The sequence below is a fragment of the Campylobacter sp. CNRCH_2016_3089 genome (genome assembly GCF_025772505.1).
GTDB classification, from domain to species: Bacteria; Campylobacterota; Campylobacteria; order Campylobacterales; family Campylobacteraceae; genus Campylobacter_D; species Campylobacter_D lari_D.
In genome coordinates, this window is sequence record NZ_JAKMSF010000007.1 from 1 (window position 1) to 57,671 (window position 57,671).

Consider the following 57,671-nt stretch of genomic DNA (forward strand, 5'->3'; position numbering starts at 1 on the left):
GCGACCCATTATTAATACATCTTTTGCAAAAGTATGCAGGTTGTAATCACCTCCAACTACTGCCAAGAGTTTTCCATTGGAATATATTGGAGCCGTATAAGAAACTGTTATAGAGTCATCTTCTATGCTTTTATAAGGATCTGATACTACAAGTTTTCCCACGCTTTTGGCCTCTTGATACCATGACCTTGTTCTTGCATCAAATCCGGTTTCTTCAGGACTTCTAATAATTCTGTTAGATTGATATAATTTTCCATCGTCATTAAATCCAATATATACTACATTAAAGCCAGCTGCTTCTTTTACTGTTTCTAATATATCAAATAGTTCGCCAGAATTAACCCTTGGATTTTTTTCTACAAATTTAACAATAGAAGCAATGGCATCTCTTTTTGCTCCAGAATATATATTGTATGCTGAATTAACATCAAACATAGTTTTTTTCTGAATTTCTTCTAGATAATAACTAGTGCTTTCTTTAGATTGATAATAGCTAATCATATTAACAACTATTAGTATAATAGCTATTAAAAAACAGGCTATTGTTGTCAATTTATTAGATAAACTGTTAAATTTAAACATACTTGTTCCTTTTTAGTTATTTTTTGGCCGGGTATTTTACTTATAAAATAATTAGAAAAAAATAAAAATTTTTTATCTTTTTGAAAACATATGTAGTTTTTATATTTTTTATGTGCATTTAAGTTTTAATAAGTATAATTTCAACTTTAATGCGGGAATAGCTCAGGGGTAGAGCACAACCTTGCCAAGGTTGGGGTCGCGAGTTCGAATCTCGTTTCCCGCTCCATTATCACCCGCCCGGGTGGTGGAATTGGTAGACACAAGGGACTTAAAATCCCTCGGAATTTTTCTTCCGTGCCGGTTCAAGTCCGGCCTCGGGCACCACTTTTTGGTAACTCAAGGCGACATAGCCAAGCGGTAAGGCATGGGCCTGCAAAGCCTTGATCTCCGGTTCGAATCCGGATGTCGCCTCCAATGCGATGTTAATACTTGATATTTTTATTCTTTTACGGGAGATGGCTGAGTGGTCGAAAGCGGCGGTCTTGAAAACCGTTGAGGGTCACACCTCCAGGGGTTCGAATCCCTTTCTCCCGGCCACTTTAACATAATTTTTCATATTTTGTTTTACATTTAAAAGATATTTCTTAATTTCTTTAAGAAATTAAGAAAATTATTCTAAGTCTAAAATCCCGCCTTTGCTAGCATTACTAACAAGCTTTTGATACATTTTAAGCCATCTTGAATTTATTTGCTTATAAGGCATTTTAAAATTTGCTTTGCGTTTAGCAATTTCATCTTGGGCTAAATTTGCATTGATGCTGTAAGTATCTACATCAATTTCTATCTCATCACCATCTTTTAAAAGCGCTATAAGTCCACCTTCTGCAGCCTCAGGAGAAATGTGGCCTATGCTAAGTCCTCTTGTAGCTCCGCTAAAACGACCATCTGTTATAAGTGCAACTTTAGCACCAAGCCCCATGCCTGTGAGTAATGAAGTCGGACTAAGCATTTCTTGCATGCCAGGTCCGCCTTTTGGTCCTTCATAGCGTATCACGCACACATCGCCTTCTTTAACTTTACCTTTTATAATGCCTTTAATGGCTTCTTCTTGAGAGTTAAAACAAACTGCTTTTCCTTTGAATTTACGCTCGCCCATAATACCTGCAGTTTTTATCACACAGCCTTGCTCAGCTAAATTCCCAAAAAGTATAGCAAGCCCACCTACATTTGAATAGGCATTGTCTATTTTTTTTATAATGTTTTCATCTTTAATATCAGCATTCTCAATGCGATCTTTTAAAGTTTTTCCACTAATATCTAGAGTGTCAAGTTCTAAAATATGGCCTGGTTTTTTGGCTATTTCAGCTATTACTGCACTTACTCCACCTGCTTTGTGTATATCTTCCATATATATTGTGTTTAAAGATGGAGCGATTTTGGCTATATGGGCCACATTAGCGCCGATGTGATTGAGCTCTTTTATATCCAAATTTACACCTGCTTCATAAGCAATAGCAAGCATATGTAAGATAGTATTTGAGCTTCCACCCATAGCCATATCAACAACTAAAGCATTGTTAATGGACTTTTTAGTAATAATATTACGAATTTTAAAACGCTCATCTAGTGCAATTTCACAAATTCTACGCGCAGCTTTTCTTAAAAGCTCTTCTCTTTCTTTGCTAAGTGCTAAAATAGTTCCATTTCCTTCTAGTGCTATACCCATAGCCTCGCATAAAGTATTCATAGAATTTGCAGTAAACATACCCGAGCAAGATCCACCGCTAGGACAAGCTTTGCATTCTATATCTTTTAAATCCTCTTCATTGATTTTTTTAGCCTCATAAGCTCCCACTGCTTCAAAAACAGAACTTAGACTGATTTTTTCTCCATGTTTATTTACTCCTGCTTTCATAGGTCCACCACTAACGAAAATAGTCGGCACATTAACTCTTAAAGCCCCCATGAGCATACCTGGAGTGATTTTATCACAATTTGGGATACAAATTAGTGCATCAAGTTGGTGTGCATTCATCACTGTTTCAATAGAGTTTGCGATGATTTCACGACTTGGTAAAGAATAAAGCATACCATCATGCCCCATAGCTATACCATCATCAACACCTATGGTGTTAAATTCAAAAGGAATACAGCCATTTTTTCGGATTTCATCTTTAATGATTTTTGCATATTCATTTAAGAAAAAATGTCCTGGGATGATATCTATATAGCTATTTGCCACACCTATAAAAGGCTTATTAAAATCTTCATCATTTAAGCCACATGCTCTAAGTAAAGAGCGATTTGGTGCTTTTAAGTGTCCTTTTTTGATTGCATCACTTCTCATTTGTATCCTTTTTTAAAGTAAAAACTATCATTTTATGCTTTTATTTTGCAATTTTTGCTTAAATTTTTTAAACTTAAATAGTATTTTAAAGAAAATTATTTAAAATGTGCAATTATTTTGATTTAAGGAATGTAATGCTTTTAATTAATCCGGTATTTATAGGTGTTTTGTTAATGACGCTTTTGTGTTTTTTTAGGTTTAATGTTTTGCTTAGTGTTTTGCTTTCTGGGCTTTTTGTAGGCATTTGGTCTAAATTTATGCATATGGAGCATTTAAGTTTAGTGGATTTTTTTACCCAACTTCCACAAGCTATGATGGATTCTATGAAGGTTTTAATCGATGGTATGCAAGGGAATTTGCAAACAGCACTAAGTTATATTTTGCTTGGAGCGGTGGCTGCTGCTATATCAAAAACTAATCTAACGGCATATTTGATTAAAATAGTTTCGCATTATATTTCACATAAAAAATACTTACTTATACTTTCTTTGGCACTTATTGCTTGTTTTTCGCAAAATTTAATCCCTATCCATGTAGCTTTTGTACCTTTGTTAATTCCACCTTTGTTGAAACTTTTTAATAAATTAAAAATAGATCGTAGAGCCATAGCTTGTGCATTAACTTTTGGACTTACCACACCTTATATGGTGGTGCCTTTAGGTTTTGGGCTTATTTTTCAAACTTTGCTTGTGGATAATTTAAATTCAAATGGGGTGCAAATTAGCCTAGGAGAAGTTTCTCAAACTATGGCTTTTGCGGCTATTTGTATGCTAGTTGGTCTGTTTTTAGCTGTGTTTGTATTTTATGCTAAACCAAGAGAATATCAAGAAGAACAAATTAGCAAAATGGACTTTGAAAATCTAAAAATGAGTAAAAAAGAATGGGGTGTTTTAGCTGGTCTTGGGCTGACTTTGATTTTACAAATTTTGACGCACAATTTACCTTTATCAGGGCTTTTAGGTTTTGTTTTGATGGTAATTTTGGGTGGAGTAGAGTATAACAAAGTTAATTTAGTTTTTGATGATGGGCTTAAAATCATGGGTTATATAGCTTTTGTAATGCTTGTTGCTTCAGGATATGGAGAGGTTTTAAAACAAAGTGGAGGTATAGCTGAGCTTGTAAAAACAAGCGTGCCTTTTATGGAGCAAAGTCACTTTTTAGCTATTTTTATTATGCTAGCTATAGGTCTTTTAATCACTATAGGTATAGGCAGTTCTTTTGGTACTATTCCTATCATCGCTGCCTTATTTTGTCCTATATGTATAGAACTTGGTTTTTCACCTGCTGCGATTATTTTTATCATCGGTGTTGCTGGAGCTTTGGGAGATGCAGGATCACCTGCTAGTGAAACGACTTTGGGAGTGAGTGTAGGGCTTAATGCAGATAAGCAAGGTGATCATATAAAAGATACTTGTATACCAACCTTTTTATGCTTTAATGGCTCTTTGCTTATCTTGGGTAGTGTTATAGCATTTTTCTTAATTTAAAATATTAAAAGTCTAAAAAGGCTTTTAATATTCAAATTCTTCCATATAACCACAATCAATTGTAAGAATTTTCATTTGAAATGATTTTATAAACTCGATTATAGGTTCAACTCCACCATAAGGAAAAGAAATGGGGTAAAAATACAATTTGGCGATATTTTCCTCTATTTTTTCTATGGAGTGAAAATAGTATTCTCCATTTCCTATGCAGTCAAAAATATCATCAAACTCCCAACAATCTTTGCTTGAGAAATATTCTAATTCTTTTTTGCTGTAAAAATTATATATACTTTTATCTGTGTATAAATCTTCTATTTGTAAATTCTCATCTTTTAAGATTTTGATATAATTAAACAAATCGCACAATCTTTTAAAAGACTTTTCATTATTAATGATAAACTTAATAAAGCAAAATTTTTCCATTTTAATACATTAACAATATTCCACTTGAAAGTCTGCTTGAAGATTTATTGTACTCAATAAGACTCTCACCATATCCGTTAAAATACTGAGTGTAAATATATAAGCCATTGTTAGAAATTTTATAAGCTCCGCTTATTTCTACTGCACCGCGGTTATTAGCAAAATTTAAATTATTACGCCACAATATATTGATAAAATAATCATCTTGGGTATAAGCAAGATTAATATCAAAATTACCTAAATATTTTTCTATATCAGGATTATCATCTTCTGAACTTTTTTCAGGAATTCTTAGCCAAACTCTAGGTATGAACATAAAATCGCCAAAAAACCATGCATTACTTAGATAAATTCTATTCCATGATCTTGATTTTGGATCATTTTGCCCGTTAGATTCATGTAATAAGCCTATGCGTATATCTTTTAAATTCTCAAAAGCACCATGTCCGCTTATAGGAAAGTTGATAAAAAATTCAGGTAAATAGTTTGTTTCTCTAAAAGGAGCAGAATGTTTATAAAGTTGCCACCATGAAATTTGTGTATAGCCTATGTTATAACTTTCATTTAAACCCAAAAGATTTTCAAAAAGAGTTTTTTTAAGGCTTACTTGAAATTTAGTTTCAGTGCTTTTATAATCTCTCTTGCTAAAACTATAAGAAACAGGCATAAAATAGCTAAGATTATGCGTGCTAATACCAAAAGGATTGTATGATTTTTCTGTGCCAAGGTAGTTTGCTAAAGCTTCATTTTTTGGATTAATATCATCTAATTTTTTCTCTTTGGATGTATTTTGCTCAAAATTAAAAGACTTTTCTAAACTTGCTTCTTTTTGTTTTTCTTTTAAAGCTAAGCTTTTATAAATTTGCATAGCTTTTTTGTACTTACCTTGATTTTCATATTCTAAGGCTTGATTGAATAAATCCTCATTTGCTAAAGCACTAAAAGCACATAGTATAGGTAGAATTGTCCTTTTCATGAAGCCACTTTTTATATTCTTTAAAATAATTTAAATTTATAAACTCATTATCATCTTCAAATTCTATAAATTCTGCTTTCATTGTATCACAAAAAAGGGCTAATTTGTGATTGTTTTCTTGTAAAAATTGCAAAGTTTTTTCAAAATTCCTACTATGGTAAAATCCACATAAATAATGCTTGTGTTTTTTTGTGCTTGCTAAGAGTATATTTTGTGATTTTAGATGATCAAAAAGCTTGTAAAAACTTTCTTTGTTTATGTTTGGAGTATCCACGCTAAGGATAAATACATAGGTATTTTTAAAATGTTTAAGTATGGAATTTAAGGCAATGAGTGGAGAGTAGTTGTTTAAATCCTCATCTAAAATAAGTGCTAAGTTTTTTTGATGAAATTTATCTTTTTTGCTGCTAATAAAAACTTGATTAAAAATCCTTGACATTTTTTCATATTGATAAAGAGTTAAGTTTTTATTATCTACTTGTAATAAGCTTTTATCTTCTCCCATACGCGAAGATTTTCCTCCGCATAAAATCACACAAGGATAGGGAATTTTTTCACTCATAAAAACCTCATAAATTCATCAAAATATTTTATAATACATTTATGAAATATACAGATTTAATACAAATAAAAGATTATTTTAAACAATTTCAAAGACTAAATTATCTCAAACGCCTTGATGATAATATCTTAGAGCTTAGCTTAGATCATCAAGCTTTTATACTAGACTTAACGCGTGGAAAAAGTGGAATTTACCAAGATAAACTCCAAGCAAAAGTCTATAATGCACCTTTTGATTTTATGCTAAAAAAATACTTTTCAAACGCAAAGATTTTAAATTTAGAAGTATTAGAAAATAATAGAATTTTATCTTTTGAAGTTTTATCAGAAAAATCTTACAAAGCTTATGGGGCTAAGATTTATTTTGAATTTACAGGAAAAAACACTAATGTAATCATCACAGACACTGATGATATCATCATAGAAGCTTTGCGTCATATAGATAAAAGCTACCGCGTTGTAAAAATAGGCGAAAAACTCCAAGCTTTAAAAGCTTATGAGATCAAAGAAGAATTTGTAAAGATTGATGATTTTAATGTGTATTTTAAAGAAAGTGCTAAAAAGTTACAGCAAGATCGCCTAAAAGATATAAAAGAAAATAAACTTTTAAATATAGATAAAAAAATCTTTACCCTTAAAGAGAGCATAGAAAATTTAGAACAAGAAAGTAATTTATTAAAAAAAGCTCAAGAATTAAGCCAAAAAGCAGATGTTTTGTTTGCTAATTTAAATTCTTTAAAAGATTATCAAAGAGAATTTATTTTGCAAGATTTTAATGCAAATGAGCTTGCTTTTAAGCTCGAAGATACTCCTAAAAACAGTGCGAATGAATTTTATAAAATGGCAAAAAAATTAAAACAAAAGGCTAAAAATATCAATATAGAAAGAGAAATTTTAAGTGAAAAACTTGATTTTTTAATAAATTTAAAAGACTTAATTGCTAAAAGCACCTCTTTGAGAGAATTAGAAGTTTTAATGCCTAAAAAAATGAAAAAAACAAAAAAAGAGGAACTAAATGCAGGGGTTAGTAGCTTTTATTTTGATGAGTTTAAAATCAGCGTAGGACGCAATGAAAAAGCTAATGAATACTTGTTAAAAATAGCTAAAAAAGATGATATTTGGCTGCATGTGAAAGATTATCCTAGTGCACATGTGATCATTACTTCAAATAAATTAAAAATAAGTCAATTAGTGCTAGAATTTGCAGCAAAGCTTTGTGTGGAATTTTCCAAGCTAAGTTCTGGAGTTTATTTGGTCGATTATACTAGTAAGAATTTTGTAAAAATAAAAGAAAAGGCTTTTGTAAATTATACAAATTATAAGACTTTAAGCGTTTTAAAGGAGTAAGTATGCCTATAAGTCCCATAGGTGGTATTCATTTTGCTAACCAAAATGCACCAGTACATTCAGCACAAGCTAGTAATGAATTGGCAAAAGATTCTTTTGCAACTTTGGTAAATATGAGTGAATTTCAAGCAAAAGAAAAGGCGGTTGAAAAACTTGAAAAAGTTAATCAAACTCATGAAGTAAGCGATGAAGTAAAAGAAAGGCAAGAGGAAGAAAAAAAGCATTCTAAACATCATCAAGAACAAGAGCAAGAAGATGAAGATGAACAAGAGGGGCAAGAAGTAGTTAAAAAAAGTTCTCATTTGCTTGATTTAAGTATATAGAAAGGATAAAAATGTTTTCAAAGACAAGAATTCTTAGTGCTATTGTGATGATAGCTGTGATAGCTGTTGTTGCTTTGGTGGATAATTTTTTGATTAATTTTGCGATTTTTGGTGTTTTATTGTTTTTGGCATTTAATGAAGCAAAAACTATGTTTAAAAGCAAACATGCAAGTGTTTTTGTAGCTTTGTGTGTTTTTGCAATAGGAGCATTTTTAGATAAACCTTTCTTTATAGGCCTTTTGGCTTTGATTTTGATTTTAGGATATTTAGTTTATAAAAAAAGTGAAAATTTAAATGAACTTATGCCTTATATATATCCTACTTTACCTATTTTAATGCTTTATCAAGTATTAAGTTATGAGGGTATGTTTGTATTATTTTGGCTTATAGTGATTGTCGTTGCTTGCGATAGTGGGGCGTATTTTATAGGAAAACTAATTGGCGAGAGAGCTTTTTCTCTAACAAGTCCAAATAAAACCTTAGAAGGTGTTGTAGGTGGCATTGTTTGTGCGGGGATTTTAGGAACCATCATAGGCTCTTTTGAATTTAGCTTGGTAAAAAGTATTTATATATCTTTAATCGTAGCTATTTTTGCTGTGATAGGGGATTTGCTTGAGAGTTATTTTAAAAGACAAGCAGGTATTAAAGATAGTGGTAATTTAATCCCAGGGCATGGGGGAGTTTTAGATAGAATTGATGCTGTTATCATTGCAGCATTTGTAATGGCAACTTTAGTATGATCGTACTTGGAAGCACGGGAAGTATAGGAGTTAATACTCTTTTTATTGCTAAAGAAAAAAACATAAACATAGAAGCCTTATCTTGCGGTAAAAATATCAAGCTTTTAAATGAGCAAATAGCTCTTTTTAAGCCTAAATTTGTATGTATACAAGATGAAAAAGATAAAACCTTAGTTGATCATGATAGGATTTTTTGTGGTCAAGAGGGTTTAAAAGCGATGATAGCTGAGTGCAAAAGTTCTTTAGTGGTAAATGCTATAGTAGGTTTTGCAGGCTTAAGTTCAAGTCTTATGGTGCAAAAGCTTGGTAAAATTTTAGCCTTGGCAAACAAAGAAAGCTTAGTAGTAGCAGGGAAATTTTTTGACACTTCTAAGATTAAAGCCATAGATAGCGAACATGCAGCACTAAAGTGCTTGATAGATAAAAGAAAAGATATTAAAAAGCTTTTTATCACGGCAAGTGGCGGGGCTTTTTATAATTATAAAATCAAAGATTTAAAAAATGTTAGCGTAAAAGAAGCTCTTAAGCATCCTAACTGGAGCATGGGAGCTAAGATCACCATAGATAGTGCTAGCATGTGTAATAAACTTTTTGAAATCATCGAAGCTTATCATCTTTATGGTATTAAACAAATAGATGCTTTGATAGAAAGAAAGTCTTTAGTGCATGCTTTATGTGAATTTAAAGATGGTGGTATGAGTGCATATTTTTCTCATGCAAATATGCGTTTGTCTATAGCTCAAGCTATTTTAGATGAGCATGAACAAAGCTTTATAGAAAATTTGGATTTGTTAGCTATGCCAAGTTTAAAATTTGAAAAAATTAGTTTAAAAAAATATCCTATATTTTCACTTAAAGATGAGCTTTTGAAAAAGCCTGACTTGGGTGTGATTATAAATAGTGCAAATGAATATATGGTGTATCAATTTTTAGCCCAAAAAGCGCAGTTTTTAGACATAGCCAAGGGTATTTTTAAAGCATTGGATTATTTTGGTGTGCCAAAGATTAACCAAATTGAAGATGTTTTTGAGTATGATAAGCAAGTTAGGCTTTATTTAGATAAGGAAATGAAGTGAGATATTTTTTAAGTATTTTGATTTTTATAAATGTGGTTTTTGCTTTAGAGTTTAGCGTTAAAGAAAATGGAAAAAGTTTAGATGATAATAATACGGTTTTAATCCTTGGAGGTATACAAGGAGACGAGCCAGGTGGGTTTCATGCTGCTAGTTTGCTTTTGAGTGATTATAATATCACTAAAGGTAAAATTATTGTCGCACCAAATTTAGCTTTTGAAAGTATTATTGCTAGAAATAGAGGAAATTTTGGAGATTTAAATAGAAAATTTGCCCATATAGATGAAAACGATCCTGATTTTCACACTATAGAGCGCATAAAAAAGCTTATTTTGGAACCTGAGGTAAATATGGTTATAAATTTGCACGATGGAAGTGGATTTTATAGACCTCAATATGAAAGCAAAGATAAAAATCCAAATCGCTGGGGCAATACTAGTATTATTGATCAAAGTGAGGTAAATTCTACTAAATATGCAGATTTGGAAAATATTGCTAAAGAGGCGGTGGAAAATATCAATAAAGCTTTGGTTAAAGAAGAACATCAATATCATTTAAAAAATACCAAAACCCAAGAAAGCAATGATAAAGATATGCTAAAGGCTTTAACTTATTTTGTGGTGTCAAATCACAAAGCAGCTTTTGCTAATGAAGCGAGCAAAAATTTACCAACGCATTTAAGAGTATATTATCATCTTTTGGCGGTGGAGTATTATCTAAAAAAGGCAAATATAGAATTTCAAAGAACTTTCGATTTAACTCCAAATGGAGTTTATAGAGCTATTGAAAAGCCTTTAGAGGTAAAACTTTTTAATGATAAAATTTTACTTTATCTTGATAAACCTGCTAGTGCTATAAATTTTTTACCTTTTCCTATTAATCAAGCTTTAAATTATGAAGCAAGTAATGAGATTACTGCAGTAATTTCCAATGCTAACTCATATTCAATCAATTATGGCAATCGCTTGCAAACAAGATTGTATCCTGAATATTTTGAATTTTCAAATGCTCTAGATAGTGTTGAAGTGATAGTAGATGGAAAAAATATACAAACAAATTTTGCTCAAAAAATTATGGTAAAAGATAATTTTAAAATACCTTCTATAGCAGGTGTAAGAGTTAATGTTATAGGTTTTGATAGAGGTGTTGATGAAAGTGATATTGTTATAAGCAAAAACCAAATGCAAAGCCGTTATTCTTTAGATAAAAAAAGAAAAATTTACAGAGTAGAATTTTATGAGCTAAAGAATGCAAATTTAGCCGATCAAGTTTTAGAAAGAAAGACTAATTTTAAAGAAATTAAAAAAGCAAATATACCTGCAAAAGCCATAGAAAAAGCAGAACAAAAAGACAAATTTATCGGTATGATTTTAGTGGAATTTCAATGAGAGATTTGATTCTTGCCATAGAAAGCTCTTGTGATGATAGTTCTATTGCTATCATTAATAAAAATAGCTTTGAGTGTATCTTTCATACAAAAATTTCTCAAGAAAATGCCCATAGTGCTTATGGAGGGGTGGTGCCCGAGCTTGCCGCAAGATTACATAGTGAAGCTTTACCTAAGATTTTAAAAAGATGCCAAAAATACTTTGATAAACTTTGCGCCATAGCAGTTACAAATGAACCTGGCCTTAGTGTGAGTTTGATAGGTGGAGTAGCTATGGCTAAAATGCTTGCTATTAGTTTAAATTTACCGCTCATTGCGATTAATCATCTAAAAGGGCATATTTATTCTATGTTTTTAGATAAAAAAGCTAATTTTGATATGGGTGTGTTGCTTGTAAGTGGTGGGCATACTATGGTGCTTTTTATTAATGAGCAAGGTAAAATCACAGAATTAGCAAGAACAACCGATGATAGTTTTGGAGAAAGCTTTGATAAAGTAGCAAAAATGATGGATCTTGGCTATCCTGGTGGAGCTATCATAGAAAATTTAGCTAAAAATGTAAAAGAAAGTGATTTAGAATTTAGTATACCCTTGCTTCATTCTAAAGATTTAGCTTATAGTTTTTCAGGACTTAAAAACCAAGTGCGTTTGGAAATTTTAAAAGAAGAATTAAGTTTGGAGCGTAAAAGTAAAATTGCCTTTGCATTTCAAAAAGCAGCCATAGCTCATATTTTAAACAAGTTAGAAAAAATTTTTAAAGAGTATAAATTTAAACGCTTTGGTATAGTAGGCGGAGCTAGTGCAAATTTAAGCTTAAGAAGTCAAATAGAGCATTTATGTCAAAGTTATCAATGTGAGCTTTTGCTAGCTCCGCTTGAGTATTGTTCGGATAATGCTTTGATGATAGCAAGGGCAGCTTGTGAGGCTTATGAGCGTAAAGAATTTGTAAATATAGAAGATGATCTTATAAAGCCTAAGGTAAAAAACTTACAAGGCATATTATGAAAAAAGCTTTTACTATTATAGAGCTTGTGTTTGTAGTAATTATACTTGGAGTTTTAGCTGCGGTTGCTCTGCCAAAATTTAGCACAAGTAAAGATGAGGCAAGTGTAGTTCAAGCTTTGGGAAATTTAAAAATTTTTATTAATGATATAAGTGCTTATATATTAAAAAATGAAAGTCTTTCAAATATAGCTTTAATGAGCAATGTAACAAATATAAAAAATGAAGACTTATCAAATTTGCAAAATTCCACCAAAGAACTTGATTTTAGTGTAGGAAATGATGAGCAATGTTTTAAAGTGCTTTTTGTAGATAAAGAAAGTGTTTTGCTTTTAGCACTTATGGTAGATAATGCTCAAAAAAGCAAAGCCCAAAATATAGCAGATTTAAAAAATCAAGTTTTGAAAGATCCTAAAAATCAAAGTATAAAAACTCAACTAGATGAGGCTTTAAATGCTTTTAGTCAAAGCGAATTTGCAAGTACTTCAAAATCCAAGGCTTGTCAAGGTCTAATCCACTCTAAAGCTTTTAAAGATTTAGCTACTAGAGTGTATTTTCTAAGTGGTAGTTAAAAATACACCCCTCCACTTAAATACAATTTCATTCTATGTTCATCATCATATTTATACTGATGAACTGCTCTTGCTGCATCAAGTTTTATATAATACTCATTAGCTTTATTATAAAGTATTTGTAAGCCTACAGCATCTAAAAAATGCTCATCTGCTAATCTATCCCCTGAAGCTTTTTCATACCAAGCATAACCTACATCATAAAAAGGAGTAAAATAAAAATTAGTATTTGGTATATTTATTCTTATACCAAAGTTAGCTACTATGGTATTATCTCCATTTCCCTCTCCATTATCATAAGCTCTTACCCCATAAGCTCCACCTAAAGATGAACTTTCAGAAGAATCTAATTCAAAATTTCCTAATACCTTTTGATAGTTTATATTTAAAGTATGAGTAATATACTCATTAATACTATAATAATTATTCAAACTAGCATTGAGTTTTCTAAACCAACCCATGCCATTACTATTATTTTTATAATTAGTACCTAAAAAATTAACCCCATCGTCATAGACCTTGCCTAGGTTAATTTTGGTACTATAAATAAAAGTGTTATGAAAATTTCTAAATAAACCTTCTAAACCTATGCTACCTACATTAGAATGCTTATTAAAAGTTAAAAATCCAGCACTTGTATCACTAAGTATTTTATGATAAATACTTGAAGTAAAGTAAAATGATGAATTAGTATTAATCCACACAGGATAAGAAAAGTCTATACCGAAATTTCTAGAAGTACCATAAAATCCGGCATTTTCATAATCTTCTCCCAAGGAATAATTTCCTTTTGATACACTTGGAGTAATTTTTAAATTTCCTAAAAAGAAAGTATAACTAGCCCCGTAGTTGATTTGTTTTTCATTGCTTGAATGTAAGTAAAAATTATAATAATCTCCCATATTAAATATAGAATTAAATCCCATACTGATGCCTATTCTATATTTGCCAGAACTTTCAATACCATAATTATCAGCATATAATAATACATTGGCCTTAGTATCAGGAACTACTTCTATAACTACATCAGTTTCTCCTACATTCTCTCCTGCTTGTAAGCCTGCTAGGGTTTGTACTCCATACATTTCATTGACTTTATATGCGCTATCTTCTATTAATTTAGTGGAGATAATTCTACCTTTAAGTTTTTTATCTAATTTATCTTTTATGAAATGATCTTTGATCGAGGTTTTGTTTTCTATTATGTGTTTTCCAAATACTCCTAAAGCAATGTTTAGTTCTATATTGCCATCTTCAAAATTTTGTTTTGGAATAAACACTGTTGCAGCAGGATAGCCATTAACTTGGAAATAATAAGCAACAATATTTGATACATCTTGCAAATCTTGGATATTAAATTTTTTCTGTTCATAATTTAATATGAGATTATGTAATTCCTCTTCTTCAATTCCTAAATTTTCAAAATCAATTCCTTTGTTTGTGATGTGAAAATTATAGTGAGTAAGTATTTCTTTTTCATAATGTTCTTGGTGTGTATTTATGATTTCTCTAGCATCTTGAAATTTTTCATAATTTTGTTCGGTTTTTAAATTTTCTTTTAAAGCTTTGTTTTGTGGTATATTTCTATCAGGGGATAATTCTATTATTTTTATATTGTCATTTGTAGCTCGTAAAGCACATGCTAAGATTAAGGTGCAAACAATAATCTTATGCATTTAACTTTCTTTAATTAGCACAAGGGTTCATAGCTTTAAACCCATCACTTACAATACAAGTTTTTTTACGAGCTTCTATATCAAGTTCCCCAATTTCTTTGATTATTATTTCATCTTTAACTAAATCATCTCCTAAAGAATTAAATAAAAATAAATTAGCAATATTGTCATTAATCATTGCAGGATAGTTTTGACTATTGTTTAGACTTGATTTTGCTTGATTGTTTTCTAGTGTAGGAATGCTAGGAATACTAGGTGTTAGATCAGTCCAAGGTAAATCAGGTTCAACAGGAATACTAGGTGTTAGATCAATGCTTTCTAAAATAGGTTTATATAAGTCATATTGATAATCTCCCATTATTAAAAAACTACCTTTATTGTGTTGATATTCTATTTTATTTTTAATTTCTGCTAATCCTAATTTGGAAGCTATTGTTTCTTGTTGTTTTTCTAGCATATTGATATTTTTAAGTAATTGAGCTAGCTTATTAGGATCTAGTGAAGAATTGTTTTTTATATAGTCATTATAAGATTTTTCTGCTATTTGAAGTTGTAATTTTATATTTTCCAATTCTTTTAGAAGTTGTTGTGAATTTAAAACTATATCTTTTAACTCTCCTTTTAGAATTTCTAATATACTTATTTTTTTCTCAATTGTTTTGTCTATATTTGATTTTATATTGTTTTGATAAAAATCTTTTACACCTTCTTCAAATTTATCATTATTTGCATTATTTAATCCGTTGTTTTGATAAGCCATTATAAAATCTAAACTTTGAACTATCTTCAAGGCTTGTGATTTATTATTTGCTGTATCTTTGATGAAGTATTTTGCCACAAAATCTACTTTTTCATCTTCTGTCATTAGATTATAATCTTTTTCTGCTAACATATCCAATAAAACATCAATATATATTTTATAATGCTGATTGATAAGATCTGCTAGAATTTCATTTTTGATGACATCTTCATATAAATCATCTTTACCAAGGATGGCTTCTTCTTGTATGATATTGTCTATATTTGGGTAATTAATTTCTATTTTATTTGAAAAATCTGGTTTTTTTGGTAGTTCTATAATAGGTCTTGCTATTGTATTATCTTTACTTAAAAAATCTTCAAATTTTAAATTTTTATTATCATCATTATAGGTATGAATATTAATTTTCATATCTTTCCATAATTTTAAGTCGCTAAAAACATCATTAAAATCATTTTCATGATGATAAATATGTATATTCTTAAAAGCTAAATTTACATTTTTATCGTTATAGGCACTAATAAATTTTCCACTTAAATTTTTACCATCACTTGCAAAAGATTGTATTTGGGAGTCATTTTCAAAAAATAAATATATATTTTTAAAATCTAAATTAAATTTTTGAAACATTGAACGCCCTTCAATATATCCGATAAACCCAGCAGCATTGGCAAAGTCTTTTTGTCCATAAGCTTGTATATTTTTTATATCATATATGCTTATGTTAGAAAAACTTCCTTTACCTTCTTTTTGAATCCATCCTGCAAAACCTCCAACATTTACCATTCCGCTTTTGTCTTTTTCAATCTTGCCTGAAATAGTGTCAATATTTTTTATTGTGATATTTGAAAGAGATAAATTATCACTTCTATATCCTTCTATTTTTCCTGCAAAGCCACCACTTGCAGCACGAGTGCCTTCCATGGAGTTGTTATTAATGCTTTCTATTTTTTCAGCTTCTATGCTAATATTATCAAAAACACCTCCATTAGCAAAACCTACAAACCCGCCAGCATAAGCATTTCCTGTATCAAAAAAATCTTCTTCCAATGAGCCATCTTTGTTATCTTGACTAATGCTTTTTACATTTTTAACACGCACATTGATGTTTTTAAAATAAGTATCACCAGAATCAATACTTCCTACAAACCCGCCAGCATAAGTATGGCGTAAAGTAGTAAAAGTGGAGGTTATGTTGTTTATATCTAAATTTATATTTTCAAGATCAGCATAGCCTATATTACCTGAAAAACCACCTGTAACAAAGCCTCCATTAATTTCATCAATTTGTCTTATATCGATATTGCTAAATTTTCCTCCCCATACTTCTCCGGCAAAACCACCCGTATATGTTGCTTTTGTTGTTTTATCATTAATAATTTTATTTATTTGTGATATGTTTATATTTTCAAATTTTCCATTGTTAATTCCACCTACAAAACCTCCAATATGTGATCTATTTTCAAGGCTAATACCGCTGATTTCTCCTATTGATTTTATATCAATCTTGTTAAAGTTAGCACCATTAACATATCCTATAAAACCTCCTGCGTAGAGATTGTTTTTATTTTGTGTAGAGATTTTAGAGATATTTTTTAACTCTATATTTTCAAATTTACTGCCACCACTTGCATATCCTACGAAACCTCCAGTATACATTGAGTTTGATAGAATAGAGTTATCGTTATAATCAATTATTATATTTTTAAATTCAGAACCATTAGCATTTCCAAATATACCAACATATCTTAAAGAATCTGATAACACATTTGTATCTATGAATATATTTTTTAAAGCAAAATTTTGTCCGTCAAAAATTTTATTATAAAAGCTATTATCTTCTATAATTTCCCAATTATCATTGTAAATAGGATCTTTATATCCTACTATCATATTGGTGCAACCATATCCTTCTATACAGTAATTTGCATAGTTTTTTCCTTTAAAATCTATATCATTTGTTAGTCTGTATTCAGTAGCTGTATTTCTAAAATCTTTTTTATTTTCATTCCAACCTTTGGCAAAATGCCACCAATCAACATCTGAAGATATTCCTACAAAATCATATATGTTAAAAGAGTTATTATTATGTTTTATATTTTGAAAATCAGCTTGTTTAAGTTTATCAAAAACTGCAAAAGAATTAGGATCGTAGTAATATCCACTAGCATTTAAATATATAGAACCTCTTTCTTTAGCACTTACTTCTAATTTTGATAAAGAATTTGCGTTTATATTTGATGTATCAATGTCTATTTCGTTTCCTATAAGTTTGATGTTTTTTGAGTTGATTTTAGTTAATAAATCATTTGAATTTTTAATATTTGAATTTAATAAAATTTTATTTCCTATAAAGACAACTTCTTCAGCGTTAATATTTCCCATATTAACTACATTGCCATTGTTTTTATCTAATTTTATAATGGGTGATTGTATGGTGTTTGTTTTTCCATTTGCAAATTTTTGTATTTCATCAGAACTTATTGATGAGGTTGAAGCTACAAAGCGATTGGCATTGATAGTTCCTGTTTTAGTTATGATTACTCCATTAGGATTGATTAAAAAGACATTATTGCCACTTGCATTTAATAAACCTTCTATGGTGGATTTACTTGTACCATGAGCAATGTTTAGGTAGTTTTTATTGTTTCCATTAAAATTTACACTTTCACCTTTGCCTATGCTAAAGCCACCACCCCATTGTATTACAGAATTTTGCCCATTTCCGTGGATATTCATATGATTATCATTTATGCTAATAGAACCACTAGTTCCATGTGTAAATTTACCACCACTAGGTAGCGCTAGACTTTGATCAAATAAGATAGAAATAACAATACCAGATAAAAGAATATGGTTAGAAAAACTAGACATCAGCTATCCTTAAATAATTATTAATATCAATATGTAATTTTTAAATATATTATAACAAAATTTATTTATAGTTAAATAAAAATAAATAAACATAAACAATATAAATAATTTATTATGCATATTTTTGTTATATAATTTACTTTTAGAGTTAAGGTTTAGATTAAATGAAATTTTTAGTTTTTTTATTTAAAGAAAGCAAATTAAAAATCATTCTTTTTTTGCTTTTTAGTATTTTTACGAGTATATTAGGTGTATTGACTTTAGTTTTTATCAATGAATTTTTATTAAAAGCTAATCTTGAAAACTCAAATATTATCGTGTATTTTGTGCTTTTGTTGCTTGTATTTTTTGCGAGTTCTTCTTTTGTAGAAATTGCTTTAAGCTCGTTTGGACAAAGTTTTATTTTTAAAATGCAAAGAAGGGTTGTAAAGCAAATTTTAGATACAAGTGTTTTGAGTATTTTAAATACTACTAAAGCAAAGATTTTGGCTTCTTTGAATAATGATGTGCGTAGTATTTCTTTTGGACTTTTAAGACTTCCTGAATTCATACAATCAAGTGTTTTGATTATTTGTGTAAGTGCTTATATAGCTTATCTTTCTTTAGAAATTTTCTTTTTGTGTTTTGTGTGGATAGTGTGCGTTTTTTTGGTGGATAATTTTTTAATGAGTAAGGTGTATTTTTATTTTAAAAATGCTAGGGAAAATGATGATGCTTTGCAAAAAAACTATCAAAATATTTTACAAGGGCATAAAGAATTAACCTTAAATCCTTTAAGGGCAAAGTATTATTATGAAAACGAGTTTGAAAAAAATGCTCTAAAAAAGAAAAAAAGCTCCACTATAGGAAATATCTTACATATCTTATCTAATAATTGGAGCAATAGCGCCATGCTAGCTTTAGTAGGAGTGGAGTTTTATATAGCTTTAAGTTATGAACTTGCTAGTTTGCAAAGTGCTACTACTATTGCTTTAAGTGTGCTTTTTTTAAGATCACCACTTGGAGCTATGATAGGAAGTTTTCCTACGCTTATGATGGCAAAAATCGCTTTAGATAAAATTTCAAATTTAAATTTAGAAAATTATTCTCATGAGTTTAAAATTAGTCAAAATAAAAAAACTTGGCAAAAACTTTGTTTTAAAGATGTATCTTTTTCTTATAATGAAAATTTTGCACTAAAACCTGTAAATTTTGAGCTTAAAAAGGGTGAATGTGTATTTTTAATAGGGAAAAATGGTAGTGGTAAATCTACTTTTTCTATGATTTTAGCAGGACTTTTTATAGACTTTAAAGGGGATATTTTTTTAGATGATGAAAAAGTAACTTCAGAAAATATTTATGAATATAGAAGTTTAATTAGTGCGATTTTTAGTGATTTTCATTTATTTGAGCATGTTTTAGAAGATGAGAAATTTAGCAAAGAAGACTTGGTATATTGGCTTGAAATTTTAGAACTAAATGAAAAAGTAGAGCTTGTGGAAAATACTTTTAGCACTATAAAGCTCTCGGCTGGACAAAAAAAGCGCCTTGCTATGCTTAATGCTTTACTTGAAAAAAGAGATATTTTAATCTTAGATGAGTGGGCAGCTGATCAAGATCCTATGTTTAGAAAGTTTTTTTATACTAAGCTTTTGCCACTTTTAAAGCAAAAAGGCATTACAATATTTGCTATAACACATGATGAAGTATATTTTGACATGGCTGATAGAATTTTACTCGCACAAAATGGTCAAATTTGTGAATTAAAAGGCGATATTAAAGAGCTAGCAAAAAATGCAGTAGAAAAATTTTAAAGGATAAAAATGAAAAAATTATTTATTTTATGTTTATTTTTAGGAGTAAGTTTGATGGCAAAATCTTTTGAGCTTGTAAAAGAGCCTGTTCTAACTTCGCAAATGGTTGAAGGGATTTTGGATCTTGCAAAGAAAGAAGCAAGAAAAAATGGCTTTCATGTAAGTATTACCATAGTAGATAAATCTGGTCAAATTTTAGCAGTTTTAAGAGATGATAAAGCAGGCGTGCATACGATTAATGCTAGTTATAAAAAAGCCTACACAGCCACTTCGCAAAAAAGAGAAACAGCAGTTATTTTTAAAGGTGTAAAAGAGGGTAAAATACCTGAAGATATTCGTTATTTAGATGATAAGTTTTCTATTATGCCTGGTGGGGTACCGATTTTTATAGATGGAGTTGTTGTTGGTGGTATAGGTGTGGGTGGAGCACACTTAGATGAGGATGTAAAAATAGCAAAAGCGGGGATAGCGTTTTTAAAATAGGCTTTGAAAATCAAAGCCTATTGTCACTTAGCTTTTGCATAAATTTCTTTTTCAATGTTTATGTAAAATTGTGCGATAGCTTTGTAAGCTTCTTCCCAAGCTTTTAGTATAGTTTCATCTGCATTTAACACTACTTTAATAGCCTTTAAAAGACAAGCACCTACTATAGGGTAATGCTCTTCTTTGACATTTAATTTTGTATGAGTGATAGCTACTTTATCAACAAAGCTTCTCATATTTTCTAAATTTTCTACATTTTTTGCTGCCATTAAAATAGCCATTGCTAAAGCTTTTGGTTGCTCTCCTGAAGCTTGTTTTTCCATATTAAACATAGGTTTTACTTCAGGATATTCTTCAAACATGATTTTATAAAATTCTTTAGTTAAAACTTCACCATTTTTTTGTAAAATTGGTACACAATCTTTGATGATTTGAATTTGCTCTTGTGTCATTTTATCTCCTTTATATATTGTATTCTTGATGATTATATAAAAATAAGAGAAAAAATATCTTGATTTATGTTAATTTTGTATTATTTTATTTTAAATTGATTATGTATATCAATTTAAGTAAATATAAAGTGAATTATTAATATAATAATCCTTATCAATTTCAAAATTTAAAATTAAGGAAATTTATAAAATGAAAGCAAAAGTAGTTTTACTATCTTTACTAGCTGCTATGAGCTTAAGTGCTCAAGAGCTTACGATTTATTCTCATCGTCATTATGATTCTGATAAAGGAATTTTCAAATTATTTCAAGAAAAAACAGGCATTAGTGTAAATGTGGTGCAAGCTAAGGCTAATGAGCTTGCTAAAAGATTAGAAGTTGAAGGTAAAAATTCAAAAGCAGATTTATTTATGACTGCTGATGCGGGAAATTTAGAACAAGTTCGCACAAATAATCTTTTTGTTTCAGTTAGCTCGCCTGAGCTAGAAAAACTTTCTCCAAAAGAGCTAAGAGGCAAAAATAACGAATGGTATGCTTTTACAACAAGAGCAAGAATCATCATCGCTTCTAAAGATAGAATTAAAGATGGAGAGATTAAAACTTATGAAGATTTAACTGATCCTAAATTTAAAGGTAAGGTTTTAGTAAGAAGTTCAAATAATGTTTATAATATTTCTTTGTTAAGTGCTATGATAGATACTTTGGGCAAAGAAAAAGCAAAAGAATGGGCACAAGGCATAGCAAATAATCTTGCACGCACTCCAAAAGGTGGGGACCGTGATCAAATTCGTGCAATCTATGCAAAAGAAGGCGATGTGGCTATATCAAATAGTTATTATCTAGGACATTTAGCAAATTCAAAAAATCCTAAAGATGTTGAAGCTGCAAATTCAGTAAAAGTGATTTTTCCAAACCAAGATGATAGAGGAACACATATCAATGTAAGCGGTATAGGTGTTTTAAAAACTTCTAAAAATAAAGAAGCTGCGGTTAAATTTATCGAGTTTATGCTTTCAAAAGAAGCACAAGAAATTTTAACAAACCAAAATTATGAATATCCAGTAAATAAAGAAGTAAAACCTGCTAAAATTTTACAATCTTGGGGCGAGTTTAAAGTAGAAAAGCCAAATTTTGAAGCTTATTGGGGTAATGCTAAAGAAGCTTTAATGATTTTTGATGAAGTTCAATGGAAATAATTAAGGAAAAATAAAATTTGAAATTTTTAAGTCTAAGGTGGTCTTTTGCCACCTTTTTTTTCTGTAGTTTAATCATACTGCCTATACTTGCTATTATCTTACACCTTCCTTTTATAGATATTAATACCTTAAAACATTTGAGTAAAAATGTCTTACCAAGGTATATTTTTGGTAGTGCTTTTATATTGTTTGGGACTTTAGTGTTGTGTTTGATTATAGGATTAATTAGTGCTTATTTGATAGCTTTTTATAAATTTTTTGGCTCGAAATTTTTTGAATGGTTTTTGATTTTACCTTTGGCTATACCTTCTTATGTAATGGGTTTTGTTTGGATTGATTTGTTTGAATTTCAAGGCTTAATTCCCACGCTTTTAGGTGTTGATAGGCGTATAGATATCATGAATGCATATGGTGTGATTGTGATTTTATCTTTTGCTCTTTATCCTTATGTGTATTTTTTTGCTAAAAATACCTTTGCTTATGGACTTGGAAATATCATTTTAAGTGCCAAAACACTTAAGGCTTCTAATTTAAAAACATTTTTTAAAGTGATTTTACCATTTTGTCGTGTGGGTATAGTGGGTGCTTTGCTGTTGGTGGCTATGGAGGTTTTGAGTGATTATGGTTTGGTGGCGTATTTTGGCGTAGATACTTTTAGTGCAGGAATTTTTAGAACATGGGGAAGTGGTGGCGATGAAGTCAGTGCTGTGGCTTTAAGCGTGGCTTTACTTGTATTTATCGCATTTTTAATGCTTTTAGAAAAAATTCAAAGAGGTAAAAAAGGTTTTAATCAAAATGTATTTTTACCTACCCCAAAAGATGAGTTAAAAGGCTTAAAGGCATTTTTAGCCTTTTTATGGTGCTTTTTAGTGGCATTTTTAGCTTTTGTCGTGCCTATTATGTGGCTTGTTTATTGGGCCGGGTTTGATTTTATGCAAAATTTAAGCAATGTCTTAACACCTGCATTTTATAGTCTTAGTGTGTCTTTAGTGAGTTCTTTTGCTATTGTGGGAGTGGCATTTTATTTATGTTTTATAGTGCGTTTAAACGATACAAAAGCTTCTAAAATCATCCTTTGGCTTACGACTTTGGGGTATTCTTTACCTGGAGCTGTGGTAGCTGTGGGAATTTTAGTGATTTTGGGTGTGTTAAATTATATTTTTGATCTTTTGTCTTTTGAATATGCCATAGGTGGTGGATTTTTAGTGCTGTTTTTTGGATACTTTGTGAGATTTTTAGCTTCTGGAATTTTTGCAACTCAATCAGGCTATGAGAGAATTTCTAAAAATATAGACTATGCAAATTTAACCTTAAAATCAAAACCACTTAAAATTTTCACTCAAATTCATTTTCCTTTGATGAAACATTATTTAGCTTTAGCTGTGGTGATTATTTGTGTGGATATTTTAAAAGAATTACCTATTTCAACTATACTTTCACCTTCAGGTTTTCAAACGCTTTCATCGCTTGTGTTTGCTTATAGTGAAAATGAGTTAATTTATAATGTTTCTTTGCCATCTTTGATTATAGTGTTATTTGGGATTATCTCTACATTTTTAATGCATTATTTGCAAAATAAAAACAACCAAAAAGGACAATAATGGAAATCTTAAAAATTGACAATCTTTACAAATCTTTTGGAAAAATAGAGGTCTTAAAGGGAATTTCTTTGAGCTTAAAAGAAGGCGAGATTGTCAGTATTTTGGGAGAAAGTGGCTGTGGTAAGAGTTCTTTGCTTGGTTGTATAGCTGGTTTTTTTGAAATCAATGATGGTAGTATTTATATAGGGGATAAACTAGTTGCTTCTAAGAGTGTGTATTTAGCCCCGCAAGAGCGTGATGTGGGGGTTTTGTTTCAAGATTATGCTTTGTTTCCGCACTTAAATGTAGAAGAAAATATATGCTTTGGTATAAGCTCTTTAGGTAAAAACGAGCAAAAACAAAGGCTTGATGAGGTTTTGGAAATTTTAAATTTAAATACACTTTTAAAACGCTATCCAAATGAGCTAAGTGGTGGGCAAGCCCAAAGAGTAGCACTAGCAAGAACCATAATTGCAAGGCCAAAAATCATACTTTTTGATGAACCTTTTTCAAATTTAAATCACACTTTAAGCGTTAAAATGCGCAAAGAAATCAAAAATATCTTGAAAGAACATAAGCTTAGTGCTATTTTTGTCACACATGATAAAGACGATGCTTTTTATTTATCAGATAATATCGCTTTGATTAAGGATGGGAAAATTTTAGACTATGGAAGCGCTAAAGAGCTTTTTTATAAGCCTAAAAATATAGATAGTGCTTGTTTTTTGGGCGAAGCATTTTTTATAGATCCAAATACAATTTTAGATGAGAATTTTAAAGCATATTTACAAAGTAAAAATGGCATTTTACGCCCTAATGATATACAAATTTCAACCTCACAAACTCCTTTAAAGGCTAGCGTTTTAGAATGCGTGTTTTATGGGGATTTTTATGAGTTAAGCGTGAGTTTGGAAGGACATATTTTTAGTATTTATCATCACAAAGAGCTTAGTAAAAATGATGAGGTTTATCTTAAGTTAAGTGATATAGAAAGCTTTTAATCACTCTAATTCATTTTCAAACATATCTAAAATTTGCTAAAGATTATAAAATAAAGTAAAATCACAGCAAAAAAAGGAAATAAATGATTAGTGTAGAATTGATAGAGCATATTTTTAAAGCTGCTTCTATATCAAGGTGGAATGATTATCCTAGAATGACAAATTTAGTTGAGCTTGATAAACAAGCACATAAATTCATCATTGCTTATTTCATTGCTAAAATGGAAAAAGATGTCAATATGCGTTTTATCATAGAAGCAGGAATTTTTGAGTTTTTAAGTAGGGTGGTAGTGACTGATATACGCCCTGATGTGTATCATGAGATAACGCGTGCAAAAAATGAGCAAGTAAGTGCTTGGGTGTTAAGTAAAATCGCACCGATGATTCAAGATATTGAAAATGGTGAGTTTTTAAAACGCTATGAGCTTTTTTTGCAAGGTAAAGATTGTGCGAAAGAAAGGCTTGTTTTAAAAGCTGCTTCGTATTTTGCGACAAGGTGGGAGTTTAATATAGTTTATCAAACTAGTTCATTTTTAAGTGATATTGATGAGATTAAGGCTAAGGTTGAAGAAGAATTAGAAGATTATTATGAGTTAATTGGCGCAAGAAAAATAGCTCTTAATCGAAAAATTTCTAAAATAATCGATCTAAGCGGACGCTTGCGTTTTCAAAAAAGATGGGCACAAACTCCAAGGATTCCAGAAACTGCGGTTTTAGGACATATGCTTGTGGTAGCTATTTTGTCTTATTTTTATTCTTTAGAAGTAAAAGCATGCGATGGTAGGATAGAAAGCAATTTTTATTGTGCTTTGTTTCATGATTTGCCTGAAAGTTTAACTAGAGATATCATCTCTCCGGTAAAATATGGCATAGATGGTTTAAATGAAATCATCAATGAGTATGAAATGAAACTTATTAATGAGAAAATTTTACCTTTTATACCACTATCTTTTAGAGAAGAATTTAGTTATATACTTGGTATTAGAGAAGGACAAAATGAAGAAAGTGCCTTTGTAAAAAATGAATTTGAAAATCGTATTTTTAATAACAAACCAAGTGTTTATAGTGGTAGTTTAGATGCGGTTAATGAGGATCGTTTTAAGGCTATTGATGGAAAGGCTTTGAAATATTGTGATAAGCTAGCAGCTTTTATAGAAGCAGCTTTATCGATTAGCTATGGAGTAAAGTCTAAAGAGCTTGAAAGCGGTTTTGTGGGAATGTATGAGTATTTTAAAACAAATCCGACTATTAATGGGGTAAATTTCTTTAGAATTTGTGAGGATATTAAAGGGTATTTTAAACTTTAAAACCCTCTCCCAGATGACTGCGGCACACACTAAGTCTAAGTGCTCTGCTGTGTTCCCACCCTGAAGCGGTGCTTAAAAATAGCATTGCACAGGTCTAAGAGAAGGCAGTTGAAATAATATCTTAAAATATCTTAAAAAACATTGAGGTGAAGTATGTTGAGTATATTTGCAAATTTTTTATCTAAATTCAGAGAATTTTTTGTTCCTAGTCATCTGTCTTTAGAATTTAGAGCAAAATCTTTTGCGGCTATTATTGTGGCAAATAAAAATATAAAAGCAGAAATTTGGCAAGTTTTAGCTGATATTGCTAGTGAAATTTATCCAAAAGATAAAAGCAGGCAAGCAATTTTGGTGCAAACTTCTAAAGAATATGTAGATAGAGTTTTAAAAAGTGAGCTTAGTTTGGATACTTTACTTAAAAATATTGCTTTGCTTTTGAAAAAAAATCCAAGATATATACAAAAGATAAAATTTGATAAACTTGAGCGTTTAATAGATAAAAATGAAGAAGAATCTTTGGTTCAGCTTAGGGTGTATGAATTTTTTGAGCAAGAGGTAAAATATATCTTAGAGCAAAAAAATATAAATAAAACATGAAAAGCTAAAATTAGCGTTTCATGTTGATTGCTTTTTGTATCATTTGATCGGCTGTTGTGATACTTTTACTACTTGAATCATAAGCTTTTTGTAGAGTGATTAAGTTAGTAAAAGCTACCGATAAATCTACATTAGATTGCTCTAAATAAGAACCTTTAAAAGTTGCTGTGCTGAAATTTCCATTAGCATCAAGTAAAAAAGTTGGATTACCGCTATTTCCTGTTTGCCCATAAAGATTTTCCCCTAGCTTTTCCAAGCCTTGTTCGTTTGTAAAATTAAACAAAGCAAGTTTTGCCATAGCTATTTGATCTCCATTGGTAAAAGTGGCGATGATAGTGCCATCTGTGTTAATAGAATAATTATTTAAAAACCCCTCGCCCTTACCATCTGTTTGTGTATGCACTGAAGGTTGTTTGTTTTGTAAAGCATGAAGCCCATCATAGCCTGAATTTGGTATATTTGGATCATAATAAGAACCAAGATTTATATTAACCCTTGTGCCATTATTATCTACCGAATTTAAGGTGTTAGATACTAAAGCTCCAGATTCGTTAAAAGTGATTAAACCTTCAGTTGTTCCACCTATTTTATTGCCATCATTATCATACACTTGTGCAACGGCTTTGTATTCTAAATCTGTACCATTTTGCGGTAAAACTCTATCTAATTTAACTTTTACCCAACTAATAGATCCATCAGGATTTATTAATTTTGCAGAAAGTTCTGTGCTATCAGCTACTTCTTTTTCAACGCTTAAGTGAGATGATTCTAATTTGACTGTTTCTAAATCGACTTTATCTAGTTTTTGATTGTCGATACTAAAAGCTAAATTTTCATCTAAAGTAGCTTGTAATGTTTGACTAGCACCCTTTTCATCAGTGATTTTAAAATATATAGTATCGCCAGGTTTTATACCATAAATTTGTTCATCTTTTACACTACCTGAAATTTTTACACTACCATCTTCATTTTTACTAAATTCAAATTTAGAAGCATCTACATCTACATTTACTGCTTCTGTTTTGGTGCTTGTGTCTAAATTTCCACTCCAAGTTATATTTTGAGTTGGTTGAGGTGGTAAGTAAAGATTTTTAGGTACAGAAATAGGTCCTTGAGTATTAACTCCGCCCATTTGTAAATTCTGTCCAGGTGTTCCACTCCAAGCTGTAGTGACTTTTTGTCCCATAATCTGACCAAACATATTAGAAACTCTATCACTTAGTTGAATTTCTTGTAATGATGGATTCATAGTTCCAAGTACATAATTTCCATTTGAATCTACTAAAAATCCATTTGCATCAGGTTTAAAAGCACCATTTCTAGTATAATAAACCCCATTGGCATTACTTACACCAAAAAAGCCTTTTCCAGCAATTGCTACATCAAATTCATTATCAGTAGAAACTAACGGACCTTGTTCAAAAATATCATTAGTAGCTCCTGCTACACTACCATAACCAGTTTGACCTTTGTTATATGATTGTGTTGTTATGGTGCTATAAAATACATCTTTAAATGCCACATCAGAGTATTTAAAACCGACTGTATTGACATTGCTTATATTATGAGCGGTATTGTCTATACCATAACTTTGGGATTTTACTCCATTTACTCCATTGTAAAATGCTGTAAACATGATTTTATCCTGTAATCTCTTTAATATCTTCCCATTTAACCCAGCTACCGCCCATACCAACTAGAGCTTCACCTTCTTCAAATTTAACTCCAGTGATAGGATAAGCACCATAAGTTGAATTAACGGTTGTGCCATCTTCACCTATATAGCTTGCTCTTACATAGTATTTTCCAGATGGTACAGGATTTCCACTATCATCTGTTCTATCCCAAACGATTTGTTTCATACCAGCACTCATATCTTTAACACTCATTGTTCTTACAGGATCTCCTGCTTCATTATAAATAGTAAATGTTACAGGTGTGCTGTCTGATTTATAAGCTGAATCAATTTTTGCTGTTTTGATATCAACACTTGGGGTATGTCCTACTATTTTAAATGTTTGATCTTCTCCAACTACTGCTTGAACCGTTTCTTCTTGACCTTTGTCATCTTTTAATTTTATATGTATAGTTTCTCCAGGTTCAGCTATTTCTTTATCAACTTTACCTGTTATATCTAGTTTATCTTCGCCATTTTTCTTAAGTTCAAAACCTTCAATATCAATATCAGTCTTTTTACCTTTTTGTGGTTCTTGTGGTAAATACATATTAATTTGAAATTGTATATCATCATCTGCCACTACAAGGTAATTATCTTTAACTGTTGCAAGCTTTCCAACTGCAGCTAGTGCGCTCATACCTGTGCTTGCTGCAATAGAATTTTGTAGTTTTGTCATCGCAGTTACAAGTTGAGTCATGGTTTTATTAGTATTATCTTGCATTTCAAGTGCTGAAAGTTGTGCCGTTTGGGTAAGCATTTTTTCAGTATCCATAGGATCTGTTGGATCTTGATGTTGGAGTTCTATTAAAAGAAGCTTTAAAAACGCATCCTTGTCAAGTTCTGCCCCAGGGTTGTAAATCAACCCGCTATCACCTTCACCGGCTCTAGTGCTTCCTTTAGCATTTGGCATATCTTTAGTATTAAGCGTTGCTAAAGGACCTTGAAGGGTTTGTGTGTTTATATTTGACATAAAAATCCTTTTTTATATATTTTTAAAGCTCAAAGCAAAAAATATTCCATTTAAAAATATTTTGCTAAAACCATTTCTAAGCTCGGTTTTTCTTGAATTTCTTTTTCAAAATTCACCTTATCTTCTTTACTATTGTTGTTTTTTTGTCTTTGCGGATTGCTTTGTTCTTTTCTTTCTTGATTACTAAAATTCATTTCTAAATTTGTAAATCCCATATTTACAAGAGCATTTTTAAATTCAGCTTGATGTTGTATGAAAAGATTTAAGGTATTCTGATTAGAGTTAAAGCTAATATTTAAATTTGAACCCCTTTGGACTAAAGTTACTTCTACTTCTCCAAGATTATGTGGATTAAGAGTTATACTAAAGCGAGTTATAGGTGCTTTGTAGCTTTCTAGTTTTTCTTTAAATTCTTGGGCAAAATCATTGAAAGTTTCTTTCATAGGAATATTTTGATTTTTTATAAAATTATTAGAAACCCTATTCATTTCCCTTACATAAGAATTTAAATTTTCTTCACTATGATCATTTTCATCTTTTGAAAACTCTTTTGTGTGTTTAAAAATATCACTAAAATTATCTATATTTTGATTACTTTTATCTATTTTTAAATGTTTATCTTGAGGGGCCAATTGATTTTCTAAGTTAATTTTTAAATCTTGATTTTGATTTTGTATATTTTGAGTATTTTTTATATTTGTTAATTCAGCTTTTAAATCTTTTGAATTTTCTAAAACAGAACTTATTTTTTTACTAAAGCTATCTTCGCTAATAGTTAGTTTTTCATTCTTTAATATTTCTTTAAAATCTAGCTTTTCTTTTTCTTTAATATCTTTTTTTAGGTTTGTGTTTTGAGTAAGATTAATTAACTCAATATCACTTAGTTTTTCATTGAATTTTGTTGTTGTATTTTGGATATTTTTTGCGTTTTTTATTTCTTTTTCATCCTGAATTTGAATTTTTTCTACTAATTTTTCTTTAAAATCTATGTTTTGAATGTTTTCTTTTGCTTGTGTTTTTATATCTTTTTTTGGAAGTTCTATATTTTTTAAAGCAGAAGAAAGCAAAGACACACCTTCGTTTTCTTTGCTTTTTATATTTTTGCTTGTATTTGGTTCTTCTTTTAAAAGCTTGGTAATTTTTTGATTGATTAAATCTTGAAAAACATTAGTATTATTATTTTGTTTTGGTATTTCAAAAAAACCTTTTTTATCAAGATTTGGAAAGGCTTCTTTTAAATCTTTAATTTGTTCAAATTTTATATTTTTGATGTTTAATCTAAGCTCTTTTGCCACATTAAAAAGCTCATTAATATTTTTTATATTTTTTAGCTTGTGTAGATTTTTTTCAAGAGCTAAAATAGCAGTATTATATTGGACAAGTTTGTTTAGTTTTATATCCTTGCTATCGCTTTGTAAAACCTCTAATAAAGAAAGAATTTGCATAAAATTTGCACCCTCAAAAAGCTTCAAAGCATCTTTTTCATCCAGCGGTATTTTGTCTTTGACATCATCTTTTAAAATTTTATCATTAACTTTATCATCTTTTTGCGGAGTCTTGAAATCTTTTGGTAAACTTCCATCTTTTTCATTTATTGCTTGCAATAAGGAATTTAAAAATTCCTCGCCATCACTTTGCGAGCTAGTGTTTTCTTTACTTGGGTTTTCATTTTGTGGAGTGATGCTTAGTAAGTTTAAAGCATCACTAGCTTGGATATTAGACATTAATTAACCTACTAAAAAATTATTTTTTGCTAAATTTGGAAATAAATTTTGTAATTGTGCTGCACAATCAAGTTTTAAATTTTCATGAGTAAGATTAAAATTTTTAAATATCACTAATAATTCTTCTATGTTTTTAGCATTTAAAACCGCATTTTCATTTTTAGCATCATCTAAAATTTCACTTACTTTACTTGAAAGTTTTGCATAATTTAATTCTTTTTCTTCATTTGAATTTATAACTTCTAAATAATTTAAAAGTTCCATAAAATGCTTACTATTTAAAACTGAAGTTCCTTGTTTTTCTAAGTTAGCGTTAAAGATTTGAGTATTTAGGTTTGACATATTTTTCTCCTTAAAAATAATTCTTACTCAAGACAAAAGCAACAAGTGTTCCAATTTTTAAATCTTAATTTTTAAGCATTTTTTTTATATAATATTAGATTTTAAATTTAAGACTTTGGAGAAAAACTTGGATAATATTAGAAATATAGCTGTTATAGCTCATGTTGATCATGGTAAAACAACAATGGTAGATGAGCTTTTAAAACAATCAGGAACTTTTAATGAGCGTGAACAAATAGCTGAGCGTGTAATGGATAGTAATGATATAGAAAAAGAAAGAGGTATCACTATACTTTCTAAAAATACTGCTATTAATTATAAAGGCACAAAAATAAATATCATAGACACTCCAGGCCATGCTGATTTTGGTGGTGAAGTTGAGCGTGTGTTAAAAATGGTTGATGGGGTTTTGCTTTTAGTTGATGCACAAGAAGGGGTTATGCCTCAAACTAAATTTGTGGTAAAAAAGGCTTTATCTTTAGGGCTTAAACCTATTGTTGTTATTAATAAAATCGACAAGCCAGCTGCTGATCCTGAAAGAGTGATCAATGAAATTTTTGATCTTTTTGTGGCTTTAGAGGCAAATGATGAACAACTTGATTTTGCAGTAGTATATGCGGCTGCTAAAAATGGTTATGCAAAACTTGCACTTGAAGATGAAAGCACTAACATGGAACCATTGTTTAAGACTATACTTGAGCGTGTGCCTGCTCCAAGTGGTAGTGATGAAAATCCTTTACAGCTTCAAGTTTTTACTCTAGGTTATGATAATTTCGTTGGTAAGATAGGGATTGCAAGAATTTTTAATGGTAAAGTAAAGAAAAATCAAAATGTTATGCTTGCTAAAGCAGATGGCTCTAAAATCAATGGAAGAATTTCAAAACTTATTGGTTTTATGGGTCTAGAAAAAATGGACATTGAAGAAGCAGGGACAGGCGATATTGTAGCGATTGCAGGTTTTGAAGCTTTAGATGTAGGAGATAGTGTGGTAGATCCAAATAACCCTATGCCGCTTGATCCTTTACACATAGAAGAGCCAACTTTAAGTATAGTATTTTCAGTAAATGATGGTCCTTTAGCGGGTACTGAAGGTAAACATGTAACTTCAAATAAAATCGCAGAACGCTTAGAAGCTGAAATGAAAACTAATATTGCTATGAAATATGAAAGCACAGGCGAAGGTAAATTTAAAGTAAGTGGAAGAGGTGAACTTCAAATAACTATTTTAGCCGAAAATATGCGTAGAGAAGGTTTTGAGTTTTGTATGGGTAGACCTGAAGTTATCGTTAAGGTAGAAGATGGTGTTAAAACAGAGCCGTTTGAGCATTTAGTGATTGATGTGCCTGATGATTTTACCGGAGTAGTGATTGAAAAACTAGGTAAAAGAAAAGCTGAAATGAAAACTATGACACCAACTGGAGATGGTCAAACAAGACTTGAGTTTGAAATTCCTGCGCGTGGGCTTATAGGATTTAGATCACAATTTTTAACAGATACTAAAGGCGAAGGTGTTATGAACCATAGCTTTTTAGAGTTTCGTCCATTTAGTGGAGCAGTTGAAAAAAGAAATAATGGCGCGTTAATTTCTATGGAAAATGGTGTTGCACTAGGGTATTCTTTATTTAACTTACAAGATAGAGGGGTGTTGTTTATCGATCCTCAAACAAAAGTATATACAGGTATGATTATAGGTGAGCATTCACGCCCAAATGATTTAGATGTTAATCCTATTAAAGGTAAAAATTTAACTAATGTTAGAGCAAGTGGAAGCGATGATGCGATTAAGCTTGTACCACCTAGAAAATTAAGCCTTGAAAGAGCATTAGAGTGGATAGAAGAAGATGAACTTGTAGAGGTTACTCCACAAAATATTAGAGTTAGAAAAAGATATCTTGATCCTACTCAAAGAAAAAGAATGGAAAAGGCTAAGTCTTAATGGATTTTGAAGCCATAAGACAAGCTTTAAATAAAAGACTCAAAGCTTTACAAATTTTAGCATTTGCTGAAGCTTTGGTTATATTTTTTCTTGCTTTTCAATTTAGCAAGGATGTGATTATAGCTTTGTTTTTTGCTGTTTTAGCAGGAGTTTTGTTTTTTAGAATTTTAGGAAGAAAGCTTATGTGGGGACGCAATGAGCTTGTATTTAAAATGTGTGAAGAATTTTTAAAGCAAAACAATGCTAAATTTGACAAACAAGGCTTTGATCAAAAAGATTTTGAAAAAATTACTTTTGATTTTTCTTTAAAAACTTATCATTCTCAAAATTCTTTTATTTTTGATGATTTTATTCTTTATGATGTGAAATTTAAAGATGAATTTGGGAATTTCTTTTGTGGAATTTTGCTTTATAGTAAGAAATTAAAAGAAGATATTAAGTCAAATGAAAGTATTTTTGAAAAATTAAAGGATAAAGAATTTTCTACACAAAGAGTTTTGAAAAAAGATGATTATTTGCTCATAGCTAGTTTGAAAAATCCTTTTTTTGCTGATTTAAAAATTTCAAGCGAGTTAAATTTTAAACTTTTTAGAGCTAATTTAGAAAAAATTCAAGCTTTTATACATGATTAAGTTTAGCTTACTTAATCATTTTGTTCTAAATTATTAATTTCTTGTATTTTTAAATTCTCATTTTTTCCCATTAAATTTTGTATAGTTTGGATTTGCTCTTTAGAGGCATAGCTTATGTCTTTTAAAACTATCCAAGTGATTTTTTGATTACAAGGCTTGTTGAGTTTATTTTTAAAGATATAAAAAGATTGAAGATTGTTTGGCAATAATTCATTAGCACTTAAGCCTTGAACATAAAGTTTATCGCCTTCTTTTTTAGGAAAAGCACGGATGATTTTTTTAATAAAAGGATTTTCCATACCTTCTTGTAAAAACAGCGCAACTACTGCTATATCTCCTTTTTGACTTACATGACTAAAATGAATTTCTAAAAGATAAGACTTTTTATCAATAGAAATTTTTGATGGACTATGGAAGTGAAAATGAGATAAATTATAAGCTGTATTATCTAGCACGATATGGCTTCCATTGCTTTCAAAATGCATTTTTATGGTATAACCATCATTTATTAAGCCAAAAGAATCATTTGAGTAGTTAAATTCTAAAGAATGATTTTTGTTTGTAGCCTTTTTACTGTTTATATTGATGAAATCTTGATTTAAACCACTTTCACAGTAAATCCAGTTTTTATCTAAATTTTTCCATTTGTCTTTGTCTATGAAATTTCCATGTGAGGCATTTTGAGGCATTTGCTCATAGGCAAAAAGCATGCTAGTAGTAAATAAGCCAAAAAGTATTCTTTTAAAACTCATAATATTCCTTTTTTAACATAATTATAAAAAAACATCCCCTATAAAAAGCTTATGTTTAAAAATAATTATATTAAAATTAAATATTTTAAAGAAATTACAGATAATATTAAGGATAAATTGATCGATATATGGGAGGATAGTGTGAAACATTCCCATGATTTTTTATCTGATTTTGATAGAGAAAAGATTAAAAATGATCTTTTAAATTCTCAAGTATTCTTTAGTTTAAATTATTTGATTTGTTATAATAAAGACAAAATGATTGGATTTTTAGCATTTGTGGATGATAAAATTGAAATGTTGTTTTTAAGTTCAAAATATTTTAACAAAGGTATAGACACTACTTTAATATCTAAAGCCATAAATGATTATCATTTGAAATATGTTGAAGTAAATAAAGATAATTATAAGGCGTATAAATTTTTATCAGAAAAATGGTTTTTTACAAGAGGGTGAATATAAAGATGAATATGGTTTTATTATTTTAAAAATGAAATTTTAACTATTCTTTGCCATCTTTGATAGGCACAAAAAGACATTCATCTAAAACTTCTTTGCTAATCTTGCCATCTTTTTTGGTAAATTTAGTGATAAATTGTTGATTTCCTATGAGTAAAGGAGCTACTAAAATTCCATTGTTTTCAAGTTGATCAAATAATACATTTGGAATGTGTTCTATATAAGCTGAGAGTAAAATTCTATCATAAGGTGCATAATTTTTCCAACCATTTTGCCCATCATCAAATTTTACATGAATATTAGCATAGTTTAGTTTTTTAAATTTTTCTATAGCACTAATTGCAAGTTTTTCGATGCGTTCTATGGTAAAAACTCTTCTAATAAGCTTACTTAAAATCGCAGCTTGATATCCACTACCACAACCTATTTCTAAAACACTATCAGCTTCTTTAAAATCAAGTGCCATAGTCATTTTGGCCACAGTTAAAGGTGAGCTTATCCATTGATTACCCATTAAAGGAAGTGCATCAAGTCTATAAGCATGCATTTTTAAAGGTGAAAAAATTTCTCTTGGAGTAGAACAAAAAGCTTCAAATAATTCTTCATTAATGAAAGTGTTTTTGCGAATTTCTTCTGCCATAGTTTGACATTGTTTTTGTTCAAATATATGAATCAATAAGCACTCCTTGATAAAAAGTGTTATTTTATCTTAAATTTTATTTATCTAGCTTTAAAATCCTTAAGGCGTAAAAACGCCTTAAGATTAATCAAGTGTATAAAGGATGTTTGATCCATCTTGATAAGATAAGATGTGCATTTTACCATCTTTGAAGAATAAGCTTCTTGCGTTAGTTATATTTTCTGGATACGAAATAGTTTTTACAACTTCTTCTTTGTCTAGATCAATTACAGCAATAACATTATGCTTTTTACTTAATGCATAAATTTTACCATTTTTAAAAACCATTGAAGTTATATAAAGATCGCCCAAAGTTTTTCCTTCTTTTAACTCAGCTTTAGGAGTAAATTCAGCTGAAAGAACTCTATCTGCTAAAGAAATTTTAGAAATTACAAAAGTTTTAGCATCCTTATTGTTTGGAACGGTAGCAAGATACATGTATTTTCCATCAGTAGTTGTGCTTAAAATATGATGGAATTTAGCTCTAACTGTGTCAATTCTACCACGACCAAGGTTTTCACCTTGTCCTTCAAAATTATTTGCCCCTCTAATAAAATCAGCATATTGTAAAGCTTCATCTGCATTAGGATTTTGAGCAAATCTTAAGAAAGTTTTATTAGAGCCCATTAAGATGTATTTGTTGTCCAAATAAGGAATAATTCCTATGATAGGATTAATTGTGGCTGAAAAATATGGGTCTAATAGAAAATCTGTTTTAGTACTAAAATTATCATCTAGGAAAAATACTTCCCATTTTGAACTTGCGACATATTCTCCATTGATATAATCAAGTGTATTGATAGCTTTAGGAAAATCAATTTTTGTTTCATTTACGATTTTTAGATTATCATCGATATTTGTAAATGGAGCATTACTGATATTATTATCAAATTCAATACCTAGTTTTTCATTAGCAGGAGCAAAAGCAAAATCAGGTTCTTTAACATCGCGTTTTCCTAAGAAAGAAATGCTTTTCCAACTTTTATTCCAGCCTGAATCATCCCAAATAATATATTTTGGATTTAAACTAAAACGAACTGGATCACCTTGTCCGCTATATGGGATAGGACCAGTGCTTACGAAAGCTTGGAAGACATTTGAAGCTACGATAAAAGCAACAATAACCATAGCAGCTAGGTTAAATTTAGTTAATTTTCTAAAACTAACTCCTTCCATTTCTTTTTCAAAGGAGCCAAATTTTGGAGCAAAAGCAAAAATTACACCAAGTAATAAAACTACAGCCCAAAATACTACTTCAGCCCAAAAATAAGTATGCAAACCAAAAATAGGCAAACCAAAACCTTGATCAAGATCACGATGTGCATGTCCGCTTATATGATTAAATGATTGCCATAAACCAAATGCAGTTGCAATTAAAAGAAAAGCTAAGAACTTACCTTTCATACCATAACGCACAATAAATAAAGCTGCAACACCAATGAAAATCATTGATTCTCTTTGGCCCCAACAAGAAGTACAAGGGCTATCACCTAGCATATAACCAAAAATCAAATTTGCAATTCCAACAGGCATTAAAATGATTAAAAAACCTGCCAAGCACATTAAAAAATAAAAAAATTTAGTTTTGTTAATATCACACATATTTGCCACCTTATAGATTCATTAGGCCTAAGATTGCGCCTGATTTGCGACCTAAATAGTCAAATACCATAATAGCCCATGAAATTACAAGTATAGAAAAAGCTAGTTTTTCTTTTTCAGGCTTAATTATCATGAGAACTATGGCAATAAAGACTAGCAAAAGTTCTAAAAACTCCATAATTACCCCTTTACTAATAAAATAAAATGGCGGATTTTACAATAATGAAATAAATAAAAATAAAATATTAAATAAAAAGAGAATTTTAGTTTAAAAAAATGTAAAATATGGGTAGTTTTGTGACTTAAAAGTCATCAAAACTCAAACTCCCTTTAGAATAGTTTGTAACCTTGCTTTCAAAGAAATTGCTTTTTTGATCATTAAATTTAGAAAAATCATCCACCCATTTAATAGGATGTTTTGCATTATAAATTTTATCAAGATTAATAGCTATTAGTCTTTGATCAACAAGATAGTGAATGTACTCTTCTATAATATCGTCTGTAAAACCCATGATTTGATTTTGAGTGATGTATTTACCCCATTTGATCTCAAGTTCACCTGCTTTTTTAAACATATCATAAATTTTGTTTATATTGATATCATTAAACAAATCAGGTCTTTCTTTACGCACAGAATTAATCATATTTTGAAATAATAATAAATGAGTAATTTCATCTCTTTGTATAAAGCGTATCATTTGTGCTGAACCTAGCATTTTTCCTGCACGCGCTAAAGCATAAATAGCAGTAAAACCACTATAAAAATACACTCCTTCTAGAATTTGATTTGCTACCATTGCAAGTAAAAGTTTATTATCATCTACTTCGCCAGCTAATTCTTCATAAATACTTGAAATGAAATCATTTTTTTCTCTTAAAGTCTCATCATGTTTTTCCATTTCATAAATTAAGTCTGTATTTTCACAGATTGCTTCAACCATCACTGCATAAGATTTTGAGTGATTTGCTTCTTCATAAGCTTGTCTTGCTAAAACCGCATTGATTTCAGGTGCTGTGATATAAGGGTTGATATTATCAGCAAGATTGTTTGTTTGAAAACTATCCATTGAGATAAGTTGAGACCAAACTAGATCATACATTCTTTTTTCTGCTACGGTTAGATTGCAACGATAATCTAGTGCATCTTTTGTTGTATCTACTTCTTTTGGAAACCAAGTATTTGCTTCCATTAAATCCCAAAGTTTTAAAGCCCATGTGTATTTTGCTTTAGTAAAATTTAAAATACCATGTGGGTTGCCGTTAAATACTTTTCTATCATTTAAAGTTTCATTTGATTTTGGATTATAAATTCTTTTTCTATTCATTTTTCCACCTTTGTTACAATAGCGCTTTGGCTTAAAATATCATGCAAGGCTAAGGTATCCTTTCTTAAAAAGCTTACCAAAAAGCCAATCAACAAGCCAAAGCTTATAATGAAAATTACATAGCGTAGGATTATTCTAAAAAAATTAAGTTTGTGTCCATTTTTAATATCAATCAAGTATAAATCATAAGCTTTAAGTCCAGGACTTTGAGCTTTTTTTACTAAAAATAATGCTTGTAAAAATCCAAAAAGCAATGGGCACAAAAAAATTATAAGTTGATTGCTTAAAAAAGCTTCTTTAGAGCCAAGAGTAAAATAAAACAAATACAAAATGGGCACATAAAGCAAAAATAGATCAATCAAAAAGGCTTTAAATCTTAAAAAGCGAGTGGCTATTTTTGCTTTAGTTTTCATTAGTTACCACGACTACCAGGTTTGATAGCTTTAGTGCCTTTTTCACAAAGTGGGCAAGTATTTGCATCATAAATATCAAATTCAAAATTTCCTAGTGCAAAAAGTGGTAAATTTTGTGGTAATTTTGCATTTTCTTTTCTTGGATTGTTTAAATTTTTTACAGCACAAAAACCACGATTTGCTAAAGCTGCAAAACCTACTACCTCTCCACCTAAATTCTCGATGATTTTTGCACTCTCAAGTGCTGAGCCACCTGTTGTAATAATATCTTCACAAACGATAAATTTTTCACCTTTTTTTACTTCAAAACCGCGTCTAAGACTCATCACTCCTTCTACGCGTTCAGTGAAAATAAAGCGTTTGTTGCAAGCTCTAGCAAGTTCATAACCTGCTAAAATTCCACCCAAGGCAGGCGAGCAAATACTATCAAATTCAATATTAAAACTGGCAATAACTTTCGCAAGCTCATCACAAAGCTCACCTGCTAGTTTTGGATTTTCTAAAACTTTAGCACTTTGAAGGTAAAACTCAGAGTGTTTCCCTGAGCTAAGTAAAAAATGTCCTTGTAGGTATGCTCCACAATCTTTATAAATTTGTTCTAAGTTCATTTTTAAACCTTTAAAAGTTCCGCTTCTTTGTTTTTAACTAACTCATCTACTTTTGCTGTATAATTATCGGTTTGTTTTTGTACTTCATCATAAGCTTTTTTAGCTTCATCTTCTGAGATTGCTTTATCTTTTTCTAGTTTTTTTACCGCATCATTTGCATCTTTTCTAATATTTCTAATAGCAACTTTAGCCTTTTCACCCATAGCTTTAGCATTTTTAGCATTTTCTTCTCTTTGTTCTCTTGTCATAGGAGGAAAAAATAATTTAACACTTTCGCCATCATTATTTGGATTTACTCCAATGTTTGCCGCAGCTATAGCACTTTCTATGGCTTTTAGCATTGATTTTTCCCAAGGAGTAATGCTAATAGTTGAAGCATCGGTTGCTAAAACTGTTGCTACTTGATTTAATGGAGTTGCACTACCATAATAATCTACATGAATATGATCAAGTATATTTATATTTACTTTGCCAGTTCTTATGGTAGTAAAATCTTTTTTTAAGGCCTCTAAGCTTTTGTCTGATTGTTGTTTTTGCTTGGTATAAATTTCATTTAGCATGGTATTTCCTTTTTTTATTTGCTAGTATTACTTTCGCTAATTGGAGCACTTGGTGCAACTGGAATGCTAGTTGTATTTGTTTCAGGTGCCTTTGGTAAAATTTGTTCTGCTTTTTCAGCAAGTGAGTTAGAATTAGCATTATTATACATATAACTTAGAGCAATTGTATTAGCGATAAGTAAAACACCCATCACAAAAGTAAATTTAGCTAAAAACCCTGCAGGACCCTTTGCTCCAAACAAGCTTTCATTACTTCCGCTATATGCTCCAAGTCCTATGCTTGAGCTTTTTTGTAATAAAACAGCAATACAAATAATCACAACAATTGCAAATTGCAAAATAATTAAAAGAGTAGTCATGAATTTTCCTTATTGAAAATAAAATGAGTATTTTAACTTAAAAAGTTTGATAAAAACTTGAAAGAGGTAAAGAAAATTTGCGAGAATTTTTCTCGCAAATTTTTATCTGCTATTAAAGCTTCTTAAAATATTAAGAAGAGAGATGAAAAGATTGATAAAATCAAGATAAAGCGCAACTGCACCTTCGATTGGTGTTTCATAATTTCCTCTAATGATGTTTTGAGTATCATAAAGAATGTAAAAAGAAAATAAAATTGCACCAATACCAGAAATTGCTAAGCTTAAAAGTGAACTTTGAAAAAAGATATTAATTAAAGAAGCTACTACGATAACAATTAAAGCTATAAAAAGCATTTTTCCCATCATAGTAAAATCTCTTTTTGTATTCATAGCAAAAACGCTTAAAGCACCAAAAGCCACTGTTGTTAAAGCAAAAGCTTGAGCGATAATGCTAGCTCCTGCAGGAAGTGCTAAAACAGAATATAAAAGTGGTGTTAAAGTAAGTCCTGAAACAAAAGTAAAGGCAAAAAGTAAAACTAAATTAAGCGGAGCTTCTCTTTTTTTCCATTGTAATGCAAATAACAAGCCAATTTCTACGATAAATAAAATCCAAAAAGTTGCTTGAGATTGTGCAAATAAATGTGCTAAGGCAAAAATTCCTATGTAAGCACCTGCTGTTGCAGCTAATAATGAAGCAGCAAAAAGCTGATAAGTTTGTTTTATAAAAATGCTCAAATTACTTCTAGCATAACCTTCAAATTCTTGAGTTTTAGAGTTAGAATAATCTCTATCATAAAGACTCATTAAAATCCTCCAATAATTTTTAAAAATTAAAATTTACAAAAAAAAGATAAATAAAAGATTAAAATTGTATAAAAATATAACAAAAAATAAATTTATAGATTTATTTTAAGTAAAAATAATTTAGTATAATGCTTTATTAAAATGCAAAAAAGGACTTTTTTTGAAAGACTTGATCGAGGGTGCTTTAAAATTTATGCAAGAAGATTTTAAAGAGCATGCAGAACTTTTTGAAAGTTTAAAAAATAAACAAAATCCCCACACGCTTTTTATAGGATGTGCTGATTCAAGAGTTATACCAAATTTAATTACTAATACAGGCCCAGGAGAGCTTTTTGTTGTAAGAAATATAGGCAATATAGTTCCACCTTATAGAGTAGGAGATGATTTTTTGGCAACTACTTCAGCTATTGAGTATGCTTTTAGTTCTTTACATATAAAAAATATCATAGTTTGTGGACATAGTAATTGTGGTGGCTGTGCGGCTTTATATGCAAATGAAAATGAGCTAAAGAGTATGCCGAATGTGAGAAAATGGCTTACCTTGCTCGAGCCTATTAAAAATAAGGTTTTAAAAGTTGCAGGCAGTGATTTAGCCATGCGATCTTGGATGACTGAAAAAATGAACTTGGTTAATTCTTTGCAAAATTTATTAACCTATCCAGGTATAGAAGAAGCTTTAAATAAAAAAGAAATAGAACTTCATGCTTGGTATTACATCATAGAAACGGGTGAAATTTATGAGTATGATTTTAATTTTGAAAATTTTGTTTTAATACAAGAGAGGGTGAAAAAAGTATGAAAAAGATTGTTAATATTATTTTATTATTTTTATTTATCAGCACTTTGAATGCACAGGAAAAAAATGCTTTAGAGGATAAGAATAGTATTTTTGCTTTGGTACAAGATTATATAGAGCTTAATTTACTTTTGGAAAGTTTTAAAACTGGTGATACAAATAGCACCGAATTTCAAGATAATATCAAAGAAATAGAAAAACAAAAAACAGCTCTTTTGACTACTTTACCTTTAAAAATGGTATCTCAAAAGATTGATGATAAAGAAGCAAAAGATTTTTTAAAAACTAAGAATGCTTTACAAAAAAGTGTTGAAAATGCCCAAGCTAAAAAAAGATATTATGATTATGTGGATAATAAAATCAAACTTTTAAATTTAACCTCTGCAGAACATTTTTATCTTTGTATATTTGAATTAGAAAAAGTTTTTATAGAAGGTGCTCAAAGTCAAAAAATAAAAAAAATTATTGATGAAAGCATTGACTCATTAAAAGAAGATATAGTTTTTAATTTTGCTTTAGATAAAGAGAAAATTAATGATATTACTCAACTTAGAACCTTAGAGCTTAGTGAAAATAATTTAAGAAATACCATCAAGTCATATAATGAAATTTTGGTATATCTAAGAAATAATGCAAATTTGCTTGAAACTAATTTTTTATTTACGGGCTTGGGCTTGCAAAATGCCATTAATTATATTAATAAACAAACCTCTATTAGTAGTGTAAATGTTGGAAAAATAGTTATTTCTATTATTGTCATTGTTTTGTTTTATTCTTTGAAATTTTATCTTGCAAAAATTTTGTATTTTGTATTGATACATTTATTTGGAAAAAATTCAGAAAATGTAGAAATAAAAACTCATTTTTTAGAAAAGCTCCAAGGACCAGTGGGTTGGTTTTTGTTTGCTTATGCTATTGGAATTTGTTTTACTATTTTTTACTATCCTGCGCCTGTAGATATAAGAATTAGTAATATTTTATCAATTGTTTATGTTATTTTAACTGCTTGGCTTGTGATAAATATTTTTGATAGTTATGGTATGGTAATTGTGGCAAAGCTTGCTGAAAAAAGTGGCAAACGCGAAGTGGTTAATTTAATTATTAAAATTTTATATTTTATTATTATAGTAATAGCTGTTTTATTTGTTTTATCACATTTAGGATTTAATATTTCAGCATTGATTGCATCTTTAGGTATTGGTGGTTTGGCTGTGGCATTGGCAGCTAAGGATATTATTGCAAATTTCTTTGCTTCTGTGCTTTTGCTTTTTGATAACAGCTTTAATCAAGGCGATTGGGTTGAAATTTCAGGTATAGAAGGAACTATAGTAGAAATTGGGCTTAGAAAAACTACTATTAGAACTTTTGATAATTCTTTGGTGTTTTTACCAAATTCAACTATTATGGGAACTAATATAAAAAATTGGAGTAAAAGAAAAATAGGACGCCATGTAAAATTATTTATAGGTGTAACTTACGATGCAAGACCTGAACAACTTGAGCAATGTGTAGAAGATATAAGATATTTATTAGCTACTAGTCCTTTGATAGCTCAAGTTGATGATAGTGCGCTAAATCATGGTGGAACCCGCGCTAGATATAGACAAAATTTAGTTTCAGTGAATGATTTAGAAGGATATAAAAATAATACTTATGTGGCTGTGAGTGGCTTTAGCGCAAGTTCTATTGATATAGAAGTATATTTTTATACTAAAGCAGTTGATGCTGCAGGTTTTAGAGAAGCACGACAAAGTATTTTACTTGAATTAATGAAGATTGTCGAAAGAAATAAACTAAGTTTTGCATTTCCTTCACAAAGTCTTTATATAGAAAAAATCAATAAAGACGATAAAGAAGAGTTATTATCTTAATAAGCTCTTCTTTGATCATCACACTCTACTATAATTTTTTCAGCAATGATAATGCTTCCATTTTTACTGCCTTTAACTTTAACAAGACTTCCTTTTTTTAGATCTTGTACATTGGCTTGTTTTTTATTGCTACCAAAAATTCCGCAGTTATAAATATCTATATGTGTTTGGGGTAAAATGGTAATAATTAAGTTATTATCAAAACTTGTTTGAATACTTATTGTATGTGTAGTAGTGTTTTTTAAAATACCTTGAATTTTATAAGCAAATACAAAAGTGCTAATGCAAATTAATATAAGAAAAAAACGCATTAAAATAACTCCTTTTTAGGAGTTATTTTACTTAATAAGCTCTTTTTTTGCATTCTATTTTAATTTCTTTAGCGGTTATATTTTGAATTTGATTTGGTGTTTGTGGGTTTGGTGTTGTTTGAGTATAGCCATGAAAAACTTCAGCTTCTATAAAAGTTCCTACTTTTAAATCTCTAAAAGTGCCATATTTATCCATACCAAAAATACCACAATCATCCATGTCAATTTCTGTATTTGGTAGAATTTTTATATTCATTTTTTCTCCATAGGTAGTATCGATTAAAATAGTCTTTGCACCATCATTTACATCTGCTATCACACCATAAATTCCATCTGCATAAGCAAGACTTGAAAGACTTAAGGTTGTCAATAATGCAGCGATTTTCTTTTTCATTTTTTTCTCCTTTATTTTTATGTAAGAATTATATAATTTTTTGAGTGAAGCAAGAGTGAATTTAGATATAATTTGAAAAATTTACCAAAAAGAGGATACCCATGAAAGGATTTTTACATTATTTTTTTATTTTTTTGCTTGCAAGCTTGTTGTTTGCATGTTCTAAAAATGAAGATAAGAATTCTATTATAAGATCTTATGGTTTTAATGAAAATACGCATAGTATTTTTATAGAATTTAATACCAATATCATTACAGAAAACATAGGTGTTGTAAAAGAAAGAGAAATTGTTATTAATAATCAAAAAATAAAAGCAAAGTATGAACTTGAAACTTCCACAAGATTAAACATATACACTTCTTTAAAAGCAAATCAAAATTATGATATTTTTATAGACTTAAGTGATATTGTAGCTGATGAAAAAATACAATTAAAAGTAAAAACTCCTTTTGAAAAACTAGATGTCAAAGGATATTTTCAAAATATATCAAATGATGAGAGTGTGTTGATTTTAAATGTTCAAAGTTTTTATGCTTTTGATAAAGATGAGTTGTTAAAAGCTGTAAAAATTAATGCACAAGAAAAAGAAATTCAAATAGATAAAATTATCATCCAAGATGATATAGCAAGTGTGTATTCTAAGCCATTAAAAATTAAAAATACAAACACTAATATAAAAGTAGTTTTTGATAAAGAAATTTTAGGTTTAGAGAAAAATATAGATTTAGAATATATTTTACTTGCAAAGAACGAATTTGTATTTCAAAATGCAAATATAATCAATAAAAACATAGAATTACTTTTTTCTCAAAGTATTTCGCAAGATCAAAATTTAAAAGAGTTGATTTTTATTACACCCAAAGTAGATTTTAAAGCATTGGTATTTGGGAATAAAATCAAGCTCACAGGAAATTTTACTCCAAATAAAACTTATGAAATTCAACTTGCTCAAGGGATTAAAAGCGCTGATGGAATTAGTACAAAAGAAAGCTATAAAACTCAAGTGAGCTTAAAAGACTATGAGCCTGCTATAAGTTTTACAAATCAAGGGGTATTTTTATCTAGCAAAGCGAGTAAAAAAATAGCTTTTAAAAGTTTAAATATTAAAAAGATCCATTTAGAAGTTCATCAGGTATTTTCAAATAATTTAAGTGAATATTTAAGATATAAAAATCTTCAAGGTGCTAAAAATTTAAGTGATTATGATAGCGATATTTTTTCAGAGAGTGATTATACTAGTGAAGTAGTATTAAAAAAAGACTTTGATATTAAAAATATTAAAAATCAATGGCAAGAAAATGAGATAGTTTTAGATGGTTTAAAAGATTTAAGTGGTGTGTTTATAGTCAAGCTTTATTTTAAAGAAGAAGATGTTGATTATGTTTTCGATGAGGATATGGAGAGTTGGAAAAAACAAAGATTTTTCGATCAAAAAGCAAAGATTAGTAAAAATTTGATTTTCTCAGATATAGCTTTAATTGCTCAAAATTTAAATAAAAAACTTTTTGTCGATGTAAGAGATTTTACCACACAAAAGGCTTTAGGTGGGGTTAGGGTTGATATAATTAGCAAAAGCAATCAAATTTTAGCTTCTAAGACAAGCGATGATAATGGTTTGGCTGTTTTTGATGATATTGATGAGTCAAGAGCTTTATTTATCATTGCTTCAAAAGATAAGCAAGCTTCTATTTTACGCTTAAGTTCGCCTTTATTATATGATGGTTTTGATGTAGATGGTTTAGAGCAAAATTCTCAAAACAAAGTGTTTATTTACACAGAAAGAGGGGTTTATAGACCAGGTGATGATATACATTTAACTATGGTTGCAAGAAATGATAAAGGAGCTGTTAATCACCCTATATTTTTGAGTTTTTTTGATCCACGCAATAAAAAGTTTTTAGATAAAATTAAACTTGATCCTTTGAGTAATGGAACTTTTTATAAAAAGATTTCACTTGATCAACAAGCTTTAAGTGGAGTGTATTTAGCTAGAGTAGAATTTGCAAATGCTATTTTTGATAAAGAAATTTTAGTGCAAAATATAGTGCCAAATCGTATAAAAGTATCTATACAAGCTCCAAAAAGTATAAAAGAAAATGAAAAATTAGATTTTAATATTAGCTCAAAATATCTTTTTGGAACACCAGCAAGTAATTTACAATATCAAGCTGATTTATTTGTAAGTAAAAAAGAATATAAAAATTCAAAATATCCAGAATATATTTTTTCAAATCCTAGTGTTTTAGTGCAAAAATATCAAGATAATTTAAAAGGCATTTTAGATGAAAGTGGCTTTGTAAAGCAAGAATTTGCTTTAAAAGATTTTTTTAAAAATACTCCATATAATCTTGAAGCTAACATAAGGGCTAGGGTTTTTGAAAAAGGTTCAAGATCGGTTGAAGCGCTTGTGAATTCACAAGTGATATTACATGAGTATTTTGTGGGTATTAAGCGTTTAAAAAATCACTATTTAAGCTCGGGTTCTACAATTAATTTTGAAGCTATTGTGAGTGATTTAGATGAGAATTTGATAGCAAATAGGGAGATTAAATATACTATTTATGCAAATGATTATTCTTGGTGGTGGGATTATGATAATTATGATGATTTTTTAAAATCACTCAAAAAAGATAAAAACACACAAATCATTACCCAAGGAACTATTTTAAGTAAGGATAAACCGGTTAAAATAGAATTTGATCCCAAAGAATACCATGGTGAAATGTTTATAGAGCTTGAAGATACACAAAGTAAAACAAGCACAGGAGAGTTTTTTTATATTAGTAGTTTTGGTGCGCCAAGTAATGCTGATATAGTGAGTTCTTTAAAAATAAAAAGCGATAAAAAAGAATACAAACCAAACGAAACAGCTTTTATTGAATTTGAAAGTGTTAAGGGTGCAAAAGCCATCGTTACTTTAAATGATAATGTAAAGGTTTTAAAACGCTTTGTGATAGATACGCATGAAGATATTACAAAGGTTGAAATTCCTATTCTTAAAGAATATAAGCCAAATGTGTATGTGAGTGTGATTTTGCTTCAAGATTATAATCAATACACTAACGATAGAGCCTTAAGACTTTTTGGTGTAGTGCCTTTGAATGTAGTAGATGAACAAAGTAAAATCGAGCTTGATTTAAAAGTACCGGATAAAATCATGCCAAAACAAGATTTTGAAGTAGAAATTCAAAGTAAAAACAAGCAAAGTTATACTTATACCATAGCTATTGTAGATGAGGGTTTGCTTGATGTGAATGCTTTTAAAACTCCAGATATTTGGGGATATTTTTATCAAAAAATTCGCTTTAACATGAGCATATATGATACCTATGATAAAATCATTGCTAAAAATATTTCTAATGCTTCCAAGGTATTAACTACAGGTGGTGATGTTTTCTTAGAAAGTAGGGCAAATAAAAGTAAAAACGATGAAAAAGCAAGACGATTTAAACCTGTTGTGTTGTTTCAAGAGCCAGTACAAAGTGATGAAAATGGTTATGCAAAATTAAAATTTAATATGCCTTCGTATCTAGGTTCGGTTAGAGTTATGGTAGTGGCGAACAACTTAGCGGGTTTTGGCAGTGCTTCTAAAGATATCCAAGTTAGCGCACCTGCTGTAATGCTTGAAACTTTGCCAAGGGCTTTAAGGCTTGATGATGAGTTTAAGCTTTTGGTGCAGGTATTTAAAGTAGATGATGATGTAAAAAATGCAAAACTTAAACTAAAAACAAAAAATTCACTCATAAATTTTGAAAAAGATGAAATTTTAATTGATTTTGGTAATGAAAAAACAAAAGATATTTATATTAACACAAGAGTAAATTCAAGCAAGCTTGGGGTGGAAGAAATAGAGTTAAGTTTAAATGCAAAAGATTACACCTATACTCAAAATACTCAAATTGACATAAAAGCACTAAATACGATTACTTATGAGGGAAAATCTTTTAAAATTCCTGCAAATACTTCTATGGAGTTTAAAATCACACAAGATTATATCAATCCAGTGGCGTTTTTAAGTGTGAGTTCTAAGCCTATTTTAAATATAAATCATAGATTAAAATACTTGCAAAATTATCCTTATGGATGTATAGAGCAAAGTACTTCAGCAGTTTTACCGCAACTCTTTTTGCAAAAACTTGATCAAGGGGCAAATGAACAAAAAAATATTAACAATATCAATGTATTGTTAAGTAAATACGTAAATTTTCAAACCGCTAATGGTGGCTTTGCTTATTGGCAAGGACTTAAAGATTCTGATGCATGGGGAAGTAATTATGCGGGTATGTTTATGATTTTAGCCAAAGAAAGAGGCTATTATGTGAGCGAGGGAATGTTTAAAGCATGGCTTGATTATCAAAAACACTATGTTTTAAAAGCTCAAACAAATAAAGAAATTAGAATAAATTCTTTATATCTTTTAGCTTTAGCCAAAGAGCCAAATTTAAGCATAATGAATGCTATTTATGAAGATAGTACTTATTTGCAAAGCTTAAACAATGTAAGTCTTTGGCAACTTAGTGCAGCTTATAAATTAGCAGGTTTTGATGAGGTAGCTTTAAATATAGCTAAAAATTTAAGCACAAAGCCCGATGAAAAAGCTAATTATACTCATACTTATGGATCTTTTCTAAGAGATGAAGCTATTATTGCAAATGCGTATAAAATAATTTATGGTAAAAATAATGATGAATTATTAGATGATATTAAAAAAACTTTAGAAAGCCAAGCTTGGCTTAGCACTCAAAGCACAGGCTATGCTTTATATGCTTTGGCAAATAGCTTTAGTAATGAAAATCCTAAAACTATCAATGCAAGTGTAAAAATTAATGGTGAGAGTAAAAAGCTCAATACAAGTTTTTCTAAATTTGAGTTTAATCAAGGCAGCGCTTTGATAGAAGCTAAAGAAGATACTTATGTGCATTTTGGAGTAGAGGGAATTAAAAAAGGTATTGTCGAACCTTTTGCGCAGCGTATGTATATAGAAAGAAGTTTTTATGATGAAAATGGAAATGAAATAGATGAAAGTGCTATAAAAAGCTCTCAAATTTTTTATGTGAAATTAAAAATATCAAATAAAAATTATCCGGGCACTTCTAATATAGCTTTAACTCAAATTTTACCAAGTGGATGGGAGATAGTGCATGATCTTTTAGATGATGAAACTCCTGATTTTGTGAAAAATTCTTATTATGATTTTGTAGATATAAGAGATGATAAAATCATGTATTTCTTTCCTTTATACTCTGATGAGTCAAGAGAATTTTTTGTGAAATTAAGTGCTGTTACTCCAGGTGTTTATACTTTGAGTGGAGCTTATGCTGAAGCAATGTATGATAATGCTTATAGAGCTTTAAGTGAGAGTAAAAGAGTCAAAGTAGTGCAGTGAAAATCAAAATAAGCCTTGCAATATGCTTTTTAAGTCTATGTCTTTACATAGGCTTAATTTATTTTAGCTTTGATAGTAAGGATTTATTTAAATGCACTTATAGTAAAGTTTTGTTTGATAAAAATAAAGAAATTCTTAGTGTATTTTTAGATTCTAACGAACAATGGCATTTAGAGAGTGAGTTTATACCGCAAAAATTAAAAAGTGCAGTTCTTTTATATGAAGACAAAAATTTTTATTCTCATTATGGAGTAGATTTTTTAGCGATTATAAGAGCTTTTAAAAATAATCTTTTTTCAAGTAAAAGAAGTGGTGCAAGTACAATTTCTATGCAAACAATCAAACTTCTAGAGCAAAACAAACGCACATATTTTAATAAATTTAATGAAATCATCAAAGCTTTTGCTTTAGAAAACGCTTATGATAAGGAAGAAATTTTAAGACTTTATTTAAATAATGCTCCTTATGGAGGAAATTTAGTAGGTGTTGCAAGTGCTGGTTTATTTTATTTTGAAAAAGATTTAAAAGATCTTACTTGGAGTGAAGCAGCCTTGCTTGCTGTGCTTCCTAATAATCCAGGTTTAATTAATCTTGAAAAAAACAAAGATAGACTTTTAAAAAAACGCAATGCTTTGCTTGATAGGCTTTTTGAAAAGGGATATTTTTCTAAAGATATTTTAACTCTTGCAAAGGCTGAAAAACTTCCTAGCTTTAAAACAAGGAAAAACTTAGCTCCACATTTAGCGCGTAGGCTTTTAGCGGATAAAGAACAAATCGTTTCTAGTATAGATAAAAAAATTCAAATCAAATTTGAAGAAAAGGCTAAAGAATATTCTTATAAACTACAACAAAAAGGCATAAAAAATCTAGCTATATTGTTAGCAGATACCAAAACAAATAAAGTTTTAGCTTATGTAGGCTCTAATGATTTTTATGATTTTGCAAGTTTTGGTCAAGTTGATGGGGTGATAGCAAAGCGTAGTGTGGGTTCAACCTTAAAACCTTTGCTTTTTGCTTTTGCCATAGATGAGGGACTTATAGTGCCTGAATCTTTAATGCTTGATGTGCCTACATTTTTTTCTAACTTTGCTCCACAAAATGCAAATAAAAAATACCATGGTTTTATTAGCGCAAAAGAATCTTTGCAAAAATCACTTAATGTTCCTTTTGTAAGCTTACTTGCAGAATATGGGTATGAGAAGTTTTTTTATAAGCTCAAAGATATTTTGGATTTTGAAGATGAAAATTTTAAAAAATACGGACTTTCTTTGATTTTGGGCACAAAAGAATTTAGTTTAGAAGATATGGTAAAAATCTATCTAGGACTTGGAAATTATGGAAATTTTAAAGAGCTTTTATATGAAGAAAATGCATTTACTAAAGAAAATAAAAAGCTTATTAGTGATGGAGCAAGCTTTTTAACCTTACAAACCTTAAAGGATTTAGATAGAGTAGGTTTAAGACAATATGATTTTAATACTATTATTTCTTGGAAAACAGGCACAAGTTATGGTAGAAAAGATGCCTGGGCTCTAGGAACTTCTCCAAAATACACTTTAGGAGTGTGGGTTGGAAATTTTAATGGCGAGGCAAATGCAAATTTATATGGTGTAAGCATAGCAGGGGAATTGTTTTTTGAGCTTCTAGCCTTACTTGAGAGAGTTAATTTAGAATTTGAAAAACCTAATGATTTAGTTTCTATCAAAATTGAAAATCAAACAGGATATAGATATGATTATAAATTTGACTTTAAAGAAGTGCTTTACCCGCAAAGTGCAAATGTCTTAAGAACTTCACCATTTTTAAAAGAAGTTTTTATGTATAAAAATAAAGAAGTTGATTCTTTAGATGAAAATTTCATCCATGCAAAGAAAAAGATTATATTAAATTTACCTTCCAATGCACAAGCATTTTTTGCAAAAGAAAAGCAAAATTTACAAAGCTCTAATCAAAATTTAAAAATCATATATCCACTAAATAATCTTAATATCATTTTGCCAAAAGATTTAAAAAGTAAGCAAAAATTGTTAATTAAACTTATAAACCCTAAAAAAGAAAAACTTTTTTGGTATTTAAATCAAGAATTGATTTTTGAAGGAAAAGAAGAAAGTTTATCTTTAGATTTAAAAAAAGGTAAATATGTTATTAATGTTATTAGTGAAAATGGTTCTAATGATTTTATAAAATTTAATATATTTTAATATTATAAAAATATTTTTAAACTTTAATATCTATAATTTTTGGAGTGATATTTTGAGAAAGAAATTGATTAAATTCTCCCACATCGTCATTAAATTTCATACCAAAAAGAATTTCTAATTCTTCTCTTGTGCTAAATTTATTTTTTAAAAGTTTTTTATAAGTTCATTTTTTGCATTATCATCTTTGTAGGTTTCTTTGTTTTTACTTTCACCTTGTATAGGTTTGAAAGATTTTTCTTTGTCTTTTTCTAAAGTTTCCTGAGGTTCATTAATCTTTTTGCTAAAATCAACAAAGTATGTATTTTGAAGCTCAAGGTATTTTTCTTTAAACTCATCTATGCTTTTGCTTGTATGAAAAATTTTATCATAAACTTCATCATAATCTATTCCATTTACGCTCAGCCAACGAGGTGATTTGGTATTTTCATTCATCCATTTAAATAAATCTTCAACTTCTTTTCTTTGTAAAAACTACTCAATTCTTTAGCTTTAACTTGATAATTTTTATTGTTTATAAAATATTTAATATTTTAATAAATTTTAATTTTTATTTAATGAAAAGTTTTTATAATTATAAAAATTTATAATTTATTAACTAAATGAGAAAAAATGCGTAATTGGAGTCTTGGTGCTAAAATAGTTGCAATAGCTATTATAACGGTTGTTTTAATCTTAAGTATTTTATCTTTTTTGATTATAAACAGATCCACAGCTATTTTAAATACACAAATAGAAAATACACTCACAGCTTCTGTGCATCGTTATGGAAATCAAGCTGAAGCGAGTATTAGGTCTTTATTCGTCAGTACTATTGGTACACAAAGAACTTTAAACAATCTTATTTCAGAAGGTGCTATAAATCCAAAAAGGATAGAAAATATCCTCGGAGAAGCCATTGATGCAAATGGAGATATAGCTTATGGTTATTATTATTTAAAAGACGGAACTGCATATAAAAATTTGGGTGTTGATGTAAAATATTTTTCAAATAATAATGAATTTATGGTGTTAATGAGAGATGTAGATATTAACAATGCTGGCGGTATGCAAACTTTAGCAGCAAGTGAAGAGATTGCTAAAACTAATGCTATAAAAAATTTGATGGGGGGGGTAAGTTATATTTTGGAGAACCAAGATGGTATAACATACATGGAAATAAATTTCTAGGTGTTCATGTAGCCGCACCTATTGCAGATAAAAAAGGAAAGGCTATAGGTGTTGTTGGTATGCTTTTTGATCTTAAACCTACGGCTGATTTTTTAAATGACTCTTCAAGATCTATTTATCAAGGAGCAAGAAGGATTTTAATAGCAAGTAATGGTGTTATAGCTACGCATCCAAATGCTGAATTTGTTACAAAAAAGATTACAGAGGTTAATAAAAATACAGCCCATATAATAGAAGCACAAAAAACTATCCATGCAGGAGCTATTGATTATAAAGCAGATGATGGTAGTGAATATCATGGTGCTATAAGAGTATTTGAAATATGGCCAAATACGGGAATTTATTGGGCTATGTTGGCTATTGTCCCAAATGAATCTGTATATGCTTCTATTGTGGATTTAAGAAATATTATTTTGATTAATTCTATTATAGCGATAATTGTTATAGTAGTTGTGATTGGTACTTCAGTAAAAAGAATAGTTTCTATAAGAGTGCAAAGACTTCAAGATCATTTAATGAAATTTTTTAGATACTTAAATCATGAGCTTCCAACCGTTGAGGTTTTAATTCCTAGATATAATGATGAACTTGGAAAAATGGCATTAATGATTAATGATAATGTTCAATATATACATACTTGTTTAGAAAAAGATGACATAACTGTGCAAAATATCTTAGAAGTATCTTGTGATATAGAAAAAGGACATTTTACTCAAAGAATAAAAACAAATCCTGTTAATCCAAAACTTGTGGAATTAAAAGAAGTATTAAATAAAATGCTTGATGATATGCAAATGAAAATTGGTAAAGATTTAAATGAAATAGAAAGAGTTTTTAAAAGTTTTAAAAATCTTGATTTTTCAGATAAACTTGAGTATGCTGATGGTGAGATAGAAAAATCGCTTAATGCAGTCGGAGAAGAAATAAGAAAAATGCTTCAAGCTTCATTAAAACAAGGGGAAATGCTTCAAACTAAAGCTGATGCTTTAAAAGAGAGTGTTTTAAAGCTTAATGATGGCGCACAAAAACAAGCTGATTCTTTACAAGAAAGCGCAGCTGCTGTTGAAGAAATGAGTGCTTCTATGAACGCAGTAGCAGCAAGAACTGAAGAGGTTATTAAACAAAGTAGCGATATTAAAGATGTAACTGATGTTATTAGAGATATTGCTGATCAAATTAACCTACTTGCATTAAATGCAGCTATTGAAGCAGCTCGTGCAGGAGAACATGGTCGTGGCTTTGCTGTTGTTGCTGATGAAGTTAGAAACTTAGCAGAAAGAACTCAAAAGTCTTTAGGTGAGATTGAAGCTAATACTAATATCTTAGTTCAATCTATTAATGAAATGGGTGAGAGTATTAAAGAGCAAGCTTTAGGAATTTCACAAATTAATCAATCTGTTTCAGTAATAGATGGTTTAACTAAAGAAAACTCACAAATTGCACATGCAACTAATTCTGTAGCAAATGAAGTTGATTCTATGTCGGCTGATATTGTAGCAGAAGTTAGAAGAAAGAAATTCTAAAAACTACCCTTTAAAGGGTAGTTTAATTTATAAAATACTCTTGAATTTTATTTTTATCTTCAAAAGCCATACTTTGGAAAATTTTATCTTTAAAACCTATTTTGTATTTTGTATTATTTTGAGTTTTAGCATAAGTTAGTGCTATGCTTAGAGCAAGTTCAAGATCTTGCGGATTGATATTTTCATCTACCAAAGAATAAGCACCGATTAAATCAAAGAGTTTTAATTCTTCATATTTTTGAGTTTTTAATTCTTTTAAAAATTGATTTTCTAGCTCATTTCTACCTACTATCATTTTAGAGCCATTTGGAAGTCTTAAGTGGCGTCCATATTTTAAAAGTTGTGCATCATTAACTTGCATATTTTTATCAAATTTAATAAAATCTTTGATTTTATTTGAAAAACTTTCAAGTGTGAGCAAACATCCACCACCTGGACTTTCAAAATCTTCAAAACCAAATTTGGCAGCTAGTTCAAGTTGTCTTTTTCTACTTCTTCCGCTGATGTTTTCTAACTTTTCTCTATCAACCCAACCCTCACGCTCAGGTTTAGTTAAAGGTAAATTTTTAGCGCACATTGGACGCAAGATTAAATCTTCTTCATCAAGTGCTAGTTTTTTAACCTTAGCCATAGCATCATTTCTTTGACTCATAGGGCGTTGACCAACTACTTCTCCTGTGATGATAAAACTTGCGTTTTCATCTTTTAACATAGAAAGAGCGGTTTTAAACATAAAAGCATGACAATCTATACAAGGGTTAAAATGTTTTCCATAACCATATTGAGGATTAAATAAAACTTCTTGCAAATATGCATTTCTTACATCTATCATTTCAAAACTAGCCCCTGCCATAGCAGCGCGTTTTGCCATGAGTTCGCTTTTATCGCTTGTGCCACCAAAGCCTATATTGATATTTAAAGCTTTTACCTCTATGCCTTGAGAGCTTATAAGTTTTATAGCAAGCATAGAATCAAGGCCACCACTAAAAAGTGCTAATGCTTTCATTTTTTCCTTTCGAAATTTTTGGCATATTGTAGTGAATATTTTTTAATTTTTATGTAAGTTTTTATTTAAAAAACTTCTTCTTCAAAGTTATAATGAATTGCTTTTTTATCTTTTATATTTTTTTGTAATCTACTTAAAAATAATTCTAAACTTCCCTCATCATCTAAAAATTGGACATTTTTTAAAACTTCCATTAAATGATTAAAAAAATTTTCATCATTTTGATAGTTTTTTTTGATTTTTTCTAAATTTTGATTGAGCAAATTATAAATTTGCTTTTTAAAGGCTTGTTTTAAATTTAAGTTTTTTAATTTGTTAAAATGAGCAAAATTAATTTTGCAAATAGCATATAAAAATTCTTCTAAATTGTTTAAAATTTTAATATTTTCGATCTCATAAAGTTCTCTTATGCTAGGATCATTAAAGTCTTTTTGTTCTAAAATAGCCTTAGCAATATCTTGATGTAAGAAATATTCTTTTGCACTTAAAAGTTTAAAAAGTCCTATGGCTTTTTGATTTTCATATAAAAATTTCAAAAGCTCCAGCTCGCTTATGTTGTTGATTTTATTTTGTTTTGTAGGAGTAAAAAAAATTATATTTTTTCTAGTATTTTTAGAAAGTTTTATATCATTAATATTTACACCCAAAAGATTTGCTACTAAGGTAGTGTAGGAATTTGCTATTAAAGGTTCAAGGTTAAAAGTATATTTTTGCACCTCTTCTAAAGCCTTTTGCTTACTAAGTGCTGAGCTTAAATCAAAATTTGTGATCAAATTTCTTATATAAAATTCTCCAAGTTCTATACCTTTTTCTAAAATATTAAAAAGCAATTTTTCTTGATGAGTGGCCACTAGTTCAGCCGGATCTTTCCCACCTTCTATTAAAACTACTTTTCCATCAATTTTTGCTAAACTTAGTAAATGTGCTGAACGCACGGCAGCATTAAGTCCTGCATTATCATTATCAAAGCACAAAATCACTCTTGCCTCTAATCTTTTTATCAAGGGTATGTGATTTTCACCTAAAGCTGTTCCTAAAACTGCTACAGCATTTTTAAATCCTGCCTTATGAAAGGCTATGGCGTCCATATAGCCTTCACAAATTATCATTTCTTTTTGTTTGTAAATGGTATCTTTTGCTAAATTGAGTGCATAAAAAACGCGTGATTTATCAAAAAGTTTGCTTTGAGGTGAATTAACATATTTTGCCATATTTGCTTCATCTAAAGTTCTACCACCAAAGCCTATGAGTAAATTTTTATGATCATAAATACTAAAAGTAATGCGGTTGATAAAACTTGCATAAGCACCATTTTCATTTTGTTTTATTGCGCCAACCTCTAAGGCTTCCTCTTGAGTGATTTGCTCATTTTGTAAAAGTCTTAGTGTTTCATTAGAACTTGGTGCAAAGCCTAGCTCAAAGGTTCTAATATCCTCATCATTTAAACCTCTTTTATAAAGATAAGTTAAAGCTTCTTTGTTTTTAGCTAAGTTTTGCTTATAAAAAGCATTAAGAGTAGGTAAGATGTGAGTGATAGATTTTTTATTGTCCTGTTTTTGTGAGGTGTAAGTAAGTGAAAAATTACTCCACGAAGCAACCTTTTCTACCGCTTCAACAAAGTTTAATTTCTCATAATCCATTACAAATTTAAAAACATTGCCCCCAGCTTTACATGCAAAACAATGATAAAATCC

49 protein-coding genes, 4 tRNA genes, 1 other RNA gene and 2 pseudogenes (1 of these 56 running past the window's edge) are annotated in these 57,671 nt (G+C 29.5%); 28 read left to right on the top strand and 28 right to left on the bottom strand.

Annotated elements, in window-relative coordinates; genetic code table 11:
- Window positions 1-582 (bottom strand): cache domain-containing protein (locus L8W69_RS05720; RefSeq protein ID WP_263661590.1); only part of this gene is annotated, 582 nt, incomplete at its 3' end.
- A gap of 151 nt (window positions 583-733) precedes the next feature.
- On the opposite strand from L8W69_RS05720, the gene L8W69_RS05725 reads away from it, so the two are divergent.
- The 4 genes from L8W69_RS05725 to L8W69_RS05740 all read left to right on the top strand — a co-directional run bounded on the left by L8W69_RS05725 (window position 734) and on the right by L8W69_RS05740 (window position 1,119).
- A tRNA-Gly gene (locus tag L8W69_RS05725) sits at window positions 734-808 on the top strand.
- A 9-nt stretch (window positions 809-817) separates the two neighbouring features.
- Window positions 818-906 (top strand) — tRNA-Leu (locus tag L8W69_RS05730).
- Window positions 907-922: 16 nt separating this feature from the next.
- Window positions 923-996 (top strand) — tRNA-Cys (locus L8W69_RS05735).
- 35 nt (window positions 997-1,031) lie between these two features.
- Window positions 1,032-1,119, top strand: a tRNA-Ser gene (locus tag L8W69_RS05740).
- A gap of 73 nt (window positions 1,120-1,192) precedes the next feature.
- Here the strand turns inward: L8W69_RS05740 and ilvD are convergent.
- Window positions 1,193-2,869 (bottom strand): dihydroxy-acid dehydratase, encoded by a 1,677-nt coding sequence (ilvD, locus tag L8W69_RS05745; protein WP_263666641.1) that lies wholly within the window; start codon window positions 2,867-2,869, stop codon window positions 1,193-1,195.
- A gap of 134 nt (window positions 2,870-3,003) precedes the next feature.
- Here ilvD and L8W69_RS05750 point away from each other — a divergent pair, with 134 nt between their 5' ends.
- Complete coding sequence (locus tag L8W69_RS05750; RefSeq protein WP_412175474.1) at window positions 3,004-4,356, top strand: Na+/H+ antiporter NhaC family protein; 1,353 nt, start codon at window positions 3,004-3,006, stop codon at window positions 4,354-4,356.
- A gap of 24 nt (window positions 4,357-4,380) precedes the next feature.
- On the opposite strand, the gene L8W69_RS05755 is transcribed toward L8W69_RS05750, so the two are convergent.
- The 3 genes from L8W69_RS05755 to L8W69_RS05765 are packed head-to-tail and all read right to left on the bottom strand — an operon-like array spanning window position 4,381 to window position 6,317.
- Window positions 4,381-4,779: a hypothetical protein gene (locus tag L8W69_RS05755; RefSeq protein WP_039629213.1), complete on the bottom strand. Its 399-nt coding sequence runs from the start codon at window positions 4,777-4,779 to the stop codon at window positions 4,381-4,383.
- Window position 4,780: 1 nt separating this feature from the next.
- Entirely contained in the window at window positions 4,781-5,755 is a 975-nt protein-coding gene (locus L8W69_RS05760; RefSeq protein WP_263666643.1) for a phospholipase A, read from the bottom strand.
- Window positions 5,718-6,317 (bottom strand): molybdenum cofactor guanylyltransferase, encoded by a 600-nt coding sequence (locus L8W69_RS05765; RefSeq protein WP_263666644.1) that lies wholly within the window; start codon window positions 6,315-6,317, stop codon window positions 5,718-5,720. Before L8W69_RS05765 ends, L8W69_RS05760 begins: the two co-directional genes overlap by 38 nt.
- 41 nt (window positions 6,318-6,358) lie before the next feature.
- Between L8W69_RS05765 and L8W69_RS05770 the strand changes: the two genes are divergently transcribed.
- From L8W69_RS05770 to L8W69_RS05800, 7 genes are read left to right on the top strand one after another with little or no spacing between them, the layout of a single operon-like run.
- Complete coding sequence (locus tag L8W69_RS05770) at window positions 6,359-7,663, top strand: NFACT RNA binding domain-containing protein (protein WP_263666645.1); 1,305 nt, start codon at window positions 6,359-6,361, stop codon at window positions 7,661-7,663.
- Window positions 7,664-7,665: 2 nt separating this feature from the next.
- Window positions 7,666-7,986 (top strand): hypothetical protein, encoded by a 321-nt coding sequence (locus tag L8W69_RS05775; RefSeq protein WP_133319048.1) that lies wholly within the window; start codon window positions 7,666-7,668, stop codon window positions 7,984-7,986.
- A gap of 11 nt (window positions 7,987-7,997) precedes the next feature.
- On the top strand, window positions 7,998-8,726 hold the full coding sequence (locus L8W69_RS05780; protein WP_263666646.1) for a phosphatidate cytidylyltransferase: 729 nt from the start codon (window positions 7,998-8,000) through the stop codon (window positions 8,724-8,726).
- The gene (gene dxr / locus L8W69_RS05785) at window positions 8,723-9,802 is read left to right on the top strand and encodes a 1-deoxy-D-xylulose-5-phosphate reductoisomerase (protein ID WP_133319046.1); all 1,080 of its coding nucleotides are present in this window, start codon (window positions 8,723-8,725) and stop codon (window positions 9,800-9,802) included. The genes L8W69_RS05780 and dxr overlap by 4 nt, the downstream gene beginning before the upstream one ends.
- Window positions 9,799-11,187 carry a M99 family carboxypeptidase catalytic domain-containing protein gene (locus L8W69_RS05790; RefSeq protein WP_220566709.1) on the top strand — a complete coding sequence of 463 codons (1,389 nt, stop codon included), beginning with the start codon at window positions 9,799-9,801 and terminating at the stop codon, window positions 11,185-11,187. Before dxr ends, L8W69_RS05790 begins: the two co-directional genes overlap by 4 nt.
- On the top strand, window positions 11,184-12,191 hold the full coding sequence (tsaD, locus tag L8W69_RS05795; RefSeq protein WP_263666648.1) for a tRNA (adenosine(37)-N6)-threonylcarbamoyltransferase complex transferase subunit TsaD: 1,008 nt from the start codon (window positions 11,184-11,186) through the stop codon (window positions 12,189-12,191). The genes L8W69_RS05790 and tsaD overlap by 4 nt, the downstream gene beginning before the upstream one ends.
- Window positions 12,188-12,760 carry a type II secretion system protein gene (locus tag L8W69_RS05800; protein WP_318529605.1) on the top strand — a complete coding sequence of 191 codons (573 nt, stop codon included), beginning with the start codon at window positions 12,188-12,190 and terminating at the stop codon, window positions 12,758-12,760. Before tsaD ends, L8W69_RS05800 begins: the two co-directional genes overlap by 4 nt.
- Here L8W69_RS05800 and L8W69_RS05805 read toward each other — a convergent pair.
- Window positions 12,757-14,436, bottom strand: a complete 1,680-nt coding sequence (locus L8W69_RS05805; RefSeq protein WP_263666650.1) for a ShlB/FhaC/HecB family hemolysin secretion/activation protein — start codon at window positions 14,434-14,436, stop codon at window positions 12,757-12,759. The two genes, L8W69_RS05800 and L8W69_RS05805, sit on opposite strands and share 4 nt — an antisense overlap.
- Before the next feature lie 10 nt (window positions 14,437-14,446).
- Entirely contained in the window at window positions 14,447-18,070 is a 3,624-nt protein-coding gene (locus L8W69_RS05810) for a filamentous hemagglutinin N-terminal domain-containing protein (RefSeq protein WP_263666652.1), read from the bottom strand.
- 164 nt (window positions 18,071-18,234) lie between these two features.
- Here L8W69_RS05810 and L8W69_RS05815 point away from each other — a divergent pair, with 164 nt between their 5' ends.
- Both L8W69_RS05815 and L8W69_RS05820 read left to right on the top strand, forming a co-directional pair.
- On the top strand, window positions 18,235-19,863 hold the full coding sequence (locus L8W69_RS05815) for a multidrug ABC transporter permease/ATP-binding protein (protein WP_263666653.1): 1,629 nt from the start codon (window positions 18,235-18,237) through the stop codon (window positions 19,861-19,863).
- A gap of 9 nt (window positions 19,864-19,872) precedes the next feature.
- Window positions 19,873-20,346 carry a GlcG/HbpS family heme-binding protein gene (locus L8W69_RS05820; protein WP_133319039.1) on the top strand — a complete coding sequence of 158 codons (474 nt, stop codon included), beginning with the start codon at window positions 19,873-19,875 and terminating at the stop codon, window positions 20,344-20,346.
- Between the two features lie 23 nt (window positions 20,347-20,369).
- On the opposite strand, the gene cgb is transcribed toward L8W69_RS05820, so the two are convergent.
- Entirely contained in the window at window positions 20,370-20,798 is a 429-nt protein-coding gene (gene cgb / locus L8W69_RS05825) for a single-domain globin Cgb (RefSeq protein ID WP_263666654.1), read from the bottom strand.
- 190 nt (window positions 20,799-20,988) lie between these two features.
- Here cgb and L8W69_RS05830 point away from each other — a divergent pair, with 190 nt between their 5' ends.
- The 4 genes from L8W69_RS05830 to L8W69_RS05845 all read left to right on the top strand — a co-directional run bounded on the left by L8W69_RS05830 (window position 20,989) and on the right by L8W69_RS05845 (window position 25,881).
- Window positions 20,989-21,993 carry an extracellular solute-binding protein gene (locus L8W69_RS05830; protein WP_133319037.1) on the top strand — a complete coding sequence of 335 codons (1,005 nt, stop codon included), beginning with the start codon at window positions 20,989-20,991 and terminating at the stop codon, window positions 21,991-21,993.
- Between the two features lie 17 nt (window positions 21,994-22,010).
- The gene (locus L8W69_RS05835; RefSeq protein WP_263666655.1) at window positions 22,011-23,594 is read left to right on the top strand and encodes an ABC transporter permease; all 1,584 of its coding nucleotides are present in this window, start codon (window positions 22,011-22,013) and stop codon (window positions 23,592-23,594) included.
- On the top strand, window positions 23,594-24,574 hold the full coding sequence (locus L8W69_RS05840) for an ABC transporter ATP-binding protein (protein WP_263661606.1): 981 nt from the start codon (window positions 23,594-23,596) through the stop codon (window positions 24,572-24,574). The genes L8W69_RS05835 and L8W69_RS05840 overlap by 1 nt, the downstream gene beginning before the upstream one ends.
- An 83-nt stretch (window positions 24,575-24,657) precedes the next feature.
- The gene (locus tag L8W69_RS05845) at window positions 24,658-25,881 is read left to right on the top strand and encodes an HD domain-containing protein (RefSeq protein WP_133319034.1); all 1,224 of its coding nucleotides are present in this window, start codon (window positions 24,658-24,660) and stop codon (window positions 25,879-25,881) included.
- 3 nt (window positions 25,882-25,884) lie between these two features.
- On the opposite strand, the gene ffs is transcribed toward L8W69_RS05845, so the two are convergent.
- Window positions 25,885-25,982: signal recognition particle sRNA small type (gene ffs, locus L8W69_RS05850), an RNA gene on the bottom strand.
- A 52-nt stretch (window positions 25,983-26,034) separates the two neighbouring features.
- Here ffs and L8W69_RS05855 point away from each other — a divergent pair.
- Window positions 26,035-26,478: a hypothetical protein gene (locus L8W69_RS05855; protein WP_133319033.1), complete on the top strand. Its 444-nt coding sequence runs from the start codon at window positions 26,035-26,037 to the stop codon at window positions 26,476-26,478.
- A 10-nt stretch (window positions 26,479-26,488) separates the two neighbouring features.
- On the opposite strand, the gene L8W69_RS05860 is transcribed toward L8W69_RS05855, so the two are convergent.
- Genes L8W69_RS05860 through L8W69_RS05875 form a run of 4 tightly spaced genes read right to left on the bottom strand, consistent with a single transcriptional unit; the run spans window position 26,489 to window position 31,192 of the window.
- Window positions 26,489-28,114, bottom strand: coding sequence for a flagellar hook protein FlgE (locus tag L8W69_RS05860; protein ID WP_263661607.1), 1,626 nt, complete (start codon window positions 28,112-28,114; stop codon window positions 26,489-26,491).
- Between the two features lie 4 nt (window positions 28,115-28,118).
- A complete protein-coding gene (locus L8W69_RS09380; protein WP_263661608.1) occupies window positions 28,119-29,126 on the bottom strand; it encodes a flagellar hook capping FlgD N-terminal domain-containing protein in 1,008 nt (335 codons plus the stop codon).
- Between the two features lie 50 nt (window positions 29,127-29,176).
- On the bottom strand, window positions 29,177-30,850 hold the full coding sequence (locus L8W69_RS05870) for a flagellar hook-length control protein FliK (RefSeq protein ID WP_263666656.1): 1,674 nt from the start codon (window positions 30,848-30,850) through the stop codon (window positions 29,177-29,179).
- 3 nt (window positions 30,851-30,853) lie between these two features.
- Entirely contained in the window at window positions 30,854-31,192 is a 339-nt protein-coding gene (locus L8W69_RS05875) for a hypothetical protein (protein ID WP_263661610.1), read from the bottom strand.
- A 127-nt stretch (window positions 31,193-31,319) separates the two neighbouring features.
- Here L8W69_RS05875 and typA point away from each other — a divergent pair, with 127 nt between their 5' ends.
- Both typA and L8W69_RS05885 read left to right on the top strand, forming a co-directional pair.
- Entirely contained in the window at window positions 31,320-33,128 is a 1,809-nt protein-coding gene (typA, locus tag L8W69_RS05880) for a translational GTPase TypA (protein ID WP_220567072.1), read from the top strand.
- The gene (locus tag L8W69_RS05885) at window positions 33,128-33,760 is read left to right on the top strand and encodes a poly(A) polymerase (RefSeq protein WP_263666657.1); all 633 of its coding nucleotides are present in this window, start codon (window positions 33,128-33,130) and stop codon (window positions 33,758-33,760) included. The genes typA and L8W69_RS05885 overlap by 1 nt, the downstream gene beginning before the upstream one ends.
- Window positions 33,761-33,771: 11 nt before the next feature.
- Here the strand turns inward: L8W69_RS05885 and L8W69_RS05890 are convergent, their stop codons facing one another.
- Complete coding sequence (locus L8W69_RS05890; protein WP_263666658.1) at window positions 33,772-34,512, bottom strand: carbonic anhydrase family protein; 741 nt, start codon at window positions 34,510-34,512, stop codon at window positions 33,772-33,774.
- A gap of 117 nt (window positions 34,513-34,629) precedes the next feature.
- Here L8W69_RS05890 and L8W69_RS05895 point away from each other — a divergent pair, with 117 nt between their 5' ends.
- Window positions 34,630-34,968, top strand: a complete 339-nt coding sequence (locus L8W69_RS05895; RefSeq protein WP_263659564.1) for a GNAT family N-acetyltransferase — start codon at window positions 34,630-34,632, stop codon at window positions 34,966-34,968.
- 46 nt (window positions 34,969-35,014) lie between these two features.
- On the opposite strand, the gene L8W69_RS05900 is transcribed toward L8W69_RS05895, so the two are convergent.
- From L8W69_RS05900 to L8W69_RS05940, 9 genes are all read right to left on the bottom strand, one after another.
- Window positions 35,015-35,644 (bottom strand): protein-L-isoaspartate(D-aspartate) O-methyltransferase, encoded by a 630-nt coding sequence (locus L8W69_RS05900; protein ID WP_263666695.1) that lies wholly within the window; start codon window positions 35,642-35,644, stop codon window positions 35,015-35,017.
- Window positions 35,645-35,734: 90 nt separating this feature from the next.
- A complete protein-coding gene (locus L8W69_RS05905) occupies window positions 35,735-37,252 on the bottom strand; it encodes a disulfide bond formation protein B (RefSeq protein ID WP_263666659.1) in 1,518 nt (505 codons plus the stop codon).
- Window positions 37,253-37,262: 10 nt separating this feature from the next.
- Window positions 37,263-37,430, bottom strand: a complete 168-nt coding sequence (locus tag L8W69_RS05910) for a dihydroneopterin aldolase (protein ID WP_133319023.1) — start codon at window positions 37,428-37,430, stop codon at window positions 37,263-37,265.
- A 124-nt stretch (window positions 37,431-37,554) separates the two neighbouring features.
- The gene (locus L8W69_RS05915) at window positions 37,555-38,577 is read right to left on the bottom strand and encodes a ribonucleotide-diphosphate reductase subunit beta (protein ID WP_133319022.1); all 1,023 of its coding nucleotides are present in this window, start codon (window positions 38,575-38,577) and stop codon (window positions 37,555-37,557) included.
- Complete coding sequence (locus L8W69_RS05920; protein WP_263664901.1) at window positions 38,574-38,990, bottom strand: RDD family protein; 417 nt, start codon at window positions 38,988-38,990, stop codon at window positions 38,574-38,576. Before L8W69_RS05920 ends, L8W69_RS05915 begins: the two co-directional genes overlap by 4 nt.
- Window positions 38,990-39,598 carry an orotate phosphoribosyltransferase gene (gene pyrE / locus L8W69_RS05925; RefSeq protein ID WP_133319020.1) on the bottom strand — a complete coding sequence of 203 codons (609 nt, stop codon included), beginning with the start codon at window positions 39,596-39,598 and terminating at the stop codon, window positions 38,990-38,992. Before pyrE ends, L8W69_RS05920 begins: the two co-directional genes overlap by 1 nt.
- A 2-nt stretch (window positions 39,599-39,600) precedes the next feature.
- Window positions 39,601-40,158, bottom strand: coding sequence for a ribosome recycling factor (gene frr / locus L8W69_RS05930; protein ID WP_039668941.1), 558 nt, complete (start codon window positions 40,156-40,158; stop codon window positions 39,601-39,603).
- A 14-nt stretch (window positions 40,159-40,172) separates the two neighbouring features.
- Entirely contained in the window at window positions 40,173-40,517 is a 345-nt protein-coding gene (gene secG / locus L8W69_RS05935) for a preprotein translocase subunit SecG (protein WP_133319019.1), read from the bottom strand.
- A 102-nt stretch (window positions 40,518-40,619) separates the two neighbouring features.
- The gene (locus tag L8W69_RS05940) at window positions 40,620-41,321 is read right to left on the bottom strand and encodes a Bax inhibitor-1/YccA family protein (protein WP_263666660.1); all 702 of its coding nucleotides are present in this window, start codon (window positions 41,319-41,321) and stop codon (window positions 40,620-40,622) included.
- A 160-nt stretch (window positions 41,322-41,481) separates the two neighbouring features.
- On the opposite strand from L8W69_RS05940, the gene L8W69_RS05945 reads away from it, so the two are divergent.
- Together L8W69_RS05945 and L8W69_RS05950 are read left to right on the top strand one after the other, a co-directional pair.
- Entirely contained in the window at window positions 41,482-42,120 is a 639-nt protein-coding gene (locus tag L8W69_RS05945; RefSeq protein ID WP_133319017.1) for a carbonic anhydrase, read from the top strand.
- On the top strand, window positions 42,117-43,988 hold the full coding sequence (locus L8W69_RS05950) for a mechanosensitive ion channel family protein (RefSeq protein WP_133319016.1): 1,872 nt from the start codon (window positions 42,117-42,119) through the stop codon (window positions 43,986-43,988). Before L8W69_RS05945 ends, L8W69_RS05950 begins: the two co-directional genes overlap by 4 nt.
- On the opposite strand, the gene L8W69_RS05955 is transcribed toward L8W69_RS05950, so the two are convergent.
- Window positions 43,985-44,299 carry a hypothetical protein gene (locus tag L8W69_RS05955; protein ID WP_263659567.1) on the bottom strand — a complete coding sequence of 105 codons (315 nt, stop codon included), beginning with the start codon at window positions 44,297-44,299 and terminating at the stop codon, window positions 43,985-43,987. The genes L8W69_RS05950 and L8W69_RS05955 overlap by 4 nt on opposite strands.
- Window positions 44,300-44,330: 31 nt before the next feature.
- Entirely contained in the window at window positions 44,331-44,693 is a 363-nt protein-coding gene (locus L8W69_RS05960) for a hypothetical protein (RefSeq protein WP_263666661.1), read from the bottom strand.
- Window positions 44,694-44,794: 101 nt separating this feature from the next.
- Between L8W69_RS05960 and L8W69_RS05965 the strand changes: the two genes are divergently transcribed.
- On the top strand, window positions 44,795-50,080 hold the full coding sequence (locus L8W69_RS05965; protein ID WP_263666662.1) for an Ig-like domain-containing alpha-2-macroglobulin family protein: 5,286 nt from the start codon (window positions 44,795-44,797) through the stop codon (window positions 50,078-50,080).
- Window positions 50,077-52,281, top strand: coding sequence for a penicillin-binding protein 1C (pbpC, locus tag L8W69_RS05970; RefSeq protein WP_263666664.1), 2,205 nt, complete (start codon window positions 50,077-50,079; stop codon window positions 52,279-52,281). The genes L8W69_RS05965 and pbpC overlap by 4 nt, the downstream gene beginning before the upstream one ends.
- A 16-nt stretch (window positions 52,282-52,297) precedes the next feature.
- Here the strand turns inward: pbpC and L8W69_RS09385 are convergent.
- Window positions 52,298-52,518: pseudogene (locus tag L8W69_RS09385) on the bottom strand (hypothetical protein); the annotation flags it as partial.
- Between the two features lie 372 nt (window positions 52,519-52,890).
- Between L8W69_RS09385 and L8W69_RS05980 the strand changes: the two are divergent.
- Both L8W69_RS05980 and L8W69_RS09390 read left to right on the top strand, forming a co-directional pair.
- On the top strand, window positions 52,891-53,448 hold the full coding sequence (locus L8W69_RS05980) for a hypothetical protein (protein WP_263664904.1): 558 nt from the start codon (window positions 52,891-52,893) through the stop codon (window positions 53,446-53,448).
- Between the two features lie 1,100 nt (window positions 53,449-54,548).
- Window positions 54,549-54,971: pseudogene (locus tag L8W69_RS09390) on the top strand (methyl-accepting chemotaxis protein); the annotation flags it as partial.
- 22 nt (window positions 54,972-54,993) lie between these two features.
- Here L8W69_RS09390 and L8W69_RS05990 read toward each other — a convergent pair.
- Both L8W69_RS05990 and dnaG read right to left on the bottom strand, forming a co-directional pair.
- On the bottom strand, window positions 54,994-55,977 hold the full coding sequence (locus tag L8W69_RS05990) for an MnmA/TRMU family protein (protein WP_214135261.1): 984 nt from the start codon (window positions 55,975-55,977) through the stop codon (window positions 54,994-54,996).
- Window positions 55,978-56,042: 65 nt separating this feature from the next.
- Window positions 56,043-57,671: the 3' portion of a DNA primase gene (gene dnaG / locus L8W69_RS05995; protein WP_263666666.1), read on the bottom strand. 159 nt of this gene lie beyond the right edge of the window; the window shows 1,629 of its 1,788 coding nt (coding positions 160-1,788); the start codon falls outside the window, past its right edge; its stop codon occupies window positions 56,043-56,045.

Bases quoted from the DNA above. Each gene is read 5' to 3' on its own strand.
- L8W69_RS05820 (WP_133319039.1), top strand. From the start codon at position 19,873: ATGAAAAAATTATTTATTTTATGTTTATTTTTAGGAGTAAGTTTGATG.
- L8W69_RS05955 (WP_263659567.1), bottom strand. From the start codon at position 44,299: ATGCGTTTTTTTCTTATATTAATTTGCATTAGCACTTTTGTATTTGCT.
- L8W69_RS05960 (WP_263666661.1), bottom strand. From the start codon at position 44,693: ATGAAAAAGAAAATCGCTGCATTATTGACAACCTTAAGTCTTTCAAGT.
- cgb (WP_263666654.1), bottom strand. From the start codon at position 20,798: ATGACACAAGAGCAAATTCAAATCATCAAAGATTGTGTACCAATTTTA.
- ilvD (WP_263666641.1), bottom strand. From the start codon at position 2,869: ATGAGAAGTGATGCAATCAAAAAAGGACACTTAAAAGCACCAAATCGC.
- L8W69_RS05755 (WP_039629213.1), bottom strand. From the start codon at position 4,779: ATGGAAAAATTTTGCTTTATTAAGTTTATCATTAATAATGAAAAGTCT.
- L8W69_RS05870 (WP_263666656.1), bottom strand. From the start codon at position 30,850: ATGTCTAATATCCAAGCTAGTGATGCTTTAAACTTACTAAGCATCACT.
- L8W69_RS05750 (WP_412175474.1), top strand. From the start codon at position 3,004: ATGCTTTTAATTAATCCGGTATTTATAGGTGTTTTGTTAATGACGCTT.
- L8W69_RS05770 (WP_263666645.1), top strand. From the start codon at position 6,359: ATGAAATATACAGATTTAATACAAATAAAAGATTATTTTAAACAATTT.
- dxr (WP_133319046.1), top strand. From the start codon at position 8,723: ATGATCGTACTTGGAAGCACGGGAAGTATAGGAGTTAATACTCTTTTT.
- L8W69_RS05890 (WP_263666658.1), bottom strand. From the start codon at position 34,512: ATGAGTTTTAAAAGAATACTTTTTGGCTTATTTACTACTAGCATGCTT.
- frr (WP_039668941.1), bottom strand. From the start codon at position 40,158: ATGCTAAATGAAATTTATACCAAGCAAAAACAACAATCAGACAAAAGC.
- L8W69_RS05950 (WP_133319016.1), top strand. From the start codon at position 42,117: ATGAAAAAGATTGTTAATATTATTTTATTATTTTTATTTATCAGCACT.
- L8W69_RS05920 (WP_263664901.1), bottom strand. From the start codon at position 38,990: ATGAAAACTAAAGCAAAAATAGCCACTCGCTTTTTAAGATTTAAAGCC.
- L8W69_RS05830 (WP_133319037.1), top strand. From the start codon at position 20,989: ATGAAAGCAAAAGTAGTTTTACTATCTTTACTAGCTGCTATGAGCTTA.
- L8W69_RS05810 (WP_263666652.1), bottom strand. From the start codon at position 18,070: ATGTCTAGTTTTTCTAACCATATTCTTTTATCTGGTATTGTTATTTCT.
- pyrE (WP_133319020.1), bottom strand. From the start codon at position 39,598: ATGAACTTAGAACAAATTTATAAAGATTGTGGAGCATACCTACAAGGA.
- L8W69_RS05840 (WP_263661606.1), top strand. From the start codon at position 23,594: ATGGAAATCTTAAAAATTGACAATCTTTACAAATCTTTTGGAAAAATA.
- L8W69_RS05765 (WP_263666644.1), bottom strand. From the start codon at position 6,317: ATGAGTGAAAAAATTCCCTATCCTTGTGTGATTTTATGCGGAGGAAAA.
- L8W69_RS05915 (WP_133319022.1), bottom strand. From the start codon at position 38,577: ATGAATAGAAAAAGAATTTATAATCCAAAATCAAATGAAACTTTAAAT.
- L8W69_RS05980 (WP_263664904.1), top strand. From the start codon at position 52,891: ATGCGTAATTGGAGTCTTGGTGCTAAAATAGTTGCAATAGCTATTATA.
- L8W69_RS05780 (WP_263666646.1), top strand. From the start codon at position 7,998: ATGTTTTCAAAGACAAGAATTCTTAGTGCTATTGTGATGATAGCTGTG.
- L8W69_RS05965 (WP_263666662.1), top strand. From the start codon at position 44,795: ATGAAAGGATTTTTACATTATTTTTTTATTTTTTTGCTTGCAAGCTTG.
- L8W69_RS05855 (WP_133319033.1), top strand. From the start codon at position 26,035: ATGTTGAGTATATTTGCAAATTTTTTATCTAAATTCAGAGAATTTTTT.
- L8W69_RS05815 (WP_263666653.1), top strand. From the start codon at position 18,235: ATGAAATTTTTAGTTTTTTTATTTAAAGAAAGCAAATTAAAAATCATT.
- L8W69_RS05940 (WP_263666660.1), bottom strand. From the start codon at position 41,321: ATGAGTCTTTATGATAGAGATTATTCTAACTCTAAAACTCAAGAATTT.
- L8W69_RS05910 (WP_133319023.1), bottom strand. From the start codon at position 37,430: ATGGAGTTTTTAGAACTTTTGCTAGTCTTTATTGCCATAGTTCTCATG.
- L8W69_RS05875 (WP_263661610.1), bottom strand. From the start codon at position 31,192: ATGTCAAACCTAAATACTCAAATCTTTAACGCTAACTTAGAAAAACAA.
- secG (WP_133319019.1), bottom strand. From the start codon at position 40,517: ATGACTACTCTTTTAATTATTTTGCAATTTGCAATTGTTGTGATTATT.
- L8W69_RS05905 (WP_263666659.1), bottom strand. From the start codon at position 37,252: ATGTGTGATATTAACAAAACTAAATTTTTTTATTTTTTAATGTGCTTG.
- L8W69_RS05800 (WP_318529605.1), top strand. From the start codon at position 12,188: ATGAAAAAAGCTTTTACTATTATAGAGCTTGTGTTTGTAGTAATTATA.
- L8W69_RS05775 (WP_133319048.1), top strand. From the start codon at position 7,666: ATGCCTATAAGTCCCATAGGTGGTATTCATTTTGCTAACCAAAATGCA.
- L8W69_RS05760 (WP_263666643.1), bottom strand. From the start codon at position 5,755: ATGAAAAGGACAATTCTACCTATACTATGTGCTTTTAGTGCTTTAGCA.
- tsaD (WP_263666648.1), top strand. From the start codon at position 11,184: ATGAGAGATTTGATTCTTGCCATAGAAAGCTCTTGTGATGATAGTTCT.
- L8W69_RS09380 (WP_263661608.1), bottom strand. From the start codon at position 29,126: ATGTCAAATATAAACACACAAACCCTTCAAGGTCCTTTAGCAACGCTT.
- L8W69_RS05805 (WP_263666650.1), bottom strand. From the start codon at position 14,436: ATGCATAAGATTATTGTTTGCACCTTAATCTTAGCATGTGCTTTACGA.
- L8W69_RS05885 (WP_263666657.1), top strand. From the start codon at position 33,128: ATGGATTTTGAAGCCATAAGACAAGCTTTAAATAAAAGACTCAAAGCT.
- L8W69_RS05845 (WP_133319034.1), top strand. From the start codon at position 24,658: ATGATTAGTGTAGAATTGATAGAGCATATTTTTAAAGCTGCTTCTATA.
- L8W69_RS05860 (WP_263661607.1), bottom strand. From the start codon at position 28,114: ATGTTTACAGCATTTTACAATGGAGTAAATGGAGTAAAATCCCAAAGT.
- L8W69_RS05990 (WP_214135261.1), bottom strand. From the start codon at position 55,977: ATGAAAGCATTAGCACTTTTTAGTGGTGGCCTTGATTCTATGCTTGCT.